At 60.2% G+C, this 57,671-nt stretch carries 51 protein-coding genes and 3 pseudogenes (2 of these 54 only partly in view); 22 read left to right on the top strand and 32 right to left on the bottom strand.

The annotated features are described in order from the left end of the window. From VWN43_RS12310 to VWN43_RS12295, 4 genes are all read left to right on the top strand, one after another. On the top strand, positions 1-1,490 hold the 3' portion of the coding sequence (locus VWN43_RS12310; RefSeq protein WP_067695844.1) for an N-6 DNA methylase. The gene continues 127 nt to the left of window position 1, outside the view; 1,490 of the gene's 1,617 nt are visible here — the last part of the coding sequence; its start codon lies beyond the left edge, outside the window; it ends in the stop codon at positions 1,488-1,490. Then, positions 1,481-2,401: a XamI family restriction endonuclease gene (locus VWN43_RS12305; protein ID WP_067695841.1), complete on the top strand. Its 921-nt coding sequence runs from the start codon at positions 1,481-1,483 to the stop codon at positions 2,399-2,401. Before VWN43_RS12310 ends, VWN43_RS12305 begins: the two co-directional genes overlap by 10 nt. Positions 2,402-2,564: 163 nt before the next feature. After that, on the top strand, positions 2,565-3,701 hold the full coding sequence (locus VWN43_RS12300; protein WP_067695838.1) for a hypothetical protein: 1,137 nt from the start codon (positions 2,565-2,567) through the stop codon (positions 3,699-3,701). Between the two features lie 9 nt (positions 3,702-3,710). After that, positions 3,711-4,415, top strand: a complete 705-nt coding sequence (locus VWN43_RS12295; RefSeq protein ID WP_157075203.1) for a hypothetical protein — start codon at positions 3,711-3,713, stop codon at positions 4,413-4,415. Between the two features lie 228 nt (positions 4,416-4,643). On the opposite strand, the gene VWN43_RS12290 is transcribed toward VWN43_RS12295, so the two are convergent. Continuing rightward, positions 4,644-5,942, bottom strand: coding sequence for a type II toxin-antitoxin system HipA family toxin (locus VWN43_RS12290; protein ID WP_067695830.1), 1,299 nt, complete (start codon positions 5,940-5,942; stop codon positions 4,644-4,646). Next, entirely contained in the window at positions 5,939-6,298 is a 360-nt protein-coding gene (locus VWN43_RS12285) for a helix-turn-helix domain-containing protein (protein ID WP_067695826.1), read from the bottom strand. The genes VWN43_RS12290 and VWN43_RS12285 overlap by 4 nt, the downstream gene beginning before the upstream one ends. A 149-nt stretch (positions 6,299-6,447) precedes the next feature. On the opposite strand from VWN43_RS12285, the gene VWN43_RS12280 reads away from it, so the two are divergent. Beyond that, positions 6,448-6,651 carry a hypothetical protein gene (locus VWN43_RS12280; protein ID WP_320181559.1) on the top strand — a complete coding sequence of 68 codons (204 nt, stop codon included), beginning with the start codon at positions 6,448-6,450 and terminating at the stop codon, positions 6,649-6,651. Here the strand turns inward: VWN43_RS12280 and VWN43_RS12275 are convergent, their stop codons facing one another. From VWN43_RS12275 to VWN43_RS12190, 18 genes and pseudogenes are all read right to left on the bottom strand, one after another. After that, positions 6,652-9,363, bottom strand: a complete 2,712-nt coding sequence (locus tag VWN43_RS12275; protein WP_067695821.1) for a conjugal transfer protein TraG N-terminal domain-containing protein — start codon at positions 9,361-9,363, stop codon at positions 6,652-6,654. A gap of 12 nt (positions 9,364-9,375) precedes the next feature. Continuing rightward, positions 9,376-10,812: a conjugal transfer protein TraH gene (locus VWN43_RS12270; RefSeq protein WP_160726843.1), complete on the bottom strand. Its 1,437-nt coding sequence runs from the start codon at positions 10,810-10,812 to the stop codon at positions 9,376-9,378. After that, complete coding sequence (locus VWN43_RS12265) at positions 10,802-11,632, bottom strand: conjugal transfer protein TraF (protein ID WP_230833605.1); 831 nt, start codon at positions 11,630-11,632, stop codon at positions 10,802-10,804. The genes VWN43_RS12270 and VWN43_RS12265 overlap by 11 nt, the downstream gene beginning before the upstream one ends. Continuing rightward, positions 11,629-13,362, bottom strand: a complete 1,734-nt coding sequence (locus tag VWN43_RS12260; RefSeq protein ID WP_067695815.1) for a conjugal transfer protein TraN — start codon at positions 13,360-13,362, stop codon at positions 11,629-11,631. The genes VWN43_RS12265 and VWN43_RS12260 overlap by 4 nt, the downstream gene beginning before the upstream one ends. Then, positions 13,359-14,111, bottom strand: a complete 753-nt coding sequence (gene trbC / locus VWN43_RS12255; protein ID WP_050599554.1) for a type-F conjugative transfer system pilin assembly protein TrbC — start codon at positions 14,109-14,111, stop codon at positions 13,359-13,361. Before trbC ends, VWN43_RS12260 begins: the two co-directional genes overlap by 4 nt. Next, the gene (traU, locus tag VWN43_RS12250) at positions 14,108-15,121 is read right to left on the bottom strand and encodes a conjugal transfer pilus assembly protein TraU (protein WP_050599555.1); all 1,014 of its coding nucleotides are present in this window, start codon (positions 15,119-15,121) and stop codon (positions 14,108-14,110) included. Before traU ends, trbC begins: the two co-directional genes overlap by 4 nt. After that, positions 15,118-15,756, bottom strand: coding sequence for a type-F conjugative transfer system protein TraW (traW, locus tag VWN43_RS12245; protein WP_082835680.1), 639 nt, complete (start codon positions 15,754-15,756; stop codon positions 15,118-15,120). Before traW ends, traU begins: the two co-directional genes overlap by 4 nt. Next, positions 15,753-16,274, bottom strand: coding sequence for a S26 family signal peptidase (locus tag VWN43_RS12240; RefSeq protein WP_050599556.1), 522 nt, complete (start codon positions 16,272-16,274; stop codon positions 15,753-15,755). The genes traW and VWN43_RS12240 overlap by 4 nt, the downstream gene beginning before the upstream one ends. Continuing rightward, the gene (locus VWN43_RS12235; protein ID WP_228135197.1) at positions 16,271-16,657 is read right to left on the bottom strand and encodes a type-F conjugative transfer system protein TrbI; all 387 of its coding nucleotides are present in this window, start codon (positions 16,655-16,657) and stop codon (positions 16,271-16,273) included. The genes VWN43_RS12240 and VWN43_RS12235 overlap by 4 nt, the downstream gene beginning before the upstream one ends. Further along, on the bottom strand, positions 16,650-17,030 hold the full coding sequence (locus VWN43_RS12230) for a hypothetical protein (protein ID WP_050599558.1): 381 nt from the start codon (positions 17,028-17,030) through the stop codon (positions 16,650-16,652). The genes VWN43_RS12235 and VWN43_RS12230 overlap by 8 nt, the downstream gene beginning before the upstream one ends. Continuing rightward, positions 17,027-19,570, bottom strand: coding sequence for a type IV secretion system protein TraC (gene traC, locus VWN43_RS12225; RefSeq protein ID WP_066284723.1), 2,544 nt, complete (start codon positions 19,568-19,570; stop codon positions 17,027-17,029). Before traC ends, VWN43_RS12230 begins: the two co-directional genes overlap by 4 nt. Next, positions 19,567-20,154, bottom strand: a complete 588-nt coding sequence (locus tag VWN43_RS12220) for a hypothetical protein (RefSeq protein ID WP_050599560.1) — start codon at positions 20,152-20,154, stop codon at positions 19,567-19,569. Before VWN43_RS12220 ends, traC begins: the two co-directional genes overlap by 4 nt. Next, positions 20,151-21,023: a DsbC family protein gene (locus VWN43_RS12215; protein WP_050599561.1), complete on the bottom strand. Its 873-nt coding sequence runs from the start codon at positions 21,021-21,023 to the stop codon at positions 20,151-20,153. The genes VWN43_RS12220 and VWN43_RS12215 overlap by 4 nt, the downstream gene beginning before the upstream one ends. After that, positions 21,020-22,337: pseudogene (locus VWN43_RS12210) on the bottom strand (TraB/VirB10 family protein). Before VWN43_RS12210 ends, VWN43_RS12215 begins: the two are co-directional and overlap by 4 nt. Then, entirely contained in the window at positions 22,337-23,152 is an 816-nt protein-coding gene (locus tag VWN43_RS12205) for a type-F conjugative transfer system secretin TraK (RefSeq protein WP_006834210.1), read from the bottom strand. Before VWN43_RS12205 ends, VWN43_RS12210 begins: the two are co-directional and overlap by 1 nt. Further along, positions 23,149-23,718, bottom strand: coding sequence for a type IV conjugative transfer system protein TraE (locus VWN43_RS12200; protein ID WP_067695812.1), 570 nt, complete (start codon positions 23,716-23,718; stop codon positions 23,149-23,151). The genes VWN43_RS12205 and VWN43_RS12200 overlap by 4 nt, the downstream gene beginning before the upstream one ends. Positions 23,719-23,730: 12 nt before the next feature. Beyond that, positions 23,731-24,018: a type IV conjugative transfer system protein TraL gene (gene traL, locus VWN43_RS12195; protein WP_006834208.1), complete on the bottom strand. Its 288-nt coding sequence runs from the start codon at positions 24,016-24,018 to the stop codon at positions 23,731-23,733. Between the two features lie 31 nt (positions 24,019-24,049). Further along, positions 24,050-24,382 (bottom strand): hypothetical protein, encoded by a 333-nt coding sequence (locus tag VWN43_RS12190; RefSeq protein ID WP_006834207.1) that lies wholly within the window; start codon positions 24,380-24,382, stop codon positions 24,050-24,052. A gap of 364 nt (positions 24,383-24,746) precedes the next feature. Here VWN43_RS12190 and VWN43_RS12185 point away from each other — a divergent pair, with 364 nt between their 5' ends. From VWN43_RS12185 to VWN43_RS12175, 3 genes are all read left to right on the top strand, one after another. Then, positions 24,747-25,238, top strand: coding sequence for a hypothetical protein (locus VWN43_RS12185; RefSeq protein WP_006834206.1), 492 nt, complete (start codon positions 24,747-24,749; stop codon positions 25,236-25,238). Continuing rightward, positions 25,231-25,446: a helix-turn-helix transcriptional regulator gene (locus VWN43_RS12180; protein WP_006834205.1), complete on the top strand. Its 216-nt coding sequence runs from the start codon at positions 25,231-25,233 to the stop codon at positions 25,444-25,446. Before VWN43_RS12185 ends, VWN43_RS12180 begins: the two co-directional genes overlap by 8 nt. Positions 25,447-25,655: 209 nt before the next feature. Continuing rightward, positions 25,656-26,045 (top strand): hypothetical protein, encoded by a 390-nt coding sequence (locus tag VWN43_RS12175; RefSeq protein ID WP_196793211.1) that lies wholly within the window; start codon positions 25,656-25,658, stop codon positions 26,043-26,045. A gap of 591 nt (positions 26,046-26,636) precedes the next feature. On the opposite strand, the gene VWN43_RS12170 is transcribed toward VWN43_RS12175, so the two are convergent. Then, positions 26,637-26,867, bottom strand: a complete 231-nt coding sequence (locus VWN43_RS12170; protein ID WP_006834202.1) for a hypothetical protein — start codon at positions 26,865-26,867, stop codon at positions 26,637-26,639. 85 nt (positions 26,868-26,952) lie between these two features. Between VWN43_RS12170 and VWN43_RS12165 the strand changes: the two genes are divergently transcribed. Then, positions 26,953-28,145 (top strand): IS3 family transposase gene (locus VWN43_RS12165; protein ID WP_369765956.1). Its coding sequence is split into 2 segments (ribosomal slippage): positions 26,953-27,202 and positions 27,202-28,145, totalling 1,194 coding nucleotides; the frame shifts between segments, so codons are not numbered across the junction. A 138-nt stretch (positions 28,146-28,283) separates the two neighbouring features. Here the strand turns inward: VWN43_RS12165 and VWN43_RS12160 are convergent. From VWN43_RS12160 to VWN43_RS12150, 3 genes are all read right to left on the bottom strand, one after another. Then, a complete protein-coding gene (locus VWN43_RS12160) occupies positions 28,284-29,870 on the bottom strand; it encodes an ABC1 kinase family protein (protein ID WP_006834199.1) in 1,587 nt (528 codons plus the stop codon). Beyond that, positions 29,867-30,433 (bottom strand): MarR family winged helix-turn-helix transcriptional regulator, encoded by a 567-nt coding sequence (locus VWN43_RS12155; RefSeq protein ID WP_006834198.1) that lies wholly within the window; start codon positions 30,431-30,433, stop codon positions 29,867-29,869. The genes VWN43_RS12160 and VWN43_RS12155 overlap by 4 nt, the downstream gene beginning before the upstream one ends. A gap of 330 nt (positions 30,434-30,763) precedes the next feature. Further along, entirely contained in the window at positions 30,764-30,949 is a 186-nt protein-coding gene (locus tag VWN43_RS12150; RefSeq protein ID WP_228135198.1) for a MarR family transcriptional regulator, read from the bottom strand. A 263-nt stretch (positions 30,950-31,212) separates the two neighbouring features. Between VWN43_RS12150 and VWN43_RS12145 the strand changes: the two genes are divergently transcribed. Continuing rightward, entirely contained in the window at positions 31,213-32,100 is an 888-nt protein-coding gene (locus VWN43_RS12145) for an alpha/beta fold hydrolase (protein WP_011415890.1), read from the top strand. Next, positions 32,097-32,510 (top strand): hotdog fold thioesterase, encoded by a 414-nt coding sequence (locus VWN43_RS12140; protein ID WP_006834195.1) that lies wholly within the window; start codon positions 32,097-32,099, stop codon positions 32,508-32,510. Before VWN43_RS12145 ends, VWN43_RS12140 begins: the two co-directional genes overlap by 4 nt. 156 nt (positions 32,511-32,666) lie before the next feature. Here the strand turns inward: VWN43_RS12140 and VWN43_RS12135 are convergent. The 6 genes and pseudogenes from VWN43_RS12135 to VWN43_RS12110 form a co-directional block, all read right to left on the bottom strand. Next, positions 32,667-32,837, bottom strand: a pseudogene (locus tag VWN43_RS12135) (IS3 family transposase); the annotation flags it as partial. A gap of 320 nt (positions 32,838-33,157) precedes the next feature. Then, the gene (locus VWN43_RS12130; RefSeq protein ID WP_034922553.1) at positions 33,158-35,890 is read right to left on the bottom strand and encodes a TonB-dependent receptor; all 2,733 of its coding nucleotides are present in this window, start codon (positions 35,888-35,890) and stop codon (positions 33,158-33,160) included. Between the two features lie 166 nt (positions 35,891-36,056). Continuing rightward, positions 36,057-37,127, bottom strand: coding sequence for an acyl-CoA dehydrogenase family protein (locus VWN43_RS12125; protein ID WP_067463589.1), 1,071 nt, complete (start codon positions 37,125-37,127; stop codon positions 36,057-36,059). An 18-nt stretch (positions 37,128-37,145) separates the two neighbouring features. Then, the gene (locus VWN43_RS12120) at positions 37,146-38,357 is read right to left on the bottom strand and encodes an acyl-CoA dehydrogenase family protein (RefSeq protein WP_006834192.1); all 1,212 of its coding nucleotides are present in this window, start codon (positions 38,355-38,357) and stop codon (positions 37,146-37,148) included. Positions 38,358-38,425: 68 nt separating this feature from the next. Then, positions 38,426-38,752, bottom strand: a complete 327-nt coding sequence (locus tag VWN43_RS12115; RefSeq protein WP_006834191.1) for a 2Fe-2S iron-sulfur cluster-binding protein — start codon at positions 38,750-38,752, stop codon at positions 38,426-38,428. Between the two features lie 28 nt (positions 38,753-38,780). Continuing rightward, positions 38,781-40,043, bottom strand: coding sequence for a cytochrome P450 (locus VWN43_RS12110; protein ID WP_006834190.1), 1,263 nt, complete (start codon positions 40,041-40,043; stop codon positions 38,781-38,783). Positions 40,044-40,244: 201 nt separating this feature from the next. Here VWN43_RS12110 and VWN43_RS12105 point away from each other — a divergent pair, with 201 nt between their 5' ends. The 11 genes from VWN43_RS12105 (at position 40,245) to VWN43_RS12055 (ending at position 54,561) form a co-directional block, all read left to right on the top strand. Beyond that, positions 40,245-40,973, top strand: coding sequence for a FadR/GntR family transcriptional regulator (locus VWN43_RS12105; RefSeq protein WP_006834189.1), 729 nt, complete (start codon positions 40,245-40,247; stop codon positions 40,971-40,973). Between the two features lie 50 nt (positions 40,974-41,023). Continuing rightward, positions 41,024-42,166 (top strand): NAD(P)H-dependent flavin oxidoreductase, encoded by a 1,143-nt coding sequence (locus VWN43_RS12100; RefSeq protein WP_006834188.1) that lies wholly within the window; start codon positions 41,024-41,026, stop codon positions 42,164-42,166. A gap of 80 nt (positions 42,167-42,246) precedes the next feature. Next, positions 42,247-42,939: a Coq4 family protein gene (locus tag VWN43_RS12095; protein ID WP_067463595.1), complete on the top strand. Its 693-nt coding sequence runs from the start codon at positions 42,247-42,249 to the stop codon at positions 42,937-42,939. 29 nt (positions 42,940-42,968) lie between these two features. After that, on the top strand, positions 42,969-44,108 hold the full coding sequence (locus tag VWN43_RS12090; RefSeq protein ID WP_228135199.1) for a thiolase C-terminal domain-containing protein: 1,140 nt from the start codon (positions 42,969-42,971) through the stop codon (positions 44,106-44,108). Then, a complete protein-coding gene (locus VWN43_RS12085) occupies positions 44,105-44,581 on the top strand; it encodes a Zn-ribbon domain-containing OB-fold protein (protein ID WP_006834185.1) in 477 nt (158 codons plus the stop codon). The genes VWN43_RS12090 and VWN43_RS12085 overlap by 4 nt, the downstream gene beginning before the upstream one ends. Positions 44,582-44,587: 6 nt before the next feature. After that, positions 44,588-45,838: an acyl-CoA dehydrogenase family protein gene (locus VWN43_RS12080; RefSeq protein ID WP_067463598.1), complete on the top strand. Its 1,251-nt coding sequence runs from the start codon at positions 44,588-44,590 to the stop codon at positions 45,836-45,838. Further along, positions 45,838-46,929, top strand: coding sequence for an acyl-CoA dehydrogenase family protein (locus VWN43_RS12075; RefSeq protein WP_067463600.1), 1,092 nt, complete (start codon positions 45,838-45,840; stop codon positions 46,927-46,929). Before VWN43_RS12080 ends, VWN43_RS12075 begins: the two co-directional genes overlap by 1 nt. A gap of 63 nt (positions 46,930-46,992) precedes the next feature. Then, a complete protein-coding gene (locus VWN43_RS12070) occupies positions 46,993-48,603 on the top strand; it encodes an acyl-CoA synthetase (protein WP_050599568.1) in 1,611 nt (536 codons plus the stop codon). Further along, entirely contained in the window at positions 48,600-50,237 is a 1,638-nt protein-coding gene (locus VWN43_RS12065) for a flavin-containing monooxygenase (protein WP_050599569.1), read from the top strand. Before VWN43_RS12070 ends, VWN43_RS12065 begins: the two co-directional genes overlap by 4 nt. Then, complete coding sequence (locus VWN43_RS12060; RefSeq protein WP_050599570.1) at positions 50,234-51,205, top strand: alpha/beta fold hydrolase; 972 nt, start codon at positions 50,234-50,236, stop codon at positions 51,203-51,205. The genes VWN43_RS12065 and VWN43_RS12060 overlap by 4 nt, the downstream gene beginning before the upstream one ends. Positions 51,206-51,624: 419 nt before the next feature. Next, positions 51,625-54,561, top strand: a complete 2,937-nt coding sequence (locus tag VWN43_RS12055; protein WP_067463606.1) for a TonB-dependent receptor — start codon at positions 51,625-51,627, stop codon at positions 54,559-54,561. A gap of 440 nt (positions 54,562-55,001) precedes the next feature. On the opposite strand, the gene VWN43_RS12050 is transcribed toward VWN43_RS12055, so the two are convergent. Together VWN43_RS12050 and VWN43_RS12045 are read right to left on the bottom strand one after the other, a co-directional pair. Further along, positions 55,002-56,489 (bottom strand): efflux transporter outer membrane subunit, encoded by a 1,488-nt coding sequence (locus VWN43_RS12050; protein WP_006834178.1) that lies wholly within the window; start codon positions 56,487-56,489, stop codon positions 55,002-55,004. Between the two features lie 37 nt (positions 56,490-56,526). After that, positions 56,527-57,671 (bottom strand): annotated as a pseudogene (locus VWN43_RS12045) (DHA2 family efflux MFS transporter permease subunit); it runs 410 nt beyond the window's last position.

Genomic DNA, 57,671 nt, shown 5'->3' with positions numbered 1-57,671 from the left:
AGCAGCGAGTTTCCGCAAAGAGAGTGGCTCTGCTGCGTGATTCAATTCTCAGCGGAAATGACCCTTTAGGAGAAGGGTTCTCGTCAATCCGATCTGCGGAGACACGCCGGTCTGATGGGGCGACGTACACTCCTGAGGGCATTGTTCAGTCGATGGTGCAGTGGGCCGCGAATAACTCAAGTCCATCGCGCGTTGTCGACCCAGGGGTTGGCTCAGGCCGCTTCCTCTCAGCCGCCGGGCGAGCGTTCCCAAATGCTCAGCTTGTCGGCATTGATGTGGACCCGGTCGCAACCCTGATGGCCCGTGCCAATCTGTGTGTGAATGGGTATGCAAAGCGGGCAAAGATCATACTCGGTGACTTCCGAAATTTCACCGAGAGGACTGCTGGACAGACACTGTACATCGGTAATCCACCATACGTCAGGCATCATCAGATCGATGCTGTGTGGAAGGATTGGCTCGCGCAAAGAGCGGCAGAATTGAAACTGCCGGCGAGCAAACTCGCTGGGCTCCACGTGTACTTTTTCCTCGCGACAGCACTTGAAGCCGAGAAGAAGGACGTAGGGGCATTCGTTACAGCTTCCGAGTGGCTTGACGTGAACTACGGCTCGCTCGTTCGGTCGCTGATGCTCGGCGAACTCGGCGGGAAGAACATTACCGTAATCGAACCGACCGCGCAGCCATTTCCCGATGCTGCCACGACCGCAGCGATCACAACCTTCGAAATTGGTGCGGAACCCAAGACTGTTAGCTTTCAGAGAGTAGATGACCTCGCAAGTCTGGGTAAACTCGGAAGTGGTCGACGCATTAGGCGAGACCGTCTCGCTACCGAGAAGCGGTGGTCACATCTGACGCGGGTAGCGGAACGTCCACCCGAGGGATACGTCGAGCTAGGAGAACTGTGCCGGGTTCATCGCGGCACTGTTACCGGGGCAAACGGCGTATGGATCGCCGGAGAGCATAGTGCTGGTTTGCCTGACTCGGTGCTTTTCCCAACCATCACGCGCGCTCGCGAGGTCTTCAATTCCGGCGGCTTGTTGAAAGATCCCGACTTGCTCAGGCAAGCCATCGATCTGCCAACCGACCTAGATGAACTTTCTGTCTCAGACCGCAAGCGCGTTGAAAGCTTCCTGAAGGTAGCAAAATCGATGGGTGCACATAGCGGGTATGTCGCACGCAATAGAAAGGCTTGGTGGTCAATTGGGCTTCGCGAAGCGGCCCCGATCATATCGACATATATGGCCCGACGCCCTCCTGGCTTTGCCCTAAACAAAGCCGGAGCAAGGCATATCAATATCGCTCATGGGTTGTATCCTCGTGACCCGATGAACGAAAAGTTGAAGCGCGCCTTGGTCTCCTATCTGCAGCACAACATCTCGCAAAAGTCGGGACGGACTTACGCGGGTGGTCTAACCAAATTTGAGCCTCGTGAAATGGAACGGGTGATTGTGCCGAGCCCGGAGTTGCTCACAAGCGGAGTATGCCTGTGATTGATCGGCCGCTTTGGAGCGACGAAGAATTAGAGGTCGAAAGAGAAAAGGCAATCGCGGCCTTTTGCACCGAACGTCTCGAAGAACCTCTGGAAGACTATCTCGACGCTTTTGACGAGTATCAGGGGCATATCGAGGAGATACTCGAGACCACCGTCGACCTTTCTCGTCTTGAGGATACGGCGCTCGATGTTTTGGGCGATCCAAATTTGCTTGAGGCGTTCAGGTATCTCGCAGGTCCTCCGATTTCTCAGGACGATCTGAAGACCCTTTCGGATGCACAATCGCTCACGAAAGGACATCTTGCGGCCACACCGGCACTGGTCCAGCGCGTAATAGCTGTAGTCCGCCAGGTGCTTGACCGTCGGCGCTTCGCTTGGGTCGTTGAAGATCGTGAACCGACCGAGGCTGAGCGCAATGCAGCCGTGCTTGCCTCGGCGGCGTTGATGGCTGCGAGTCGAGCTCAGACAAAGCGTCGGACATCTGGCAAAGATCGTCAGGAAGGCGCGGTGAAGGATTCACTCTTGAAGCTCGGTTTCGAAGAGGTGGAACCGCGAAAGATCACTACGATCGCCCTGGCACCCGAGCCAGGACAATTCTGCGGCGAAAGTGTGCTCGGCAACCGCAAAGGCGATATCATCGTGCGACTTTGGGACCATCGCGTGATGCCCATAGAGTGTAAGGTGTCAAACTCATCAACCAACTCGGTCAAGCGGTTGAACAATGATGCTGCGGTGAAAGCTACGAGCTGGAAAACGGACTTTGGCCTGCGGCAGGTTGTGCCAAGTGCGGTCCTCAGCGGCGTCTACAAGTTGCACAATTTGTTGGATGCGCAGGAACGCGGCCTGACCATCTTCTGGGCACACGATCTGGAGCCATTGACGGAATGGATCGCCAGCTCAAAGAAGTGACCAGCATCAATGACTAAAGGCGGCCATCTTGCTCTTTAGTCGTCGAAGCATTCAAGCACGTTTGGACGCAATCCGGCCCTGCACTCCGAGCGAGTGGCATGCGGACTTAGTGCGCCGATTAAATCAGCCAAATCGCGATAGGCTGGCAGCCGTTTATGAACTCATGGTTGTACACGGCCTCAATCAAGTCGGGTCGGTAGCTGTTGAAGCGGAGCAGGTGAACGGCAAAAATCCCGATATCGAGTACGCAGGCCTAGGCATATCGTTTGTAGCAGACGTGACTACCGTATCCGACGCGGGGCTCGACAAGAAAAATCCATATGAAGATCTGAGCAATCTGGTTGAAAGTCTGAAAACCAAGCTCGGAATGCCAATAGGCGGAGTGGATATCCGAATAGGATCGAGTCGAGAGCGAAAGGATCGAGGCGAGCAAACGACCTTGCAGATGCCCAATCGGTCAAGCCTGCGCCAATACTTCAAGACAGCCATCGAGCCTGAGATAAGGCAACAGCACCGCTCTGGGCAGTGTCCGATCCGCGTAGACATTGTGGACGAGGAAACTGAAATTTCAGTCAGTATTGATCCGGCCAAGAGCCCCTACAGTAGCGGCGGCTATGCCTCATATGACCGCCCAAGCATCAAAAATCGGAACCCCTATTATAAGGCGCTGAGATCGAAGGTTCCGCAGTTGAAGGGGGTGGATGCCTTAACCGGGATAATCATCTGCGATGCGGATTGCGCCACTATGGCCGATGGTGGCTTCGGCAATCGCATCGATCTCATGGATACTCTGACACGCGATTTCTTGCGGCAGAACAGCTCGGTAGACTTCGTTTTGGCGATTAGCGTTCGTGAGGAGAGACGTGGCTGGCATCCCGCCGAGGGCTACGACCGGCAAATGTTTGCAATGCTGCGCACGCAAGACGCATTAAAGATTGCTGGCGATCTCGACACGACCTTTCGTTCGATGATGCGAAACTTCCCTTATCCCCGAGACATGCCAGTCAATGCTGCACGAAGGGCGATCGAAGCAGATTATGGATGGGGGCACCATGGAGGCTGCAAAATGTCAGGCGATAATGTCAGATTGAGCTCTCGCATGATTATGGAGGTTCTCACTGGCCAAATCAGTGTGGATCGTATGTCAGAACTTCAACGTGGCAATCCATTCAAACTGCCGTTCGCGAACGGGAGGCTTCCGACAAAGATTGAGGTGATTCCTGGCGGCGAGGACGATAACGATGATTGGATCGAATTCACGTTCGGCGGCTCCGATCCAGCCATCACACCCTTTAAGTAGCACCATTCTATGATCTCAGATCGCTTCGAAACTCTAGCCCAAGCGTTTCGAGTTTTTGCCGAACAGCATCTTCGCTTTCGCCAACTTTTTCTGATCGATGCACCAGAAGCCGTCGGCAATCTAGACCACGCAATCGATGGGATTCTGAATGCATTCCATGGCCTTTATGACGCAGTGAAATTGGAAGCGCCGGAAGCTTTCAATTTCTACGATGACCCCTTGTGCGCATTTGTCTTGCGACTGAGAAACGCTCGACACCATAACCAAGCCAACGGGCTTCGAAGCGTTTATCGACGGGCTAGAGCCGAAGAGCATCCCAGAGACTATCTGCTGATCAATTTCGAAGCAGGTGAAAGCGAAGATGGTGGAAGTTTCGCTGAACACTATGTCAGCTGGTCTGACATCCGCGCAATTCTAGATTTGCAATCAGCCAAGTACGCGGATTCTGTTGCTGCGGGGCGTGAAGCCATTGCTGCGGACCGCTTCGAGGATTGGTGTCTTGCTCACAGCTACGAAGTGGACCGTATGTTTGCCAATTTGATCCCGATCCTGTCAGCGGCATGCTCTCGCTGTACTGGGGCGATCTCTCAATACATTGAACCAGAAAGCGTCGAGGCGGAGGCATTTCTGAATATATTTCAGAACGTCGAACCAGCGGACTTCGATCGTCAGGAGTACGTGGAGCTAACAAGCGCTGTTTTCTGGCCAACCTAGAGACAGCACTCCCAAAGATTCAATTTTGCATGCCAATTGCGGTGGCCGTTTTGAAAATCAACCTACAGCTTCTCCAAAGTCTAGTCGGTATGCCACGATGTGTAATCGAACTGACGGAGATGATCCCAAGTTTATCACCTTGGAAGCCGCGATGACACCGCACAGTAGTTTAGCCGCAAGGACTGGCGTGAGTCCTGGTCTCGGATCACTTTCAGTGTGCAATTTTCATTATAGTTCGGCTCGGAATCCGGCTTTCGCACGCGCAGAGAGTCGTTTCGAAAGACCCGCCAAGTCCGTAAATCTGTCCCAAAGGCTGATTGCGGATCTGATTTCGGCAATCATGTTTCTGATCTCACCTGCCTTCAGGTCAGCGAACTTGCCGAACGCTAGCAAGTCATCAAGCTCGAAGCCGTCAGTCTTTCCGGCCAGAGACATCTGGTGTTCGTTGGTCCAGTCCCCGTCAGGATTGTAGGCATAGACGACATCGAATGCGGGCGAGAGGCTCCAGCGACCCGAGCTATCCATGAGGAATGCGATGTTCTTGGTGTGGTCGTCCTGGTTGCGGATGAAGATATTGAGCAGCGCGCGGCGCACCTGCTCCTTAATCGCTTCGCGGCCGAGACCGAGCATGCGGATGGTCTCGATCGCCTGCTCGTAGCTGTATGCGCGAGCGAGGTTGAAATCGAAATGGCGCATTGCGCAAAGCGACTGCATGTGAAGCTTCTTGCCATCAGGCGTGCGGTCGAAACGCTGTGTCATGAAATGCGCCCGGCCGCCTTCTTCATGCAGACGAGAACGAGCCATGTCGATGCCGGCCTCTCGGGCTAGCAGATAGCAAGCGTATTCAAGTCGGCCGAAGCCCATCGGATCGGCTAGCTCCTTGTCGGCACTGCCCGACACGCCGTCGAACTTGACGAGCCATTGCGTATACCTGGGCCCTGCAGTCAGCTGCCCTGAATGGAATTCTCCGGTCTCCTCATTCCAGGCGAGGACGGCCTTGGCCCGGGCGCCACCAGCAGAGGTGCCGACGCGCAAGATCTCTTGAAGTGCGCGATGATCATCTTCACCCTTGAGCACACCGGCCAGTTCTTCACGCGCGGCAATGACCCTGTTGGCGAGTTCGACAAGCGGAGCGATATCGACCGGCCGACCCTGTTCACGGCGCTCACCGGTAGCGGGCTCGAATTCGAGCGCACCCATGCCTCGGCGACCGGTATAACAAAGGCGCTCGACCGGATCGAAGCTGTCGGCTGTGCGGCCTTGCTCGGCAAGCCAGCGATTGATCAGCGCGTTACCAAACTTGTCGGGCAGGCTGTCTGCCAGCATGCCCGGTAGCCCTTTAAAGGTCTCGTAATTCAGCGCGGGAAAATCGTAGACGCCGCTTCGTAATGGCATTGTGAGCGGAGCGACTTCGATGCCGCTGCGACTGAATTCCGGAGTGTATTCGAAAACCCCGACATCGCGATCTTCATCCCACAGGACGGCGCCGATCTGACGACCCCAGAGATTGACTACCGCACGCGTCATGGGGCCTCGTCACCCCAGCTCCATTCCTCGCCAGCCTCACCTTCAGAAGACTTGCGCACCCTTTGCCGCGCCTTGCCGGTGTCGGACCGGGGATCGAGCGGTCTCAGCTTGGCGTCCGGCATGACATCCAGCAGGCGGTCTTCAATGTCGAGCGCACGCATTATCCTGGCGAGGCTATCGATGGTCCCGCCATTACCGGCTTCCAGGCGGGCGAGCGTTGAACGCGAGATACCTGCCATTTCCGCAAGCTCGGCCTGCTTGAGATTGCGTGATATGCGATATGCTTCGATCTGCTTCCCGAGGTCGGATAGCAGCACCGAGAGCGGACGCAGATCTGGTGAATCATAATGTGGCATTATCGAGACATTATCTCCGTTATGGAGCTTTGTGTAGCGATTTTGCGTCTTTACGTGATGATATTTAATGTGTCAATATCGAGACGTAAATTGGCTTATGCCCGATAATGCATCAAATTTGCTACTTTATTTAGGTCGGAGTGATGGAAATGGATGACGAGAAGGAGCAAAACGACCAGACGGACTGGAAGGGCCTGCGAGAGATCGACCGTGCCATCTCCGAAAATCGGCGCATGGAATACAGCTGGAAGAAGGCTCTAGCAGATCCTTGGGAACGACGCGGACTCTGGCTACTTGGGCTGGTCGTCGTCGCATTTGCGGTGTTCGTCATCCTGCAGGATTTCGTGCTGTAGCTATCTATTGCCCCATTCTTTGACGTCGTCTGCAGCTTCCTCACTCGCGCCCGTGGCGCCTTCCGTTTGGCGATCAAGATAAGTTCGCACGGTTCCGATCCTGCCACGACCCTGTCGGCGCACCCGCTCGACCTCATCCGTGATGTCAGACCGATCAGGAGCATCGGGCATTGAGGGACCACCCGCAGAGCCCACGGCTCCTCTTGCGCGTACCTGCCCAGCACTTCCGATCCCGGGGCGGCTGACAGGAGCGAAGTCCGGCAGCGAAAGGTCGGCTTCGATGTCGTCTTGTAGGCGATCAGCATAGCTCTCGACAAACCGCGATTGCAGTTGTTGGCCGCGCGCGCTCATCTGGAACTCGATGTCGTCGAAGCGCACCGGCCCGTAATAGTCGCGATTGGCTTCGATCTCGGCCATGCCCCATTCGCGATAAGCCTGGCTCAGGTTTAGCGTGCCTGCGGCACTATTGGCCTCGTACCAACTGGCCTGGTTCTCGAGGCGGCTGGCCACCTCTTCGGCCCGACGCGCCTCTCGTGTGTAGCTTTCGGCTTCGGTCAGCGATCGGCTGAGACCCGACGAGCTGGTTGACACCTGCGATACCGAACTCGAACTCGTCTCGCGCAGGAAGCCTTCACGCGTGTTCGACCAGTTGCGGCTATCCGAAAGCTGCCGCAGCGTACCCATTATCCTGCCGCGATCTTCCGAGGCGATCCCGATATCGCTGTCGGTCCACGACTGATTTCGGCCACCGCGGACGCCCGCCTGCGCGTTTAGTACTCCACCTTCGGCCTTTGCTCCGGCTCCTGCTTCGCCGTTGAGGAACCAAGAAATAGTAATGTCGTCTGACGCGCGCCGGGACAGGCCGAACTGCTGCTGGAGCGTCCTCGAGGCATTGTCGACTTCGCTGAATGCCGTGCCGATGCTGTCGTTCGTACCAACGCCGCTGACAGTATCGGAGCTCTGACCCTGGCTGTAGGCGTTGCGGATCTCGCTGAACCGGGTGAGCGCAGAGCTCGTCGATTGCTGGGCGAGGTTGGCATAGGTCTCGCTCTGCGTCCGGCTCTGGCTCGCCATCGTTCCTAGGCGGCCCGTGAAGTCCTGCCCGAGCGTCGGCGTGAACGGATAGCTTGAATTCGGGACTGCAGCGAACTCGCCATCGGGGAAGCTGGTCGTCTGCGTGCCGCTGTCGCTGAATCCCCGCGTCTGTGCCGCGCCATAGGCAATGTTGGGGGCAAGATTGCCCTGCGCAAACTGGCGGGAAAACACTGTCGAATTGTCGATGCTCGAGTTGCCGAGTGAGACGTTGCCGGTGCTCGCTTCGCGCGAGGCTTCCTCGGCTGCATTCTGGCTCGGGTTGAGATAGCTCGTTGCCTGGCCCGAAATCGCCAGCGCACCACGCGCCACGCCGCCGGCAAGGAACGGGATCGAGGCGACAAGATAGCCTGCCAAGATGCCGATATCGCTGTTGACGTCGCTCATGCCAGCAAAGGTCGCGAGGCTGAGGCCCGTGCTGCCGCCAGCGGCGGCGACATCGCCCGCGCCTTTGAACATCAGGATCATGTGCAGGATGACGAAGAGCGGTCCCCACGCCGCAAGATAGAAGAAGCCGGTGACGTAACCTCTCAATGCAATGGGTCCGGTCCGCGGCATCAGGAACAGCGGAAACAGGACAGGGAACAGCGCGTAGAACACCACCGTCAGTACGACATTGAGGATTGGGACCCATTTCATCGCGTTGTGCGCGATCGAAGAATAGGTCCGCTCGGTCTGAATATCGGCCCGGGTCTGCGCGAAGACGTCAATACTGCCGGTGCCGCTCGCCCCTGCAAAGCCGTGCATGGCCTGGTTCATGGCATTGATCGTCAACACCTGGCGGAAAATGTCGCTCGCGCTGCGCGAGATGCCGGTAAGATACTGATAGGCAATCGGGAGGTCGGCCATGAGCTTGGCCTTGGCGAGCGCTTCGGTCTGGCGCGGATAGAGTTGGCGTCCCGCGACAAGCGTCATCTCGTCAATGAGGCTCGCCCATTGCCCCGAAAGCGCGGTGTAGGCTTCGCGGCAGGTGATGATCGAGGCCGTCACGCTGTCGTCGGCCTGCCGGGTCAGGAATTTCTGCGCGCGCGCCGCGCTGCCGGGTGCGATCGTCGCCCAGATATCATCGCTCTCGGACAGCTCCTTCATCGAGTAGCGGCCGAGCAGCAGATCGTAGAACACGCATTGCCTGACATGCTCGTCGAAGTTCGCAGCAAACTCCGGATCGGAAATGCGCAAGCTCCGCGTCGATTCAAGCAGCCGCGCGCCATAGATCATGCCGTTCTTCGAGTAGTTGAGGTCGTCCGGCAAGCCGAAGACGAGCTCGGCCGAGCGGGTCAGATAGTCCCCCGCCTGGCTGGTGAAACTTGCCATCAGGGCGAGCCCGAGCGGAACATTGGCCACCGTTGCCGGTGCAAGGCTTGGATTGACCCGGTCTGTCACATGGACGTCCATGCGCGGCACCATCAGACACATGTAGATGAGCGTCGCACCGAGGAACCAGTTGAGCCATGCGCGCCAGTCCTGGTTGAACGCGACCACGATGACCGCGAGCACCATGCCCATCACCAGCGCGACCTGAATCAGGCTCTTGTAGCCGCCCGCTCCGGTCCAGGCGGCAACGGCATTGAGGACATTGACGATATACTCGCCGCCGCCGACCGTGAAAATCTCGACCATGCTGCCTCACCCTTATGGAACGATGGAGCGGGACTGCATCCCGCGCGACCAGTCGAGCGCGGCGGCCATCGATGGCGACATCGAGGCGGCGAGCATGTTCTCGATCATCGCGGTCTTCTCGATGATCTGCATGATCGCGGAGACCCGCGCCTGTCCGGTCGCTTGCCTCTGGGCGAGGCTTGACCGGACTTCCGCGACCTGAGCGCGCCAGATCGCGAGTTTCGCTTCATCGGCCGCAATGAAGCTCGCCATCGAGCGTCCGGCCTCGGCTGTGATGCGTTCGAGGATGGCATAGAGAAGATCGATGCTGGCGATCTCGGCCAGCGTGTCGCGGTCGTCGGTTGCCATCCCGCGTCCATAGGCCGCCTGCACGGTGAGGATCTTGTAGAGCGGCACCGATGCCACCTGGAGCAGCTCCTTCTCCTCGTCGCCGATCGCTGTGTCGCTGCGGATGGCCTCGACCATGCTGCCGATGAGCTGGGCAACGCGGGGCCGGATGGCCTTCGCGCTCGTGAGGCTCATCTGCTGGAAAGTGGGGTTGAGGCACTGGTCGGGCTCGTCACACTGGAACACCCGCACCGACTGGCCTTGCGTCCCGTCGAGCAGCGCGGTCACCAGCGTCGAGGAGGCATCGCCTGCGAAAGGCACGAACTTGCCTGGTTCGTCATCGCGGGGCGGCACGTAGATCACCGTGCCGATGAGCGTCATCGCATACTCGGCGAGGTCGCGGTCGAAGGTGCCACCAGGGTTGAAGAAGGCGCTCTGCTTGAGGACATGCCAGGTGTAATTGCGCGGTACACCGGGATTGACGTCGGCATAGTCGGCGCCGGCGCTCTCATTGGTCGAGGCGCGCTGACCCCTGGTGCCGCAACCGTGTTTGGCGGCAGCATAGTCGGTGAAGATACCTTCGGAATTGCCGATCGCTTCGCAGATCGCCTTGTCGGCGAGATCGCCCTTGGGCCAGACGCCGCCGACCAGCCCCTGCGCCATCTCGCAGGAGTTGATCGAGAGATTGTTCATGAGCTGCGCCTTCTGGCTGAACTCCTGCATGATCTTTGAGCACTCGGGGCAGACGGTATCGATCGCGAGGCTGAAGGCGAACCCCACCGCATTGTTCGCGACGGCCTTCAACAGCGCGACCATCTCGCTCGCGTTGATGAAGGAGAAGGACCCGGCGAAGATATCGATGCCGCCGCAACCTGCGCGGGCACGCGGCAGCTGGAGGTTGGCGATGCTGGTCGTCTTCTGCGGGAAGCGCGTCCAGACATTGCCGAGGCTGTAATAGCCCGCCGACTGTCCTTCGAATGCGCTCGGCCCGGTGACATTGGCCGCAGCGCCCATGTCGTCCATGAAGCGGTCCATGCTGTCGCCGACGTTTGCGGCGACGGGGGACGCGACCATGCTGGCGGCAGCTATGGTGAGCGCCGCATTGCGGATGCTAGTAATCATGTCCGGCTTCCTTCGAGGTGAGGAGGTAGATGCGGTCCTGCAGCTCGTCGGCCGAGAGCACGCCGTATCCGATCGGGATCGGGCGCCTGGCCACGCTGTCCCAAAGCACGAGCGCCGGGGTGATGCCGGGTTCGAGCCCCATGCGGGGCCGCTGGCCGCTTTCGACCTTGTAGTCGGGGAAGTGCCTGGACGGCCCGCCATCGGTCGAGATCGCCCGGACCGTGATATGCCAGCGGTCCGCCACCGAGCGCACGATCGGGCTCATCACTTCGCAGGCGCCGCAGGTCTGGGCGAAGAAGTAGAACAGTCCATAGCGTTCGGAGAGCCTGGCCATCACCGCGTCGCGGTCGGCAGCGCGCGCGTCCTGCCATTGCTTCTTGGCGAGTGCGCCGACCGGTCGTTCGAGCGTGTAGTCGAGCTCGGGATCCTGCCAAATCGCGCGTTGCCAGACATCGGAGAACAGCGAAGCCCGGTCGAGCTGGGCACGCTGGAAGCGGATATAGGCGGTGACGTTTTCCGGCGTCGGATAGAGGATCGCGCGCGCCTTGAGTTCGCGCAGTTCCCCCGTGACCGCGTCCAGCTCCTGCGTGGCGGTCACCTGGGCTGGTGGCTGCGCCATCTGCGGCTCGTCTGCCGGCACCGGCTTTACGCAATAGAACCAGTAGCCGAGCCTGCGCTGCTCGCAGTAGAGGCTGTCTGCCGAAGCAGCTGGCTTTGCCTGGCGCGCTTCCTGGGCGGCTGCCCGAACGGGGAGCAGTGCAGCGAGAATCATGGCCAGTGCTGGGAGGGCCAGCATCGGCAGTGATTGGCGGCGCGTCATTGGCCACTCCTTGCGTAATAATCTTCGATTTTCTGCTGGATGAGGATGCTGGTCTCGAGCTCGTCGGGGAGCCGTGCAGCCTCGGTGAACTCGGCATAGACTTCGCTGAAATCCATCTGGCTGAGGTCGAGCCGGGCGAACTCGTCGAGCGTGAACCCCTCGCACTGCTCTTCCTTGGGCTTGTCCCAGGGCTTGCGCAGCTGGCGGCGACCCTGTTCCTGCAGGATCCGCGAGAGCTTGCTCTCGAAGCAGCAGTAGACCTTCTTCTTGGTCAGGCAGACGCCGAGGAACTTGTCCGAACAATAGGTCCCCACGTAGGCGCACAGCCCCTGCGCATCGCGTTCGTGGAGCAGAACTTCCTCGCGGTTGCAGCCGAGCGCGACCAGCAGGCTGATGCCGGGGATGAGCGGGAAACCCTTGCCCTTGCAGCAGTTGAGCACGCCGAAGACCTTGGACGAGCAGGTGTTGCGCGTGCCGCGGAACAGCGTCAGCGTCTCGGGATCGAACTGCCCGCGGGCCTCGTCCATCGCATGGAGCGCGGTGACGGCATCCTTGAACTCGTCGTTCGCGGTGCGCTGGATCGTCTCGCAGCTGCCGTCGATGCAATAGACATCGCCGTCGCAGACATACTGGGTGGAGCTGTCGGTCCCGGGAAGCGGGCACTCGTAGATGCGCTCCCAGGTCTCGCAGGGGTCTTCGTCGGTGAGGCATTCCTCGCGAACAAAGCGACAGCTGCCCTGGCTTTCGATGTCGGAGCAATCGGTCGCCGCTTCGCGCGCGATGCAGGTGTAGCTCCTCTGCCATTCCCAGCAGGGCTTTGTGACAGAGACGCCATCGACCACGCGGGTCTGCGGATCGGTATCGGTGCAGATCTCTGCGTCCAGCGTGCAATCGCTATTGTCCGCAAAACCTGTGCACTGGCTTTCGTCCGGGGTCGTGGTAACGGTGGTAGCGTTGGCAATGCGGTAGGGCGTCTGACCTGCGACCTGTTCGTCGCAGGTCAGCTCGGTAAGCGGATCGCCCGGCTCGGTGCACCACTTGCGACCACCGGACCAACCCCACTGCAAGCAAGGACCATCGCGGTGCCCGGTCACCCGGCAAAGAGCGCCCGAAAACTCTTCGCAGTCCGGCTCACCTGATAGGTTGAAGCTGCCCAATGGGCTGCAAAGGTAATGATACTGCGGTTGCTGGCTGACCCTGACGACGAGTGGTACCGCGCATTGGCCAACCGACTGATCGATCCGTGTGCCCGTATTGCAGGTCGCGGTATATGTGCCCGCCGCGCCCGAACCGGGCGGCAGCGGAACGCAGGATCCCTGGCTGCCCGAAATTGCCATGCCGCTGGTGTAGTCGAGCGGCGTCTCGTTGATGGCGAGGCTGCGCGCGATCACGTCCTCGATCTCGTTCGGCTCGAACCGTGCGCGATTGGCCATGCTGTCGCGGATCGTCCGCATCGGCGTGCTGGTCGTAGCGGCGCTGCGGGCGCGGGTCTCGATCTGGTCGGGATCGCGCGCAAGATCCTGCAGATCGCGCGTCGCTTGCGGATCGAAATTGGGAACGCGTGCTGCGTCGGGATTGGTCGTTGCTGCCTCGCGCGCTTCGCCCAGCAGCTCGGTGGCAAAGTACTTCCCGTCAGCCCTTGCCGCATCGCGGGTCTGAGCCTGAATGGAAGCCGCGCTTGTGAGGGTGACGAGTGCCACAAGGAGATGGGCGAGGGTTTTGGCGGTCATGGCCGTTCCTCCCTGGAGAGCTGGCGCAGATGGAGGCGGGCAAGTTCGGCGCCCGGACCCTTGCCCGAGGCAAAGGTCTCGAGGACTTCGCCCACGCTAATGTTGCCGGCGATGCGGTCGTGCGGCGGCACCTCGCTGGTGCAATCGAACCCGTCGCAGGGACTGAACTCGGTGCTCAGCATAATGAAGCTCGGTGCAGCTTCGATGTTGAAGGCGCGGAACAGCCTTGGATCGATGCCGAGCGAACCGGCCGCGTCTCGGGTGCTCCAGATGGCGGCGAGCCGCTTCTTGAATGCCTCGCTGTTACCTTGCGGGAAGCCGCGCAGCACGGTGACGCCTCCCGCCCTGGTCATGTCGTGGACCAGTGCTTTCAGCGCTTCGGGCGGCATCGACAGGCTGGCAAAGGCAATGAAGCGCGGGGTTCCCCCGAGCGACGCCTTCTCTGCGGCGGCTTGCCCTGCGATCATGGCGTCGAAGTCGAGGACGGCGTCGGTCTCGGTTGCCTTGATGCTGTCCGCATAGGCTGCGCGATTGGCCTGCGCTTGCGCCTGGATAGCCTGTGCGTCCTCGGTCAGCGCCTCGGCGCGTTGGCGGACATTGGTGCTGAGCGCCTGCGCATCGTCGGCGTGTTCGGCCGCACGCTCGCGGATCGCTTCAAGGTCGATGCCTTCGGGCGCGCTCTGGGCGAGAGCGAGGCCACCGAGAGTGACGGCAAGGCCGACGGGCAAAAGGAGGAGGTGCTTGTTCATAGCGCGCAGCAGTTCCGCTTGCGCCAGACGAGGTATCCCATGTCTTCGCCGATGGCGGGAATGACCTGTCCGGCCGATTGAAAGGTGGTGGAGGCGCCGATGGGCGGGCAGGCGTAACGGCCCGAAGTCGCCGGGTTGGGGTTGGTGGCCTGGAAGCGGTATTGTTGCTTGCGCATCACCGGCATCAAATATTTGCCGCACAGGCCCTTGGACCCCATCGTCCCCCACGAGACGAGTTCGCGGTGGAGCTTGTAGGCAAAGCGCGAAAGCACGAGGCGCGAGGCCTGGACGTGGCCTATGCTGGCCGAGACATTGCCGTTCATCGGGTACATCGACCCCTGGCAGCCCGCGCACCAGAACATCTCGTCGATCGGCAGCTTCGCGGTCGAGGCGACGCAGTCGGCCGCACAGGCAGCGAGCGCCAGCGGGTTGGCGAAGAGCACGGCCTCGGGGTTGATGATCGCGGTGAGCTCGGAATCCTGCCACAGCGGATCGATCTCGGAGATGTAGAGGATGTCGATCGAGCCCGATTCCAGGCACAGAAAATCGGCGACGATCTCCATCCAGTAGATCAGCGGATAGGCATACCAGTGGACGTGCCAGCTCGAATAATACTGGCTCGCGCCGCCCACTGCTGATGGACCCGAGATCGAGCGGAAGCCGATATCGAAGCCGGGATCGAGCTTCATGCCGCCGAGGTTCACGAAGCACCACGGCTTCATGCTGACATCGGCAAGCCGCACGGGCTCCCAGAAGCCCATCGCAATTCCGGGCCTCAGACCGCACAGGCACACCGGCAGGTCGGGGTTATCGGGATCGGGCCGGCTCGAGGGCCAGATGTCCAGCCCGCCGATCGAGATCGGGAACAGGCACGACCAGCAGATGTCGGTGATCGGGTTGACAAAGCTTCCGGTGCAGCGTCCCGGACCGGCATCGGCCATCGCGGGCGTTGCAGTGGCGAGACCAAGAATGGCGGCCAGCATGAGCGCCAGCTTTCTTAAGTGCGTCATTGGGCCGTCCTCCTTTTCGGTGGCAGCGCGATTTCGCTGATCTCGAGCAGGCGGCCCTGCTGGCGCACGCGTGCGGGCACCGATCTGATCCCGAACCTTTCCGTGAGCTTGCCGCCCTGGTCGAAATAGAAGCGGCGCTGGCGGGCCTTCATCAGCTCGAGCGGCGCACCCTTCACCAGGATCAGCTTGGCATTGGCGGCCTGCTTGAGCGCCCAGGCGAGCTGGTCGGGATCGTCGCCGTCGAGGAAGAGAAGTTCGGCGCGTAGCTGCACGCTGTCGAGCGGATTGACCCTCGTGCCAGCGGCATGGATCAGCTCGCCTTTTGCCCCGCGGATATCGGCAGCGAGCGTGATCGTCGGATCAAATTGCCAGCGACGGGCTTCGCTGGCCCGGACGATTCCGGCGACGGGGTCGGGCCGGTTCACGCGCGCGATCGTGCGGCGCTTCAGGTCTTCATTGAGCCGCGCGGTCTCCCCCGAACGTTCCATCTGGGTCAGGCGCGAATGAATCTGCTCGAGGAGGTCGCGCTCGATCACGGGAAACACCGTGCCGCGCTGGCCATAGTCGCGCGCCAGCACCTCGGCAGGGCAGAGCAGGACTGCAAGTAGCGCTGCAGGGAGGATGAGCTTGCTCACAGGATCGCCCTCCCGCTGCCCAGGATCTGGCCGCGGCAGACGAAGCCGATCTCGGCGTAGCGGCTGTCGAGGCCGCGCTGATGGCTGGTCCCGGTGTAGAAGCAGCCGTCGGGGATCGGGCCTTCGGGGCCCTTGTGAAGCGCAATGCCGAGACGGGTCTCATCGAGCCGCGCGGCGATCTTGCGGCCGTTGATGAAGACCTCGTGGCCACGGTGGCTCACGACATCGCCCGGCACGCCCAACACCCGCTTGCCGAAGAGCTGCGCGCCTTCTCCGAAATGCGCTTCGACGAGTCTGCTCGCCGGCGGCTCGAAGAAGATCAGGCTGCCGCGCTCGATCCGCGCATGCTTGTCGAGCCAGAAGGCCCAGTTGGGCAGGCTCGGGCTGGCATTGATGAGGAAGGCATGGTCTTTCGCGAAGGCGTCGACCGCGCCCCATCCAAGTGGCAGCAGCACCAGACCGGTCAGGACGAGCGGTCGTTTGAGCGTGCGGACAAAACGAGAGGCAAAGCGCGTCACTGGCCGCCTCCCTGCCCAAGCTGGCGAGCGATCCGCACGCGCAGTTCATCGGTAGCATCGGGGGCATCGCCCGCGAGCACTGCTTCGCCGACCAGCACCACGCGGCCATCGGCCCCCATTTCCGCAACAGCGCGCTCGGACGCCTGAAGGAAGGCGAGCACGCGCGCCTGGCTGGCTTCGGGATCCTGCTCTGCGCGCGCTTCGGCATCGACGAATGCGGCGATGGTCTCGGCAAGCCGGACGGTGACGATCTGCTGGCGCGGCTCCGACAGTTCGCGGCTGACCCAGGCTGCCCAGAGTAATGCGACCACGAGCGCGAGCACGCCGAGAATTCTCAGCAACAGCGGGCGATTGAAGGATGGTAGTCTGCGCGTCTCAGTCACGTTTAGCCTCCCGGGCCGGATGGTTGTCGAGATCGGCCGCAAGCCGCCTCAGGAAGCGGGGCATGCGAAACAGCGTCACAGCGCCAGCGAGGGCGAGGAAGCAGCCCTTGAGGTCCTGGCTGAACAGGCTGCGGCGCAGCCCGTCGGCTTCGAGATATCGGTCCGACAGATTGGCGAGCTGGGTGAAGAGGCCGCCAAGGTCCCAGCCCGCAACGAACAGGAACAGCGCGAGCGGCAATCCCAGCACGATCAGCAGTGAAGTCGCGGCAAAGCGCGCGGTCTCGATGAGGACGAAACAGCTCCCTTGCAGGAACGGCAGCAGGCTGCGGAGATTGGCCGGAGGGGTCCGGTCGACGAGATGCGAGACCATCATTGTCCGCCTCCCGCCACGATCCGGATGGCATCGGCGAGGCTGTGCCCGCGCCGCTCGCAGTCCTGGATCGCCGCATAGGTGTCGGGATCGGAGGAGTAGATCGTCGCCGAGAAGGGATCGAGCACGAGCCGACCGACCGCCTCGGTCTCGGGGCCTTTGATGAAGACCTCGCTGTACTCGGTCCCCGAACGCTTGAGGCTGCGGATCAGCGTCTCGGTGCGGTCGTCCATGTCGAGCCGCGCGTTCGCCCTGAAATCGGCGATCGTCTCGGCCTTCTGCTGAAGTACCAGCATCCAGTCGCTATTCTCGAGCGCGGCGCGCGCGCCGTCGGACTTGTAATAATCATTGAGGGACTGGGTCGCGGTGGCGAGCGCGCCGCCGTACTTGCGGGCAGTGCGGGCATAGGTTTCGACGAACTCGCCCATCGACCCGCCCTTGAGCATGGCCCAGGCCTCGTCGATCAGCAGCAGCTTCTTGGTTGCTCGCGACGAGCGGGTCATCGCCTGGCTGGTCATGAACATGATCGCCGAAAGGACGACGCTGCGCAGTTCCTCGCGGCTTGCGAGATCGCTCATCTCGAAGACGGTAAAATCATCGTCGAGCGCGAAGCTCGCCTTGCCTGCAAAGAACCCGCCGTAGCTGCCGCCGCGGCAGAAGGGCGCGATCGCGGTGGCGAGATCGCGGCCCGCCTCGCTTTCCGATCCATGGAGCGCATGCGCGACATCGTCGACCGATGCGCCGCTGCCGAGTGCCTCCCAGGTCGCGGTCACGGCCCGATCGATGAGCCCGCGCTCGGTATCGCTCGGCGCGGTGCCGGGACGCGCCATCTGGCCAATGATTGCCTTGATCATGGCGAAGCAGTCGAGGCGGTAGTCCTCGTCTTCGTGTGCGCGGGCATCGTCGACCATCGAGAAGGGGTTCAGGGAAAAGCCCGAGGCGAGCGTGAACTCAACGAAGCGTCCGCCCTGCAGTTTGACCGAATGCTCGAAGCTGCGGCCGTCGTCGATCACCACGACCTTGGCACCGGCGCCGCGCAGGGCGGCGCAGAGTTCCTGCAGCAGCACCGACTTGCCCGAACCCGACTTGCCGCAGATCGCGATATTGTGGTTGCCGGCACCGTTCTCGAATGGCGACCACCAGAAGGGCTGGCCGCGGCGGCCAACGAGCAGGAGGTGCGGGATTACGCCGCCGAGATATTCGCCCTGCATCGGCGCGATATGTGCCGCTGTCGTCGAGAGCATGGTCTTGAGACGCTTCAACCGCGCCATGTCGTCGGCGAGGCCATCGGCGAGGCACAGGGGAAAGGCAGCGACGAGGCCTTGGAGCTGGAGGAAGCGCTCGTCGGCAAGGTCCCAGCCCGCCGCCTTGTAGATCGCCTTGATGATGCGTTCATGCGCGTCGCCCTGGCCGAGCGGCGAGATGCTGGTGAGCCCGTAGAACAGCTTCACGAGCTTCTTGCCAGCCTGGAGTTCGGCCTGGACGTGGCGCCACTCGGCCGACTGTTCGGCAAGCTTGGGCAAGAAACGCGCGCTCTTGGTCTGGCTGAGACTGGTCGTGCGCATGAACTTGAAGCCCGCGCGCGCCGAAGCAGCTTCCTGGTCGGGGTAGACCAGGCACAGCATGGTTGCCGTCGGACAGGGGAAACGCAGCTTGTCGGTGAACATGTCGCCGATGAGCCGCGCGCATTCCCAAGGTGCCCAGCGCTCAGGGGTAGAGCGCACGGCATAGTGCCGCACATCGAAATGGTCGGGATAGCATTCGCCGACTTCAGGATTGCCCTCCTCGTCGCGGCCCGTCTCGCGAAAGCGCTCGGTCCTGAGGATCAGGCGATCGTCGCCGACCTCGAGCTCGATGTCGCGGCGGATCGCTTGGGACTGAAGCGTATCGTGCGGGTTCCACGCATGGATATCGGTCTCGTGCGCGGTAGTCGGCGAGGTGAGCTCGTCGATCAGCGCCAAGAGGCCGCCCGGACGCAGCTCCTGCGCGTGCAGTCCGAGCGAGTGGAGCATGCCCATCAGCCCTTCGCGGCATTCCGAAAGTTCCGCGTCGGTCACGCTTCCGGGCACCGGCACGCCGAGCGAGACGATCAGCCGGACGTTGCGAGCATGGAACGGCGCATGCGCCGAGCCCGAGCTCCAGACGAGATCGTAAAGGCGCCTGGTGCGCGCTCTGGCGATGGCCTCGTAGATCCCGCCCTGCTCGTAGCGCGGAGCGAACCAGGGGCCGACCACGCTGCCGATCCGCGGAGATGCGAAGTTCAGGACCTGGAGGCAGGCGCCCTGCGGCAGGCCTTCGGAGAAGAACTGACCGAGGATCTCGCCGGTCCGTTCGTCGGCCCCGATCAGCGGGGTGACTTCGAGCACGAAGCCTTTGGAGCGGGCGTTGCGGTAGAGCTTCGCCCCCTCGTCATAGACCCGGTAGGGCAGCCAGTCCGAGAGCATATCGAGCCCGAAATGCGCCCGCGGCTTTTCGGGCCGAGCCGTGTCGGCAAACAGGCCCCGCGAGAGTGCGTCGCGCGCGGCAGCAAGGGATAGCGTCACTGGCTCTCTCCTTCGGTCATGTCAGGTTGGGGGACCGGCTCGCGGGGAGGGGAAAACGAGCCAGGTCCCCCGGGTTCCGGCGCGTCAGCGCCGGGCATCGCCGGAACGGGCTGCGAGGGGATGAACAGCTGTTCCGGCAATGTGTCTGCCTCTTGGATTTTTGGCGGTTGGAAATCGGTTGCGGGGTTGCTCTCGCGCGTCGCGGCAATAGTCGATGCCAGCGAGCGCAGGACTTCGCGGCGGCCCTGCGGCGTGCGCCAGCCTGTCCCTGCCTGTTCGGGCAGCGTCAGGTGAACGACGCGCGCCTCATGGTCGCGGCCCGCCGCGTCACGGTAGCCTGTCAGCACGACCAGCAGGCGACGAACCGCTTCGCCGGTCGGGGTCACCGTCCGATGCGCGTCAACCGTGTCAGCCTTTTCAATGCCGGTCGCCCCGGCATCGATCGCGGAAGTCGGCGCGCAGGTCCCTTCCGGAGCCCGGCAGGCAAAGCTGCCTTTGACGTTGCCGCCGAGGCTGGCGCAGCCACTGGCCAGGAGGAGCGGCGCAGCGAGCACCATGGCGCGAAGGATTGGAAGCCGGCTCATTGCGCCACTCCCTTGCCTTCGGCGACGAAGCGGCGGATCGCCGCGGCATCGCGGTAGCCATGAAGCACCGCCCCATCGCGGGCGCGCACGATGACCGGAGTTCCGGCAAACCCGTTGGCCTTCGCGAAGGCTTCGTTGGCATCGAGTGCCTTGGCCTCCTTGCAGGTCTTATCAGTCGCCAGAGCCTGGCCGGAATAGGCCGCATGGAGTGCCTTTGCCGGATCCTTAGCGCACAGCACCGCCTCGGAAATCTTGCGGCTTGCCGCGCCGAAGATCGAGATCGGTCGCTCTTCGACATGAACCTTGGCCTTGGCGAGTTCGGCGGTCAGGCGCTGGCAATACCCGCACTGGAAATCCGAGAAGACGACCAGGCGTTCGCCCTTGAGGTTGCCCCAGTGGATCGCGCCGGCAGCCGGAAGCGACGAGAGGTCGACATGGTTGGCGGCCGCCTGGACAGGCGTTTCGTCGCGTCCCGCCGGCGCGTCACTGGCTACGCGCGCCGCACCGGCCGCGAGCAGATCGGGATTGAGTTCGAGCAGGCGGGCGGCAGTGACGTCGCGCCGTTCTTCCATGTCGTAGAGACGGCCTACGAACAGGTAGCGGGCGGTCTCGTCGATGTAGAACAGCGTGTCACCCGAGACGACTTCGCACCAGGGCCCGAGCGTGTCGCAGCTGATCGCATCGATCGGGGTCTTGGGCAGCCGCAGTTTCAGCGCCTGCGCGACATCGCTCGCCATGCCCGCGGCGCTCGCAGGCATCGCAGTGACGGCAGAGACGCCGAGCGTCAGCACGGCGGCGGCGCTCGAGAGGGCAAGGGCAAGGTGGGCGGCGCGCGCCTTCAGGCTTGGCGGCGAGTCATTGTAGTTCATTTGGAGGGGCTCCTGACGTGGACGCCGTCGAGAAAGACGATCTCGACCTCGATGCCGGTCGGCATCTCGACGACGGGTTGGTATTGTTCGGCGCGTTCGATGAGGTATCGGCTGACGGTGTCGGCGGCTTCGCCGGCACCCTGGCCAAAGCCACCGGCGAGGATGTCGGTCGGCGACAGCGCCTCGCGCTGACCGTTGGCGCCGACCTGGCCGGTAAAAATGCCGTTGGCGTTGGCGGAAAATCCGCGGCCGAAGCCGCCCACAATCCCGGCGAGCAGCGCCTGGCTGACAAGGCTGCCTTCGCGGCTGACCACGCGGCCGCGCACGCCCGACTTTCCGGCGAAGGAGATGAACCCCTTGACCTCGCTCACCGCGAAGCGCCCACCGGGTTGCGCGCAGGTCATGCGCACCAGCTTGACGTAGACCTTCTCCGCCGAGGAGATCGCCGCGCGCCGCGCCATTGACGAGGCAGCCGGTGATATCGGTGGTGAGCAGTTTGTTGCCGCGCATCACCGAGCGGGCCGGACCGGTGATCCGGAGCACCACGGGAAGCGGATCGCTCTGGCTGGCAACGCCGGTCGAGGCATCGACACCCACGATGACCGTTGCCGGTGCGTAGCTGTTGGGCGGAAGGTAATCGCGGCTCGCTTCGAGCAACAAGGCTGGCGCAGTCTCTGCCGCACGCGGCTTGCCGTCCTTGCCCGTCTCCGCGCTGAAGCTCATCAGGCTGAGCTGTCCGCCTTGCGTTTCCGGCGCTCCTTGCGGTGGCTGGACAGCTCCGCCGGTGCCGACGCCGGGTCCATAGGCAGGTGGCGGTGGCAGTGGCGGCGCGGCGGCAGGTGCCTTCGCAGCTTCGCTCAGCTGTGATCGCAGATTGGCATTCTCGGCCGAGATCGCGTCGATCGCCGCCTGGCCGTCGGAGCGCATCTGCGCGTTCTCGCTGCGCAGGGCTTCGAGCTCCTGTTCGATCTCGGGGCGCGGCAGCTGGGCCTGCTGGAGATCCTTGATCGCGCGGCCCTGTGCATCGAGCCGGTTACCGTAGCTCGCGACGAACTCGCGCTGCGAGAGGTTGCGATTGACGAGGCCGCCGGTGTCGATTGTCGCCGCACCATTGGCATCGGTGCCAGCCTCGTCGCCGTCGCCGCCGAAAATGAACATGCCGCCGCCGATGAGCGCGATGGCCCCGATCCCGGCGAGCAGCATCTTCTGGCGCTGTGCGATCTGCGAATTGAGGTTGCGCCGTCCGCTTTCTCGCGCTTCCGGCGAGCCCGGCAGAGGCCTCTTTCCGGCGTCCTTCTGTGGTGCCTCGGCCATCAGTCGAGTCCTCCCTTGGCAAAGACTAGGAAGGCACTGGTCGCTTCACCGGGAGCGAGTGCATCGCGGCCATAGGCAAAAGCGAGCGCGCCTGCGGCACCTTCGCGCTCGGAGCCAAGCGCAAGGCTTTCCTGGCCGAGGTTGCGCACGAGGAAGCGCTGTCCGGTAAGTTCATCGCCCTGGTATTCGGCGACCAGCTGGACCTCGATCCCGCCGGTACGGCGCGGAGCCGACAGTTCGGCGCGGGCAGTGAATCCGGGCAGGACGGCATCGCTCGCCATCGCCTCGATCAGGCGGATCGCGGCGTCCTCGGGACCGGTCTCGGTCTCCCATTCGGTGGCCGCGGCTTTAGCGAGCGCGGGATTGGTGATGAAGAGCTGGGTCGCTTCCTCGCCGCCGAGACGGCAGGCGAACTTGTAGACGTAGCCCGCCTTGCTGGTCGCAAAGAAGCTGACCCGGGCAGCGGCAAATTGCGGGGGCACGGAGATATAGATGTCTCCGCGCACTGGCTCGTGCGTCACCTGGAAATCATTGTAGGGAAAACCGCTCGCGATCTTCGAGACATTGGCAAAGCCGTCATCGATAAGCGCGATCCGGGTGAGTTCGCCGCGAGCGAGCTCGCAGTCGATGGTCGCGTTGTCGGCCGCTTCGACGAATTGGTCGGCATACGCCGGGACCGGCGCGAGCGCGAAGGCAAGCACGGCGAGGCCGGTCAGCTTGAGCCCGGGATCGGGGCGCCTTGTCGCGCCGATCGCGAAACAGGCAAGGCCGGTTCCGGCAAGCGCAGCAGCGAGGGGAGATGGGAGAAGGCTCATTGGCCGGGTTCCTCCTTGTCGGTGGGAAGTTGCTCAAAGCCGGCGAGCGCAAGGCTGAGGCCACGCTTCGACCAGCGGAAACGGAAGGAGCGGCGCTGGCTCGCGATCACCTGCGCGCCGACAAAGGTCTTGAGCGTGCCGGTGACGGTCGAGGTCAGGGCCTTGGGGTCGACGTGCATTTCCGCGATCACGAAGGCCTGGCTGATGTCCGAGCCGCGCTGTTCCTCGACGATTTGGACGAGCTCGGCCTTGAGGCGGCCGTGCGCGGCGGGATCGGCGAGCTTCAGGATGTTCGTCATCCAGTAATCGAGGCTTTCGGGCGCCCGGTTGAGGAGCATCAGTGCCGTGTCGCGGGTGACAAGTTCGAGATAGGGCGCGTCGATCCCGCCGCTCGAGACGGTGATCCGCTCTGAGGTGATCGGCACCAACACAACCTGCTCGTCGCGGGTGACCGCGGCGCCGAGGCTGACCAGCGTGGTCAGGCCCAGGACACCTGCCAGCACGGCAAAGCGGTTGCGTTGCCGCAGGTAGGTCTGCGCCTGTTCGTGCGCGAATTCTGCTCGCATGGTTCGCCTCCCTCAGCCCGCCAACAGGCGGCAGTGGGAGGGCGGCGTGGCCTTCAACCCGAGAAAGCTCCCGGGCAGGTACCAGTACGCAGCATGCACCAGTGCCGAACCGGCGCCGCGTGCCTTTGCCTTCCGCAAGGCAAGCCAGGCCCCGGCGGCCAGGCCGATACCGATGAAGATATGCTGCGAGAGAATGCCCCAGGCGAAGGGAATAAGGATCCCTGCAAACTCGTCGATGGTCCAGAAGCCGATGAGCTCCGGGTCGTCGAGCCGCCGTGGAACGAGGTACCTGTCGGCCATGCCGCCCTCCTGTCGTGACCGGATCCGCTGATCAGATGACCGCGGTCACGACCGAGGTGACGATCGGAACGCCGGTGCCGACACCGATGCCGACGCCGACCGGCACCGCGACCTGGCCGAGCGAGAAACGCCCGGAGGCGAGACCGATCAGGCCGCCCGCAAGGCTGAGCACAGTGATGATCTTGCCGCCCGAACCTTCGAGGAAGTCGGTGAACTTGGTCAACGCGGGATCGAAGGTGGTGTCGGCGCCGGCAAAGGCGGCACCGGCGCAGGCCAGCGCCACGCAGGCGGGAAGAATGTAGTCGCGGCCGCGAGCCCCGTTGGGCGAGCGCTGCTGGACCGGAAGGGCAGTCTTGGTGGTCATGGATGGAAACTCCGAGGATTGAACATCAGCCAGCGATGCGTTCGCTGTATGTTCTTTCCTCTCCCCGGAGCCGGGCTGTAGGAAATCGGGAATTGGATTTTGGGGCTTTCGACCAAGCAAAAAGCGACATCGGGAGGTGCGATGCACGGGATTCGCGCAGGCTGATCGCGCAACAGCGCTGACTGTGCCGGCATCTGAGCGAAGAGAGCCGCGATATGCGCGCAGGCGACCGAAATTCGCGCGAATCGTCGGAGGAAGCTGATCGTTCCTTCCTCTATGTTCTCTAAATGTTCTTTTTGTTTTCCTACAGGCTTCCTTCGCGGTTAGCCGGAGAGTCGATCACTCTGGAGATAAGGATTCGTCGATGACCAACATGGCGCTCTTTGCCGAACAACAGGTTCGCGCCGACCTCGCCCGGCTGCTTTTGGCCGCCGTCGAAGCCAGCGGCCGTGCCCGCTGCGACATCGCTCGCGACGCGCAGATCCATAAGGATGCCCTGCGCCGTGTTCTTGCGGGCGAACGCTCGGCCAGCCTCGGCGAAGCCTTGCGCATTCTTGCCGCGAGCGGCGTCGCGCCGCACGCACACCTGCTCCTGTTCCTCGTCAGCGGCGGCGATCACGCGATTGCGTGGCTGCAATCGGACCTCGCGCAATTCTTCGAGGACTTTTCCGGCGAACTGCCTTCAGCGCTCGAGCGTGTCTTGGGCAACCAGGTTCACGATGTGAAGCCGCGCTGGGCCAAGGGGACCGCGCACCGCGTCGCCCGCTTGCTCTCCGACCACATCGACGAGCTCGAACGCAAGGATGCGCTGCTTGGCGATGTCTTTGCCGGTGCCGAGGGAGGCCATCGTGGGTGAAGAGATAGACAAAGGAGCGACCGAAACCCGGCGGGTGACGCGGCTCATTCGCCTGCCCGAAGTTCAGCATCGCGTCGGGCTTGGCCGTTCGACAATCTATCGCTGGATGGCCGAGGGCAAGTTTCCGAAGCCCGTGCAGCTGGGTGGATATGCGGTCGCATGGGCAGAAGACGAAGTGGAGGCCTGGATTTCGGACCGCCTGAAGTGACCGCTTATTGGTCTGGAGCTGACTGGTTGGAGGCGGACGTGCCATCGACAGGGGCAGTCAAAGGCATCCTTTGCGCGGTCGCCGGATCGAAGCAGTCGGCCCGATACCCTCGAGTATTGGGAGCGCTCGTCGCTGCAAGAACCGAGCTGATTTCGGAAGCCACCGGCGCCTATTAAGGAACATACAATATTGAGTAGGTCGAGCCGATCATGACAAAGTGCATCGAACAAGATTTCCCGTGTCAAAATCAAGAGTACGATGCGTTCGATCAAATAGCGCTCTTAGAACTAAGCCAGCCAATTTCTGCCCATGAGTTGGTGAACGAGAGCGCATTTTGTGCGGAACTGCCGGTCGACGACGAACTTCGTATTGGGAACATAACGTACAAGCTCTATCTTAAATTCCTCCGTGGTCAGACAGGCCTCTATCACCTGTGGGTAGACTATGACGCCTGCGACGACCATGGCAATTACACGATGTTATGCGTGTATGTCGGGAAAGGGTTTGCTGAGCTTCGCGTTGATAGCCACGTCAAAAAAATGGCCGAAGAATGCCCAGCTATACGTGACATTCACCAGCATGGAGAATCGTCTCTTTAAGTACTACGAGCAATTGTTTCTCGATGTGTACGATTTCGAATTAAACAACATTGAGAATTCTGGCGCAGAACATCTGTTTGCGGTTTGGGATGAGGAACGCCATCACTTGGAAACGCACTTGAATGAGGTTTCCAATCTGAGCAAAATTCAAAGTTTCGACGACTGGTAAGAAGTCGTAATCCGACCGGCCTCAGGTCGAACGAACTCCAGTCTACAGCCCACGCCGTTACCGGTCTGGACGTCTGGTGTTTTGGCGCAGAGCGGCGGCTATATTACACCCCAAAAGCGACCGCCGAGCACGAATATGGCCGCATGATTCTTCAAGAGATCGCACACCTGCGTGGAGCAATGAGAGCTTCCGGATCAGATCGGCTTAATGCCTTCGAATTGGACATCGGCAGCGTGTCCCCGCCAGATGGGCCTTTCAACGTTTTCCGCCAACGCAAAGCCAAAAGATGCGAAATTCCCCAAGTGACTGAGAGCTTCGCATTGCTTAGCGATGGCCTCTACGTTGCTCGGGATCTGAGCCACCTTTTCTGGATATCGCGCTGCTCGTACGATTACCCACTCGGGTCCATTGTCTCCGACAAATCAGATGTTCGGATCGACGTTGGGATTTGAGTGAGTGGACATGATCTCGAAACCCTTCCTTTGGAGCCATTGCTTGACAACTTGAACTGCAAAATCAAGTAGTTCCCAGTCGGTAACCTCAATGAGTTCATCTGAGGCCAGGGAAAACGGATCGACCGATTGCGCGTTTCTAAGGTCGATCAAGCCCCAACCGCCCAACTGCGGTTTCCAGCCTGTCAGCGTCCTTCCCATCGGCCAGAGGTGACCTTCCCCCCGAAAAGTGGTCCGTTTTGAGAGTTAGGATTTCGGCTATTTACGGCTTGAAAGGGGCTGATGAATGGCACGGAAGAGATACACGCCGGAACAGATTATCGGGATACTGCGTGAGGCCGAAGTTCGGCTCTCGCACGGAGAGAAGATCGGGGAGATCAGCCGATCGCTGGGGATTTCGGAGCAGAGTTACTATCGCTGGCGACGCGAGTACGGTGGGCTGAAGGTCAGCCAGGCTCGGCGATTGAAGGATCTCAAGAAGGAGAACCAGCGGCTCAGGAAGGCGGTGTCTGATCTTACGCTCGATGCGCTGATCCTGAAGGAGGTTGTCGAGGGAAAGTACTGAGCCCTTCACGGCGTCGGCTGGCCATCGACCATGTGCAGGAGGCATTGGATATCTGCCAGCGCCGTGCCTGCCGGGTCGTTGCCCAGCACCGCTCGACCCAGCGCAAGCTGCCCGCACCACCAGCCGACGAGAAGCCGCTGACAGCTGCAATCATCCGGCTGGCCCAGCAATATGGTCGCTACGGCTATCGCCGGATCACGGCGCTGCTGCGCAATGAAAGTTGGTTGGTGAACGCCAAGCGGGTCGAGCGGATCTGGCGCCGTGAAGGGCTCAAGGTTCCGCAGAGACAGCCAAAGCGCGGGCGTCTGTGGTTCAACGATGGATCATGCGTGAGGCTGCGTCCGCAATATAGTGGCCATGTGTGGAGCTACGACTTCGTCATGGATCGCACCCATGACGGCAAGGCCTTCCGCATGCTTACCGTGATCGACGAGTACAGCCGCCAGTGCCTGGCGATCCATGTCCAGCGCAAGCTCAAGAGCGATGATGTCCTGGCCGTGCTGACCGAGCTGTTCCAACGCCATGGTCCGCCTGATCACATCCGTAGCGATAATGGCGCTGAGTTCACTTCTCATGCCGTGCGCGACTGGCTCTGGCGGATTGGTGTGAAGACTCTCTACATCGAACCCGGATCACCATGGGAGAATGGCTACAACGAATCCTTCAACGGCAAGCTCAGGGATGAGCTTCTCAACGGGGAGATCTTCTACACTCTGAAGGAGGCAATCATCCTGATCGAGCGCTGGCGTATCCACTACAACACCGTCCGGCCACACTCTTCGCTGGGCTACCAGCCGCCGGCCCCACAAACGATCTTGCCTCGTCCTGCCATGCTGCCTTACGCTGCGCTCCAGGCCGCCCAGCAGGGCGACCCCAACCGCCGGAACTCTAACTTAACCGGTGGACCACCCTGATGGGGCAGGTCAGCAGCATGGTGGCGGCAGGCACCGCTTCGGCAGGTTTCTGTTCGGTCATTTCCACTCTTCTCCCTTGATGTAGCCAATATCGGTGCCGGGCGGCCGTGGTCTAAGCGTTCATTGTGTGTGGTCTTATCAGTTCCATCTAGGAATGAGTGCTATTCCCGCGAAAGCCAGAACAATTCCTGCCAGTAACAACGATTGGTCGGCCAGCAATGCGGCAGAGATGATCAACGCTGCCACCACCGGACCCTTGACGGGGGTGCTGCGGTCCTCTTCCCGCGTCAGATGGTTCAGACTGGCTGGGTCGATGGATACCTGAATCGTACCTGATCGAGCGACCGAGGCAACGTTATCGATTAGCTCGGGCAGCGATGCCGAGAAATCAAGCAGGCCACTGCGGACCTTGGCCAAATGATCCCGCGCGGCTCCGATCGAAAATCGCTCGGCAAACAATTGCATCACGATCGGCTTCGTTTCTTCGGCGATATTGTAGTCCGGCGCCAAAGAGCGAACGAAGCCCTCTGCGGTCAGCAGGGTGCGCAGCAAAATAGCGAGGTCGGGCGGCAATACGAGGCGATAATCGCGCAACAATCCGAAAACCCGATCGAAAATTGCCGCGAATTCTATCCCGGCAAGAGCTGTGCCGCTAAATTCCGCGATCAGCTCATCCAGGTCCATCACCAATTGCGCGCGATCCACGAGTGGATTGCCTGCCCAGTCGAGCAGCAGATCGGCCACCTTGTCTATCTGTCCGTTCGCGATAGCGAAAATCAGTCGGACGATTTCCTGACGCCGCGCGCCGCTGAGAAAGCCGACCGAGCCGAAATCGATGAAGCCTACCTGGTTCCCTTCCATCCAGAAGACGTTGCCGGGATGCGGGTCGCCATGAAACTCTCCATTGAGAAGGATCATCCGTAGCACTGCATCGGCATAGCGCTTCGCGAACTGGGCATTCCCTGCCGGATCAGTTGCCGGGTGCCGCGACGCGGGCTTTCCGCCCAGGGCTTCCTGCACATTGATCGTCAAGCCTGTGAGTTCCCAGTGGATCGCGGGCGTCTTCACCCCAAGCATCTCCAGATAACCGCCAATCCTTTCACAGGCACGTGCTTCTGCCGCCAGGTCCATCTCCCGCGCTAAATTCTTGGCGAATGTCTGAAGGAATTCCACGGGTCGATAGCGAGCAATGTCGCTTGACCGACGCTCGGCGAGGCCCGCGAGCCGTGTCAACAGCCTCATGTCCGCCTCGATCCTGGACGCCATGCCGGGTCGGCGGATTTTCACGATAGTCTCGCTTCCGTCCAGCAGGGTTGCGACATAAGTCTGCGCGATAGAGGCTGAGGCGATCGGGTTTCTCTCGAAAGCGGCGAATTCACGTTCCCAGTCGCTGCCCCAAGCCGATACAATCACCGGTTCGATCTTATCGAACGGCAGCGGTTCCACCTGGTCGTGGAGAGTGCCGAACGCGGAAATCCAGGGTTGTGTAAACAGATCGCTTCTGGTCGCCAGGAGCTGGCCAAGCTTTATTCCGACAGGGCCGACATCGCGCAACAGCGCCACCACCGATGCAGGACGCAAGTCCTCGGTATCTGGCTCATTCTCCGAAACCGGCATAAAGCCAAGCAAGCTTCCGAGATTTTTCAGACCGTGCCGGGCGAAAATCTGACCGAGTTCTGCTAGCCGCGTCAGTTCACCGACACTGTTTTCCAGATCATGCTTCATCGGCTTTCTTCGCAAGTGTCAGCCTGCTTCTGATTCTCCGCAACTTTTCGAAGCATCGTACGCAGGAGGTCGATTTGAGGCGCAGACATTCCCTTCCAGAGAATTTCGTGGAGTCGATCAGCCGCTTCGCGCAGTTCCGGCCAGATGGTTCTTACTTGCTCGGTGAGGTGGAGGTTCCAAACCCTTCGATCGTGCGCCGCCCGCTCTCGCTCGATCAAACCTTTTTCAACCAAAACTGCGACAGCCTGTCCTATCGTCGCCGATTCAAGCTCGAGCAGGCGAGAAATCTCGGTCTGTGTTAGCGTAGGTTCTCGCAACAAGGACGCGATGATCCGCCATTGTGTTTGATTGAGGTCGAGCCCCACGATCAGAGCGTCGAAGGTCCGCCGAGCGGTCCTGTTCACCTCTTCTAGCAAATAAAGGATGTCATCCTTTTCGTTGGGGGCGTAATCACGTATCTCATCTTTCGGCATATGCTTATCCATAGCGCTATCTTGGAAGGCTCGCGCATGCCTGGCGTGTTCAAGCTCAGCGTCAACCATATTCGCTAGCAGTGCCGCCATGCAAACACTCGCTGATTTCACGCTACAGCAGAAACTGAATCCGATGGTCGCTCAAGCTGATAAGGAACCGAACGGCGCTGGGTGAGTGCGGGGGCTCCGGCCACCTCGCCTGCCACGACTGCCGGGATGTTATGATCGCATGCGCTCGGCGTCCCTCATCTGAGCATCAGACCCCCTGAAGGGCAAACGCGGGCGTGAACGCGGGGCATGGGCTCGATTTCGAGTGATTATGGCTCGCTGCCCAGATTGTCATGCATCCTAGCCAGCGATCCGCGTAAGCGCTCCAGTTCCCCAAAACGGATCCCCCCGAGCAAGCGAGCATACATTGCATCAGCTTCTACTCGCATCTTGGGAAGTAGCTCGATTGCGGCAGGGCGTAAATGAACCCGCCAAACGCGCCTGTCGTTCTTCGCGCCTGCGTCTTTCCACCAGCTCAAGTTCTTCCAGGCGATCAATAGTCTGGCCGATGCTAGCGCGCTCTAGCTTCAGTTCCCGAGCCAGCTCTGTCTGGGTCATGCCTGGGCTCCGAAAGATAAGCCAATATACTCCATTGCGTCCGCGTGAGCCCGAATTGTTCAACCGAAGAATCGGCGGTCCTGCGCAAACGCCGGGTCACTTCCTCCATAAGAAAGAACAGCCGATCGGTATCGGTGAGGGAACTTGCCCCCCTTTGTATCCGCGTCATAGCCCGTCATGGCAGCCATCTAGGGCAACCTACCATAGCGGATCAGGAAATAAAGCCGTTTACTGTAAATCGATTTACAATATGAGGTTGCGGTATGCAGTCGCAAACTTTCCATATCGGGGGAGATGGTGGCATCTCCATAGCAGCCGAAGCGACCGGAAATGCCGATGCTTTACCGGTCTTGCTCGCGCATGGGGGCGGCCAGACCCGTCACGCATGGAAACGTGTCACAGCCGATCTCGCCAATGCGGGATTTCGTCCGATCGCAATTGATATGCGCGGTCATGGCGACAGCGAATGGTCTGCCGAGGGCGCTTACGAAACGCGCGACTTCGCTTCAGATCTCGTTGCGATCGCTTCAAAAATGGACCGCAAGCCAGCGCTCGTCGGGGCCTCCCTTGGCGGGTTGGCCGGACTGATCGCCGAAGGACACCTTGCGCCGGGCCGCTTCGCGTCGCTCACTCTCGTCGACATCGCGCCGCGTATGGAGACGGGGGGCGTTATGCGCGTAGTCGGCTTTATGGAGGAGCACGTGGAGACCGGTTTCTCTTCACCGGACGAAGCGGCAGAGGTCATCGCGCGCTACATGCCACATCGCCGCAAGCGCGGAGCCGGCAAGGGCTTACGGCGCTATCTGCGAGAGAAGGAAGACGGCCGCTACTACTGGCATTGGGATCCGGCCTTTATCCGCAACATCACACTAGCCAAGCGAAGCGATCCGGCTCATCAGGAACGCCAGTTTGATGCGCTGAACGATGCAGCCAGCAGGCTTTCGCTGCCATTGCATATTATTCGCGGCGGATCGAGCGATCTGGTTTCCGAAGACGCGGTCGCGCAATTGCTCGAACTTGTTCCACACGCTGAATACACCGACATCGCAGAGGCAACACATATGGTGGTTGGCGATGCCAACGATGCCTTTTCGGCAGCGATACTCGATTTTCTCAAGCGTAATCACAGTCCGCAGGGAGCCGTTACATGACCGATAATCTGACAAGGATCGATCCTAAGCGCCTCGAAGAGATCCTGCAGATTGCCCCGTTTCACCGGTGGCTTGGCCTCACTTTACGGTCATGCTCGAACGAGCAGCTTGAACTGGAGATGCCTTGGCGCGACGAGATCGTGTCAAACCCGGCAATCGGTTCAGCGCATGGCGGCGTGCTCGCCTCTCTGATCGATTTAACCGGGCTCTACACCTTATTGTCGCAAGGTACAGGGGCCAAGGCGACCGCCGATCTGAGGGTCGACTACCACCGCCCGGCAACCTCGGGACCACTCGTAGCATCGGGCAAAATAATCAAGATCGGTAAAAATATCTCGGTCGCTGAAACACGTGTATACGGTCCTACTGGCAACCTTTTGGCTAGCGGCCGCGGTGCCTACGTATGCTAACAGCGTTATCCTAATGGAACTAACTGCAGGGCGAAAATTAGCAGGTCTGTTCCTCGAAGACCTGCAAAATAGTCCCACGACTTTCAGAGCGAATTGCGTCGCGATAGCCGCCTTCCAATGAGTGACGTGACCCCCTGATCTTCCCCCCAGCCGGGATTAGAGCCGAGCTGCGTTGATGCGTATGAGCGCGGTTGAAGCAATGGGCTGCGCAGCGGAGCCCGTAGGGCGTGGCGAAGCAGGCCATTGCTTATCTAGTTCGGCGGCGAACGCCGCCGATGTCGCGTAGCCAAGGGATGAGGGCGGTCTCTCTCGGTTGTAGTCTTCCACCTGATCTGCCCCATCAGGGTGGTCCACCGGTTAAGTTAGAGTTCCGGCGGTTGGGGTCGCCCTGCTGGGCGGCCTGGAGCGCAGCGTAAGGCAGCATGGCAGGACGAGGCAAGATTGTTTGTGGGGCCGGCGGCTGGTAGCCCAGCGAAGAGGGATTCATGCAGCGAACACCGCTGCCGGCCTCTCCCTATCACATCATCGACGATATTGAGCACACGGAACTTTTGTTCGGACGCCACCTAGTCGTGAGCAAATAAAAGTTCGAAAAAGAGGGCTCGACACAGCGAAGCGCCGAACCCTCTTGCAATTAGCGAGTAAGTTTAAAACTTGCCGCGCACGGTGATGCCGTAAGTCCGCGGTTCCGCAAGAAAAGCGGAGAACGTTTGTTGCGGAGCCACGAAAGGCGTGTTGAAGGCCACCTGCGTATACCCAACGTCAAACAAATTATTGACCCATCCCTCGATCGCGAAGCGATCCGCAATATTGGTCAGACCCACACGCCCGTTCACTACGACGAAGCTGTCCTGTTCCTTGCCGAAGAGCAGGTCGGAGCCGGTGTTGTAATCACCAGCCATACGAGCGTTCACGAAGACCAGGCCTTCGAGCCCACTGTCGCCGATTGGCGGCGTCCACGTAAGCGACGATGTTGCCACGATCTCTGGTGCATTCGACAGGTTGTCGCCTGGCAGCAAGCGTAGTGCGGGGTCGAGCGGTGCCCCGGTATCGTCCCCGATAAGATTGTCTTCAAAGCTCGTATCAGAATAGGTGACGCCAAGGGTAATATCCAAATCACGAGCGGGCCGTAGATAGGTTTCGATCTCGACACCTTGAGCGATCACACCTGGTGCAACTTCATCGGAAGAGCATGCACCGGTTGTCGCGCTTGCGTCTCTGTCGGCCCCGCCGAGATCGCTATCGCAACTATTGACCGTCTGCACAATGTAGAACGCCCCATTGAACGTGTTCAACTGGAAGTTACTGAACTCTTGCCGGAAGCCTGCAATGCTAACCCCGAACTCGCGTGTCGAGTATTTGAGGCCGATCTCATATGCATCGACTGTTTCTTCATCGAACTGCAGCGCGGCTGCCGAGATATTGGCCGGATCGAACGCAAGCGGATTTGACAGTGCAGACCTGTCGAGGTTGAAACCGCCCGCCTTGTAGCCGCGTGAATACGAACCGTAGACTAGCAGATCGGGAGTTGGCTTCCAGCTCAGGATAGCCGTGCCGGTAAACTCCTCTTCTTCGCGCGAGTCTTCGAGAGAAACTCCATCGAGCTCCGATGTCGAATTGCCTTGGCAGGAAAGGCTGATGATACCACCGGCCAGAGGTGCCAAAGTCGGAACACCCAGAAAGCCTCCGAGCAGATTGCGGTTTGTCGGACAAACCGTGTTGTCGTTGCGGAAAGTTGCGTCGAAGTCCTTGGTTTCGTTTGTATAACGAAGCCCCAGCGTCAAATCGAGCGTATCCGTGATCGCAAAGATATTATGCGTGAAGAACGCGAAGTTCTCACTCGTCTGATTGTAGACCTCGCTGACCGTTCCCAAATCGCTGATGCTTGCAAGGTTGTTGATACCTGCGAGGATCGCCGGGGTTGCAGCGCCGAATGCCGGGCTTCCGGTCAGCGTACCGTCCAATGCCGCCACGTTGGCACCCAGGCAATTGGAAGCCCCCGGATTGACCAAAGCCGGGTTGATCGCGATAGCGATGCGGCACGCTACGAAATTGCCGTACTGGGTGCCGAACCGCAGATTGTCACGCACCTGCAGTTCTTCATTGGCGTAATACGCGCCGATCAACCAATCGAGTTTGCCATCGAAGGCCTCACCGGTAAGGCGCAGTTCCTGAGTGAATGTTTCAAAGTCTCGAGCAAGAGCATTCTCGGTCGGAGCGCGGTAGAGAATATCGACAGTAGTGTAATCGGTGTCAGATCCCTGGCTGTTGGCATATTCACGGTAGCCCGTGATAGACGTCAACGTGACGTTCCCGAAATCCCAATTGATCTCAGCCGAAATACCGTAGTCTTCGGTTTCGCCTTCATAGCTTCTGCCCGGCGTAGGGTACAGGTCGCGGTTGAATGTATCCTGGGTGAGGGCACGCGGATCCTGCCCAAGCGCAAGCAACACGGGAACGATCGGATTTGCGGTACTCGTCAGGGCGGCCCCATCCGATGGCCTCGTAAAGGGATCAAATCCAGCGCTGATCCGTGCAAGCGGAGCAAACTCGGGCTGGACGAACGTCGCGGCACAGCACGCTTCGTCCTTTTTGGAATAATCCCCGACAAGGCGAATGGACAGGTCGTCATTGGGTTCGAACAGGAGCTGACCGCGGACCAGATAACGATCGCGATTGTTGATCGTCCCGCCGTTGGTAATATCGTTGTAGAAGCCGTCGCGCTCAAAATACACGCCGTCCACACGCGCAGCTACGGTGTCGCCAAGCGGAGCGTTTATGCCACCTTCGACGCGGATCGCATCATAGTTGCCATAAGTGAAGGCCCCGTATGCGCTGAAATCGAACTCGGGCGGTGCGGTGTAGATATTGATCAGGCCTGCCGATGAGTTCCGCCCGCCCAGAGTACCTTGGGGACCGCGAAGGATTTCGACCCTGTCGATAGGGCCGAGCTCACTCAGGGCGCTTCCCGAACGAGAGCGATAGACTCCATCGACAAAAACCGCGACCGAACTTTCCAGACCAGGGTTGTCGCCGACCGTGCCGATACCGCGAATACGCGCGGAACCGTTAGCTTCGTTGCCGGTGGAAGACACCAGCAGGGACGGTGCAACCTGGTTCAGCTCACGTATGTCGCTGGCGCCCGAATTCTGGAGGGTTTCTCCGGAAACAGCTGACACGGCGACTGGAACATCCGCCAAGACCTGCGATCGCCCTTGCGCGGTAACAATGATTACGTTTTGGTCTTCGACATCGGCCCCTTCAACCAGATCCGCATCGGGTTCGCCAACATCCTGGGCGAAGGCGGCTGTCGGTGTGAAGGCAAGTGCCGCTGCCAATGCACCAAGGGCGCAATGGTGGCGTGATGGAAATCTTTTCATGTGCCTCTCCTCTAAGAATGTGCCCCATCCTAGGCACTAGTCGATGTTAGAAACGATGCCGATAAGCGCGTTTCATTTCAAGACTTGGTAGATGAATTGACGGATTATTTCACATTGTCGACAAGCATGTGGCAAAAATGCCATGCAGGTCACTACATGCAGGTTTCTAGTAGCCAGAAAGCTTGGAAAATCGGTCCTTTAACCAGCTCGACGAACCGAAGCTCTGCTCCAGCACGCGGGCGCGCTTGAGATAGAAGCCGACGTCGTACTCATCGGTCATGCCGATCCCGCCGTGCAGCTGGATGCCCTCGTTTGCCATGGTGTGCATAACGCGGTTGGCTTCCGCCTTGGCGATGGTCGCCGCGCGCGCCACGCCGAAGCCGGCATCGACGGCTTGCAGGCCCGCCTCGACCGCGCTGCGCATCTGGGCGAGATCGGCGAAGAGGTCCGCCATGCGGTGTTGCAGCGCCTGGAAGCTCGCCAGCACCTGGTTGAACTGCACGCGCTGCTTCAGATAGTCGAGCGTGTCGTCGAACACTTGCTGCGCCATGCCGAGCATTTCGGCTGCGGTGAGCACGCGCGCGCGGTCGAGCACGTCATCGAGCAGGTTGTCGCCGCCATTGGCGAGCTTCTCCGCCGCCGCGCCGTCGAAGGTGACGTCGGCATGGCTGCGCTGGTCGGTCAGCTTGCGGGTGGTGAGCGCGACGCCGTCGCCTTTCTCGACCAGGTAAAGCCCGTCCTTCGCCGCGACGACGAACAGGTCCGCACCATGCGCTTCATGGACGAAGGCCTTGGTGCCGCTCAGCTTGCCGTCGGACACACTGGTCTCGATCTTCGCAGGATCGTGGCTCGGCCCTTCGTCGACGGCGAGGGTGGCGATGGCCTCGCCGCTCGCCAGCCTGGGCAGCCACCTGGCCTTCTGCTCGTCGCTGCCGCCAAGAACGATCGCCGAGGCGGCGACGGTGTTCATCACCAGCGGGCTGGCGGTGAGCGTCTTGCCGAGTTCCTCGACGACGAGGCCCGCGGACAGGAAGCCGAAGTCCGACCCGCCATGCTCTTCGGGGATGATGACCCCGGCCCAGCCCATCTGCGCCATCGTCGCATAGGCGTCGCGGTTGAAGGCTTCGGGCTCGCCGCTGGCGCGGACCTTGCGGAATTCGGTGACCGGGCTTTCGTTGACGGCCCAATCGCGCGCCATGTCGCGCAGCATTTCCTGTTCTTCGTTGAGAACGGCCATTGTCCTTGCTCCCCTCTCTTACTGGTGGTCGAGCATGCCGAGCACGCGCTTGGCAATGATGTTGTTCTGGATTTCGGTCGAGCCGCCATAGATCGTCGTGGCCTTTCCGAAGAGCCACGCGCGCACGGCCCCGAGCTCGCCGTCCGAAAAGCCGTCGCCTTCCCAGCCGAGGCCCTGCAACCCGCGGATTTCGATCAGCAATTCGCTGCGTTCCTGGCTCAGCTTGGTGCCGAGCTTCTTGAGCACAGAGCTGATTTCGGAGACGCCGCCAGCTGCCTTGCTCTCTTCCATCGCGCGGCGCGCGGTGAGCAGGAAGCTGTTCCAGCGGATTTCGAAATCAGCGATCTTGTCGCGCAGCACCGCATCGGCGAGTTCGCCGTCGGCGCCCGTCGGCTGGTACTTCTTGGCGATATCGCCAAGGCTCTGGCCCATGAGTCGGGCGAGGCTGCCGCCGCCCGAGATGTTGGTGCGCTCGTGCTGCAGAAGGCGCTTGCCGATGGTCCAGCCCTGGCCTTCCTCGCCGACGAGGTTTTCCTTCGGGACCTTCACGTCGGTGAAAAAGGTTTCGCAGAACGGGCTGGTCCCGCTGATCATGGTGATCGGGCGGACTTCGACGCCGGGCGTGTCCATGTCGATCAGCATGAAGCTGATGCCCTTGTGCTTGTCGCTCTTGTCGGTTCGTACAATTGCAAAGCACTTGTCGGCCCATTGGCCGCCGCTGGTCCAGGTCTTCTGGCCGTTGACAAGGTAGTGGTCGCCCTTGTCCTCGGCAAAGGTCTGGAGGTTCGCGAGGTCAGAGCCGGCATTGGGTTCCGAATAGCCCTGGCACCAGCGGATTTCGCCGCGGCAGATCGGCGGAATATGCTCCTGCTTCTGTGCCTCGTTGCCGTATTCGAGCAGCGTCGGGCCGAACATCATGACGCCCATGCCGCCGATCGGGTTGTAGGCACCCGCCTTGGCGAATTCCTGGTCGATGATCTTGGCCTGCGCCTTGGTGAGGCCGCCGCCGCCGTATTCCTTCGGCCAGGTGGGGGTGCCCCAGCCGCGCGCGCCCACGGCTTCGCGCCACTTGGTCTGCGCCGGCGTTTCATTGGTGGGGCCGTCCACGCCGGCCAGCGCGTTCGACTGGCCCTTGAGTTCGGCGGGAAAATTGTCCGCCAGAAACTGCTGCACTTCCGCGCGGAAGGCGTCTTCGTCGGTCTGGGTTGCGGGCTCGATTTGTGTGGCCATGGGTGTTTTCTCGAAGAATCAAGGAAAGACAGATAAGAATGTAGGCTACGGGGACGAGGATCCCTCCGTCAGTATTGTTGTTCGGGTAGGTGAAGAACCAATCCATCCAGCATCGGCTTCATCGGAATCTGACAGGCAAGGCGACTGTATTCAGTGGTGCCTTCGGCGAACTGCAAGAGGTCGGCCTCCATTCCATCATGCATAAGCCGACCCACCTTGTCGATCCATTCGGGATCGACATGCACATGACAGGTCGCGCAAGCACATACCCCTCCGCAATCGCCATCGATACCCGGCACGTCATTGTATAGCGCCGCTTCCCTGGCTGTCTCGCCTTCTTCTATTTCGACCTCCCGTCGCTCACCATCGCTAGCCACGAACGTAATTTTGATCATCTTGAACTCCGCATTTCGATCTCGAGAGTCAGCGGGCGCGGAGCCGCACCGGCAGCCTGGTGATTCCGCGGACGAGGTTTGAAAAAAGACGCTCTGGTTCACCCGTAACCTCGACCCGGGAAAAGCGCTTGTGAATTTCTTCCCAGATGATCCGCAGCTGCAGTTCCGCGAGCCGGTTTCCCATGCAGCGGTGAATGCCATAGCCGAATGAGAGGTGATGGCGCGGATTTTTGCGGTCGATGATGAACTGGTCCGCGCGCTCGATAGCACTCTCGTCGCGGTTGCCTGACAGGTACCACATCACCACCTTGTCGCCCTTCTTGATCTGTTTGCCGCCGATCTCCCAATCTTCCAGCGCGGTGCGGCGCATATGAGTGAGGGGGGTCTGCCAACGGATGATTTCCGGAACCATTTTGCTAATGAGCGAAGGATCCGCGTCGAGTTTCGCGTACTCGTCCGGGCTTTGGTTCAAGGCGAGCACGCCGCCGCTGATGGAATTGCGTGTTGTGTCGTTTCCACCGACGATCAGCAGCATAAGATTGCCGAGAAACTCGAGGAACGGCATGTCGCGCGTGGCGGGAGAATGAGCCATCATCGAGATGAGGTCGTTCTTCGGCTCCTCGTTTATCCGTTCGTCCCACAGAGTCTTGAAATACATCGCGCAACCGATGAGTTCTTCGCGCCGCGCCTCGTAGGATTCGACGATCCCGGTTTCAGGTGCCGCAGTTGCTACATCGGACCAGCGCGTCAGCTTGCGCCGCTCCTCCCAAGGGAAATCAAACAAGGTTGCCAGCGTCATCGTCGTCAACTCGATCGCAACCTTATCCACCCAGTCGAAATCTTCGCCAATCGGGAGTTCATCGAGAATCTCTCCCGCGCGCTTGCGGATGATCGGCTCGAGCAGTTGCAGGTTGGACGGAGCCACTGCCGGAGTCACCGCCTTGCGCTGCTGATCGTGCTTGGGCGGGTCCATCGCTATGAACATTTCAAGTTCGAGCGCGCCTTCCACCGAATGCATGTCCTGGATTGCAATTCCGCCTAGCTTCGCTTCCGAAGAGAAGACCTTATGATTGGTGTCCACCGCCATGATGTCGTCGAACTTGGTAATGGACCAGTAAGGGCCGACATAGCTCTCGCGGCAGTAGTGGACAGGTTCTTCGGCGCGCAACCTGTCAAAAAATAGACCGATGGTATCGTTCTGAAACAGGCTTGGCCGGGCCACGTCGATTTCCTCGATCGGAATTGACGCGATCCTCGCCGCGGCATCCGGCTCGGCGATCTGGCTGTCCATAAGAACTATTCCTTCTACATCTCAGGCCTGATCGGCCTTCAGTCATCCTTAAGGGAGACATCTCGTGCAGTCAATAAATCGTATACTCTTTTAGTCCCTTGCAGACACCAATCCCATCGGATAGTGTGCCGATCCAACGAAGGTTTGCTAATATCCTTATACTTTTTATTCGAGAGGTGCGGGTGTGCTGATGAGTGGCGGATGTCAGCGGTGAAGAAGGCCAAGCGTGCCCTTTCTCTTGCGCAAAGCATCGTGCGGGACATCGAGGCGGGTCGCCATAACCCGGGTGACAGGCTTCCGCGCGAGGATGAAATGCTCGCGCGTTACGAGGTTGCGCGCGCAACTTTGCGGGAGGCTTTGCGGTTCCTGGAATTGCAAGGGGTCATCCATCTCCAGCTCGGCCGTGGTGGAGGTCCCGTCGTAGCCCGTCCGCAGACCGGCGATTTTGCAAGCAGTTTGTCATTGATTCTGCATTTCATGGAAGCCGATTTGCGTGGTTTGCTTGAATTGCGCGAAGCAATTGCTCCCGATGTCGCAGGGTATGCAGCCCAGCGTGCAACTACCGCTGATCTCAGCGCGTTGGCAGGGTGTCTGGCGGAATTGAGGCATCATGAAGCCTCTGATCAATTCGAGGAACTTAATCGCAGATTTCACGACTTGTTGGGTTGGGCGAGCGGCAATCCGCTGTTCGGTTTGCTGACCTCTGCGATGCATCTGTTGACCCGCGAGTTTTCCCATTCGCTGGGATATTCGGCACAGGAACGGGCGGTGCAGATGAAGTTTCTGGTGCGGGTGCTCGAGGCAGTGCGGACTGGCGACAGCGCCGCGGCCCGTCAAGCAATGAGCCGGTTGGTGGCCGGCTCTGCCGTCTATCTTTCGGAGCGCAGCCCCGAGCTGGTCTCGCAGCGGGTGCGGTGGGGGCAGCTGTAGAATTTTCAATAGTTTGAGTGTGCGTTTAGGCAAGTGGCTGGAGAGGAAGAATGGCGTTGAAGAGCCGAATATGCGAAATGCTGGGGATCCGGTACCCGATCCTGCTTGCCGGGATGGGCGGAGCGAGCGTTCCGGCGCTGGCGGCTGCGGTTTCGAATGCCGGCGGGCTCGGGGTCCTGGGTGCCGCGGCGTGTTCGCCCGATCAGTTGCGTGACTGGATTCGCCAGACCCGGGAATTGACCGACAAACCTTTCGGTGTCGATACGCTGCTCCCCGCGTCGGTCAGGCGCGGCTCTGCCCCTCAAAGCGGTGCTGCACCCCAAAATCCCATGGATCTGATGGGTGAATATCAGCAGTTCGCGCGCGACTTCATGGATCGTGAAGAGCTTCCGGAGGTCGATGCTGCCGCCGCCATGCGGGCGGCGGGCGCGCCTGAAATGGGCAAGGGCGGCCCGCAGTTGTTCTCGAAGGAATTCTTTGAGGCGCAGATGGAAGTGGTGATCGAGGAAAAGGTGCCGGTTTATGCTGCCGGCCTTGGCAATCCTGAACCGTGGATGGATCGGCTCCATGCCAATGGCACCAAGGTCATGGCGGTGATCGGCAAGGTCAAGCACGCCGAACAGGTCGTCGGGTCGGGCATCGACATGATCGTCGCGCAAGGGCACGATGGCGGAGGTCACAACTCGCCGATCGGGACTATTTCCTTGATTCCCCAGGTGGTCGACGCCGTTGGCGATCGTGTTCCTGTCCTTGGGGCCGGCGGTATCTCGGATGGCCGGGGTGTTGCCGCTGCGATGATGCTGGGGGCAGAGGGCGCGTGGGTCGGCACGGCATTTCTCGCGACCGAGGAAGCGGGCATCGAGCGCTTCCAGAAAGAGGCGATCACCGAAAGCGGCGATGCCGATACGGTCGTTAGTCGATCGCTTACCGGCAAACCGGCGCGCATGATCCGTAACAAATGGGCCGACGCCTGGGTGCAGGCCGGAAAGGAGCCTCTGCCGATGCCCTATCAGTCGATGATCTCCGGCCCGGTCATGGCCTCCGGGATCAAGGCAGAGCGCAAGGATGTCATCCCCGGCTTCGCGGGGCAAGGCATCGGCCTGATCGATTCGATCCGGCCTGCCGCCGAAGTGATGCGCGACCTGGTCGATGGAGCCGAGAAGGCGTTGGCGTCCGCTGGCATCTACAAGTGAAGCGCAGGAGGCAAGAAGATGGCTTACGCCAAAGGTCATGAATTGCGCCGCCCCGTAGAGCCTCTCAGAGCGCTGGGGCAATGAGGCAGTTGATTGCCGACAGGGAGGATACGGAGCAGGTGTTCCGTATCGTCAAGGCATTGTCGGGCAATTCCTATTATCGGAATTTCAATCGCTTCATGAAGTCGAGCGATGGGCGGCGTATCGCTTCCGACCGGGCCGACCTACTTGAAACCTTGTGCGATCGCAAACGCCTTGCGACCTGTGCGTCTGGCACGCTTGGCCGAGCCTACCTCGATTTTGTTTACGGGGAGGGTCTGACAGCAGAAGGTCTGGCGGAAGCCAGCGAGGCCGGAGGTCTGGAGGACCTCGGCGACCCCGATGTTTCCCTCTATCGTCGGCGCCTTCGCGATTCGCATGACCTGTTTCATGTCGTCGCCGGATACGGCAGGGACGCACTGGGCGAATTGTGCGTGCTGTCCTTCGGAAACGCGCAATTCTATAATCACGGGATCGCTTTCATCTTGGGCGTCGGCATTCCCAAGATGAAACTGGAAGCTGCCCAGTTGCCAGTGGCGCGCGCTGCATTTGAAGCGTGGCGCCGGGGCCGGGCTGCAGCCGATCTGACCACCTTCTACTGGGAAGAAAATCTTGATCGTCCGTTGGAGGATGTCCGCCGCGGGTTGCGACTGCGTCCGCCGGAGACCTATCAGAGGGTGCGCGCTCTTTCCGAACAGCTCGAACGCGATTACCAGGCGGTCAGGCAGGCATGAGCTTAAGCGACAAATCGGCCATCACCGGAGTGGGCGAAACCGCTTTCGTGAAAGGCACCGAGAAAACCGCGGTCGACATGATGCTGGAAGCATCGCGCAAAGCCATAGCAGATGCAGGGCTGAAGCCGTCGGATATCGACGGCATGGTTCCTCCGCCGATCTACACCACCTCGGAAGAGATGGCGGCTAACCTCGGTATCGAAGTTCTGCGCTATGCCTCTACGGTCCACATGGGCGGGGCGAGCCCTACCACGGCACTCCAGAACGCCGCGATGGCAATTGCCAGCGGCTTATGCGACCATGTGCTGGTGACGCTCGGGTGGAACGGTTATTCCGCCTTGCGGCCCAAGCCTGGCGCACCGCCGACGCGGCCGATGAACATGAACACCCTGACGAATACGATCCAAGGCTATTACATTCCGTATGGCGTGTTCCTGCCGGTGCAGATGTATGCCTGGCTCGCCACCCGGCACTCCCGAATTTACGATATCGGCCCGGAAGCGATGGCGGCCGTTGCACTGGCGTGCCGTCGCCATGCGCAGATGAATCCGCAGGCCTTCACTTATGGCCGGGAACTGGATGCCGAAACCTACCATTCCGCGCGCTGGATATCCGAACCCTTTCGCCTCTACGATTGCTGTCTGGAGACTGACGGGGCATGCGCAGTCGTGGTTTCGCGAATGGACCGCGCCAGGGACATGCCGCATGTTCCCGTGAGCATCGCCGGTGCGGCTGAAGGGCATCCTTACCCCGCCGACGATATCCCTTCGCGTCCCGACCCCTTCAAGATCGGCCTGAGCTACGCCGCGCCGCGCGCGTTCGAAATGGCGGGGGTCGATCGCGAAGACATGGATTTTCTGCAGATCTACGACTGCTTCACCTACGTGGTTCTCCTGCAGCTGGAGGCCCTGGGCTATTGCGAACCAGGTGGACAGGCAGAGTTCGTCGCGAATGGCCAGATCGAGCTGGGCGGGCGCTATCCCGTCAACACCCATGGCGGCCTGCTGAGCGAGGCCCATGTTTGGGGACTGAACCATGTCGTCGAGGCGGTGCGTCAGTTGCGCCACGATTGTGGGGAGCGGCAGGTCGAAGGCGCCCAGACCGGCCTGGTGACCGGCTGGGGCGATCTGGGTGACGGCAGTATAGCGATTTTGAGGAGGTTTGCGTGAGCGACGAGAAAGATCTGCCGCCCAAGATGCGCCCCTCGGCGCAGGCCGCACCAGCCAAGCCAAAGCCGCGCCCGCAGGATCCGGTGGAGCAGGAATTCTGGAACCGGTGTCAGGACGGCAACCTTTACTTCCAGCAGTGCGAAGGATGCGGCAGTTTTCGGCATTTGCCGCGCTATATGTGCGCCCGATGCGGTTCTCCTGAGTGGTCGTGGGAGCGTAGCACCGGCAATGGCACGCTGTTTTCCTGGACGGTGACCCATCAGGCACTGCATCCCGCCTTCGCCGGCGAGATTCCCTTCATCGCTGCGGTGGTGGAACTGGAGGAGGGAGTGCGCATGGCAACCCGGCTGGTCGATTGCGCGCTCGACGAGCTTGAGCTCGATCTGCCGGTCACGCTGGATTTCGAGCCGATCTCCGAAGATTTTCGCCTGCCAGTATTCCGACCCGTCGCGATCGCGCGCGCAGAAGGATAGACCAAGATGGATCTCGACTACGGACCCCAGTATGACGTGTTTCGCGAGGAAGTGCGCCAGTTCCTGCAAACCCACGGTCACCGCGCACCCGATGGCCAAGGCCGTGCCGCGCGCCCTTCCCCCGAAGCCGTCGAATGGCAACAGCTGTTGATCCTGCATGGTTACACCGCGCGCACGATTCCCAAAGAATACGGCGGATACGGAGCCGAGCCGGACATCCTGAAATCGCGGATCATTGCCGAGGAATTTTCGCGCGCTGGCATCCCCGCAGGCCTTGCGAACCAGGGCATTTCCATGCTCGTTCCCACGCTGCTGGAACTCGGAACCGAAGCCCAGAAACGGCAATGGATCGAGCCGACCCTTAATGGCGAGATAGTCTGGTGTCAGGGATATTCGGAACCTGGAGCGGGATCGGACCTCGCCGCGCTCAAGACCAGCGCCCGCGTCGAAAATGGCGACTTTGTCATCAACGGACAGAAGATCTGGACCAGCACGGCCAAGCAGGCGGACATGATCTTTTGCCTTGTGCGGACCGAACCGGACGCGCCCAAGCACGGCGGCATCTCCTACTTGATCTTCTCGATGGACACACCAGGGATCGAGGTCCGACCACTCAAGACCATGACCGGTCATGCCGAGTTCAATGAAACGTTCTTTACCGACGTGCGGGTTCCCCTGGATCAGATCGTCGGGCAGCGCGGGCAGGGGTGGTACGTGGCCAATGCCACACTGGGCCATGAACGTGGCATGCTGGGCGACCCCGATGCACTGGAAAACCGGCTCCAGGCGCTGGTCAGGCTGATGCAAAAAGAACGCATCGGCCAGGGTTGCGCAATGGACAACGCCGTTCTGCGTGACCGGCTGGTTGCATTGCAAGCCGAAGTCGCGGCGATGAAATTCAACGGCATGCGCATCCTGTCGAACAGCCTTAGGGGGGATGCCGGCGGCATGGCGAAACTTGTCGTGAAGCTGCAGAGCTGTGAGCTCGCCCATCAGATTTCCGCGCTCGCGATCGACGCAATGGGCGAGATGGGCATACTCTATCACGGAAGCGAGCGCGAGCGCGAAGACGGTGCCTGGCAGTGGAACTACATGTTCCAGCTTGGTCTGATCATCGGTGGAGGCACCGCCCAGATCCAGAAGAACATCATCGCCGAACGCGGGCTGGAAATGCCGCGCGAACCCAAGTTCGCAACGCCTCCCGCGGCCGAACAGGCGACGGCCGTTGCAAGCGGGCAGAATAAGGGAGCCGCCTGATGGATTTCGGACTTTCGCAAGACCAGGAGATGCTCTGCGACGCGATCAGCCGCACTCTTGCTGATACTTGTCCGCTCGATCATGTGCGCGAATGCGCGGAGGGCTCGGTTCCCTTCAGCGACAACGTGCGTTCGGCGCTGGGCGAAATCGGCATTTGGGGAATGATGGTTCCCGAGCAACATGACGGGCTCGGGATGACAATGCTCGATGCCGCCGTTGTGGCCGAGCAGCTCGGCTATGCCGTCGCGCCGGTGGCTTTTATCGGTGCCCATGTACTGGCACCCCTTGCGCTGGCACAGGGCGGTAGCGAGGAGTTGAAGGCGCACTGGCTGCCGAGGATAGCGAAGGGCGAGGCGCAAATCGCCGTCGCGATCGCGGAAACGGTGGAGATCCGGGACCGGGCAGGCGTGGACTTCGACGGCGCAAAGCTCGACGGAACGGCTTTGTTCGCGCTCGACTTCCTGGAAGCCGACGCGTTTCTGGTAGCCGATACCGCCGGTCGTATGCACTTCGTAGCTGGCGATGCTGCGGGTCTGGAGAAGGTTGCTCTCAAAACGATCGACCGCACCCGGAGCGTAGGGGAGCTGCGGTTTTCTGGCGTAGCGGGCGAGGCTCTCGCGGACGATGGTGGGGCCACAGTCAGGCGCCTGCGGGACGCCGGCCGGGTGCTCCTGGCCGCCGATAGCCTCGGTGCGGGCCAGGCTATGATCGAAAAAGCGGTCGACTATGCCGGGCAGCGCGAACAGTTCGGACGAGTGATCGGCAGCTTCCAGGCGGTCAAGCATATGTGCGCGGAAATGGCTGCCCGCCATGAACCATGCCGTTCGCTGGTCTGGTATGCCGCCCATGCGTTCGATGCGACGCCCGACGAGGCTTCGCTGGTGGCATGCCATGCCAAATCACATACGGGCGAAGTCCACCGTTTTGTCGCCCGAACCTCAACCGAGGTGCATGGGGGGATGGGTTTTACCGATCTCCTAGGTCTGCATTTCTGGTTCAAGCGAATCGGTTTCGACCGCCAGGTTCTGGGCGGTCCCGAAGCGGTCCGGGCCGAAGCAGCGGCCTTGCAGGGGTGGACGCAGGTCGCATGAGACGATGAATTAGGCGCACGCTACCGACAAAATCGTGGCCACCAAGGAGAGAGGAATTAATACGTGATCGACTGGAACCTTGGCGACATCCTTGATGCAATCGAGCCTGCGGTCCCAGAAGATGCTCCGGCGCTGATTCACGGCGACCGGATCATTAGCTGGCCCGAAATGTCGAAGCGTTCGAACAATTTGGCGCGCAATCTGCGCGCGCAAGGTGCAGGCGACGGGGCGAAGATAGCCTTCTACATGCGCAACCGTCCCGAATACGGGGAATTGATGGCCGCGTGCTTCAAGGGCCGCCTCACGCACGTGAACATCAATTATCGTTACCGTCCCGAGGAGGTTTTCTACATCTTCGACGATTCCGATAGCGAGGTAATTGTTTACAGTTCCGAGTTCCGCGACTGCATTCTTGAACTGAAGGAACGGTTGACCAAGGTTCATACATTTGTAGAAATCGGCGATGCTTCGCAGATCGCTTCCTTCGCGCTTCCTTACGAAAAACTTGTAGAAGGTAACGGCGCGCCTCTCGATATCGAGCGTTCCCCCGATGACCTGCTGTTCATATATACAGGCGGTACCACCGGCATGCCCAAGGGCGTGATGTGGCGACACGATGATATGCGCAAGGCTCAGCTCGACGCGCAAAAGCTGCTGGGTCCGGTTCCCCAGACCATGGAGGAAATGGTGGCCCTGGTGAAGCAGGGCGAGCTTGCGCGCATCACTTTGCCGGCGTGCCCGCTGATGCATGGAACCGGGTTCATTACTGCTATCGGCACGCTCATGTCGGGCGGGGCCATCGTCACGCTGTCCGATCCATCCTTCGACGCCGAAGAATTGTGGGATGCAGTGGACCAGCACAAGGTGCAGAGCATCGCCATTGTCGGTGACGCTTTTGCCAAACCCATGCTGCAGGCGCTGGACGCCCACCCGAAGCGCTGGGACACGAGCAGCCTGATTTCGATCATCTCGTCCGGCGTCATGTGGAGTAAACAGGTAAAGGCGGGCCTGTGCAAACATATCCCCCAGGTCATCCTCATGGACAGTTTTGGCGCTTCGGAAGGGCTGGGCTACGGCTTGTCGGTGACGACCGCACAGGGCGGCACCAACACCGCGAAATTCGGGATCGGGGAATTTTGCGACGTATTCGACGAGAACGACCGGAAGGTCGAGGCGGGGAGCGGCGTGCCCGGCTTTATTGCCCGCAAGGGCGCAATCCCCACAGGATACTACAAGGACCCGGAAAAGTCGGCCAAGACTTTCAGGACGATCGATGGCGTGCGTTACTCCATCCCGGGCGACTGGTGCCGGGTGGAATCCGATGGAAGCCTGACCTTGCTGGGCCGCGGCAGCGTCTGCATCAACACCGCAGGTGAAAAGGTTTACCCCGAGGAGGTGGAGGAAGTGCTCAAAACCCATCCCGCCATTGCCGACGCGCTTGTCGTCGGGGTGCCTGACGAAAAATGGGGCGAAGCGGTGACCGCTGTGGTGCATTTGACCCAGGATGCGGACTTCGACGCGCAAGCGATCAAGGATCACGTGCGCCAGCAACTGGCAGGTTACAAAACGCCCAAGGCGATTTGCCCAACGCAAACCGCCTTGCGCGCGTCAAACGGCAAGGCGGATTATACTACGGCCAAAGACATCGCGAAAGCGGGTGCCGGGGCCTCGTGAGCCATTCGCCCCTTCCTGACTATGATGTCGTAATCGTCGGGGCCGGGTTCAGCGGAATATACCTGCTATACAAGCTGCGTCAGGCGGGGTTCGATGTTCTGCTGGTAGACGCAGCGGAGCAGCCGGGCGGAATCTGGTACTGGAACCGCTATCCGGGAGCACGGGTCGATTCCCAGGTTCCACTTTACGAATTTTCCATTGCGGAAGTATGGAAAAGCTGGACGTGGAGCGAACGATTTCCAGGCTGGGAAGAACTGCGCGCCTATTTCCTCCACGTCTGCGATACGCTCGACCTCTGGCCGGCAATGCGAATGAAAACACGGGTCGAAAGCGCGCCGTTCGATGAAGACACCGCCTGCTGGCGATTGAAGCTCGACGATGGCGGAAAAGTAAGCGCGCGTTTCCTCTTGCCGGCCCTGGGGTTCGCCTCGAAACCCTACATTCCCGATATCCCGGGCCTTAGCGATTTCGAAGGCGAATGGTGCCATACCGCCCGCTGGCCGCAGGAAGGCATCGACCTTTCCGGCCGCCGGATCGCCCTGATCGGCACGGGTGCCAGCGGCGTACAGGTGGCGCAGGAGGCGGCAAGCTGCGCGGAGCAGCTGACGCTTTTTCAGCGAACCCCGATTCTCGCCCTTCCCATGCGGCAGGAAAAACTGGACGCAGATCGTCAGCTTCGCGAAAAATCCGAATATCCCGCTGTCTTCCAGAAAAGGCTTACGACAAGTGGCGGTTTCGAATGCCAATCGCTGGACATTTCGGCCCTGGCTGTGACCGAGGAAGAGCGGACTACGCATTTCGAGGATTTGTGGCAGCGAGGAGGGTTGCGCTTCTGGTATCATAATTTCGCTGACATACTGACGAACGAGGACGCCAATCGCCACGCCTACGAGTTCTGGCGTGACAAGGTGCGCGAGCGGATCTGCGACCCGACCATTGCCGAGAAGCTCGCTCCCGATGAGCCGCCACATCCCTTCGGGACCAAGCGACCATCGCTCGAACAGAATTATTACGAGATCTTCGCACAAGACAATGTGACGCTGGTCGATCTGAACGACACCGCGATCACTCGCGTCACCGAGGCCGGGATAGAAACAGCCACTGGCATGATCCCGTGCGATCTCATTGTCTTCGCGACCGGCTTCGATGCCGGTCGTGGCGGGCTCATCGACATGAACATCACCGGCCGCGGAAGGCTGGCGCTGGCAGAAGCATGGAAGAGTGAGATCAAAGCCTATCTGGGCATGGCTGTCGCCCAATTTCCGAACATGCTGTTCGCCTACGGACCGCTCAGCCCTTCAGGCTTTTCCAACGGTCCGACAAGCGCCGAAATCCAGGGTGACTGGATCTGCGATTTCCTGATCTGGCTGCGCGATAACAGGATCGGCCTTTTCGAAGCCGATGCGCTGGCCCAGCGAAGCTGGACCGATATGGTCGCCCAAGTAGGGTCGATGACGCTCTTCCCCAAGGCTGAATCGTGGTACATGGGCGCCAATATTCCCGGCAAACCCCGACAACTGATCAATTTCCCCAGCGTATCTGGTTACGCCGATCTATGCCACGATGTCGCACGGCACGATTATCGTGGTTTTATCAGGAATACACTATCCGGTATGGAGACTGCGCCGAAATGAATGAAATGAAACCAATCCACGACGGGTCAACAGATATTGATCCCGTATGGGCCGGCGACGGGGCGGATATACCCGAATGGTTCGCCTGGGCGCTGAGCGTGCCCCGTGAGGAAGGCTTCGTAGAGGTTGGTGGCGCGCGGGTGCATTATCTTCGCTGGGGCAGGCGTGACCGGCCCAAATTGCTCATGACTCACGGTTTTCTCGCCCATGCCCGCTGCTTTGCCTTCATCGCACCGTACCTTGCCGAAGACTACGACGTGGTGGCGTTCGATCTGGCCGGTATGGGCGATAGCGAGATGCGCGGCGTGGCCGATATAGCTGCGCGGGGAAAGGAATTTGTCGAGATCAGCGAAGCGCTCGATTTGTTTGCAGATGGAAGCAGACCGACGATCATCGCCCATAGTTTCGGCTCGGGTGCAGCGCTGACCGCCGTTTCCCAATCGCCGGATGCCTTCGCCGGCGTTATTGTCTGCGATCTCATGGTGATGCGGCCCGAAAAGCTGGAGAAATACTGGACCATGGGCAGATCGAGCCCCGGGTCGGGTAATCCTGACAAACCGGTGCGACGCTACCCCACCTACGAAGCGGCGCGCGAGAGGTATATCCTGTCGCCGCCGCAGGCAGTTGGTGAGCCGTTCCTGATGGATTACATGGCCTATCACTCTCTCCGCCGCGATGGCGAGGAGTGGACATGGAAGTTTTCTCCCGAAGTGTTCCGGCGCAGCAACAAGCCCGACGAATGGCTGACAGTAGGCCAGAGGCTGGTCGATGCGCCCGGGCGCAAAGCGATTGTGTACGGCGAGAAAAGTCAGCTCTTTGATCGCGATTCCGCCCGCTATATCCGGGAACTGGGAGGGGGAAAGATACCAATTGTTGCAGTGCCCGATGCACGCCATCATCTCATGCTGGATCAGCCGCTCGCGTTCGTCGCTGCGCTACGGGCGGTACTGGCCTTTTGGAGCCTCTGAGATCCCCCATACTAAGAGGCTGGTTCCTGGTCAGAGGCCAGCGAGATGGGGGCAAAGGGCGTCCATATTCATCTTGTACTATATCCGAACTATTGTCGCCGTCGGCACGGCGAACGCTTCGTTGGTCTCGATGCCAGCTGGGGCAAAAGCTTTATCGGGAGCAACTCGCTTAGCACGCCAACCATTGCTGATCTTTAGCAAACGTTCACTCCGCGTGCGATCTGGATCGTGGCCCATGGGGTCAAAAGATAAGGCGCTTTACTAATATCACGCGGATGTATATGCCCATGGACGGGGATTGGGCTAATTCTCTCCCTCTCCTCTCCACAGACTAAGGGGCGACCCTCGAGGTCGCCCCATTTTGCAGTAAGCGGCGGAGCCAATTATCGTCGCACTGAAGAGATGGGAAGGGATGCTATATGACACTGAGAGCGATGGTGCTCGCCACTTCGGCCATCTTGGCTTGGCCGCAGATGGCTTTAGCGCAGGATTCCACAACTGATGAGGCGGAACCCCAAGGATCCGTAATCATCGTGACGGCCCAACGCCAATCTCAAAGTCTGCAAGAGGTGCCGATCGCGGTCAGTGCCTTCGATGCTACGGCTCTCGAAAGCCAGCAGATCGAGAACGCTGCTGACCTTCAATTGACGCTCCCGAACGTCTCATTTTCGAAGGGCAACTTCACCGGGTCGTCCTTCACCATCCGTGGTATCGGCGATCTTTGTGTTGGTGTGACGTGTGACGCAGCGACGGCTATCCATATCAATGGTTCCCCTCTTTTTGGTACCCGGCTGTTCGAAACAGAATATTTTGACCTTGAGCGAATTGAGGTCCTACGGGGGCCGCAGGGCACCCTCTTCGGCCGCAACGCTACCTCGGGTGTTGTCAACCTTGTGACAGCCAAGCCTGACCTCGGTTCTTTCGGCGCGGCCGGAGAGTTCGAGTATGGGAATTACAACAGCATCAAGGCCGAAGGGATGGTCAATGTCCCGATCGGCGATTCTATCGGCGTTCGGGTAGCCGGATTCTTTCTGAATCGCGACGGTTACACCACAAACCTTTTCGACAATTCGGATGTCGACGACCGAGACATGTACGCTGTTCGTGGTTCTCTTCGTTTTGAACCCGGTGCCGATACCACTCTCGACTTCATGGCATATTATTTCAGGGAAGATGACACCCGTTTACGTAATCAAAAGCAGGCCTGCCAGCGTGACCCGCTCGGCGTGCTGGGTTGTCTGAACAATCGCCGCGACTTTGACATCACCAATGCCAATTCCACAGTCGGCGCAACGCTCAGTTCGCAAGAGTTCTTCGCTATTCAGGGAATTCCCTCAGTACTGGGATTGGGAAGCCTGTACGGCCCCGATGCATTTGCAGGATTCGATAAGCCCGACGATGTGCGCACGGTAAACACGGCGTATACTCCATTCTATTTTGCCGATGAAGTGCAGCTACAGGCCCGTCTCGAGCAGCGCATCGGAGCTATGACACTGACTGCAACCGGTCTTTATCAGGACACCGAAGTCGATTCCCGGCAGGACTACTTTCTGGGCATTCAGGATCGTACCGGCTTTGCTACGGCCTTGAACGTGTTGTCCGGCTTCGCGGCCAACGGTTTGCCTACCGGCCTCCCCGCACCTGCACCGGCGTTCGTGCCAGGTTCGTCGGCGTATTTTACCCCGATTGTGGAGGCTCTCATCCCCAATGGCCCAGGGGGCTTATTGTGCACCTCCGATAACGATGATGGGAACAGGGGCGCGTTCGAAGGTAATGTATTGTGCGGCGAAACGCCGCTATCCTTCGACAGGTCTTCAGAGCAACGCGAATCCTGGAGCGGCGAAATCCTCCTTTCCAGTGATTTCGACGGAGCATTCAATTTCCTGCTCGGAGGGATCTATGCAAAGTCCAAGACTACCGACAACAGTTACTATGTAAACTCATTCGCGCTTGACTACGCCAGTGCCATTCTGGGATCGTTTGGTACTTTGGCAGGCGGTGCACCGCCATCCTACTTCGCAACATCCATGTACCGCAACAATTCTCTCGAGGCTAATCTTGAGAGCTTCGGTGTGTTCGGGGAGATCTACGTCGACCTGACCGAGCGTCTGACCTTCACCGGAGGTTTGCGGTATAACGACGACAAGAAAGACGTGACTGCGCGCACGACCTTGATTAGCTTCCTCAATCCTTACGCGAATGACGGGGAGCCGTTCGACAGCCCGATCACTCCCTTAACCGGTCCCTCTGGTCTTTTTGATGCCGATCCTGGTACGCCAGGTGAGCAGCTAACGCAATTTAGAGAAGTAGGTTTCGATGAAATAACCGGGCGTGCGGTGCTCGACTACGAAGTTACGCCTGACAATTCGATTTACGCATCTTATGCCAGGGGCTATAAATCCGGGGGTATCAACCCGCCCCTTTCGCCCGTTTTCGATGTGGCTGAAAGCTTCGGATCAGAAACCATCGACGCATTTGAAATCGGATCGAAAAATACCTTTGCGAATGGCGCACTGCAATTAAACGCTACTGCATTCTACTATAAGTATAGCGGGTTGCAGCTTAGCCGCATCGTCGCCCGTACCTCAGTTAATGATACTATCGATGCCGATATCTGGGGTGTGGAACTAGAGTCCGTTATCCGGCCCGATCCCGATTGGCTTGTCAACTTGACGTTCAGTTATCTCAACGCGGAAGTTGCCGGCGACCAGTTCTTCTCCAATCCGCGCGACCCGGGTGGCGGCGATCCTGATGCCGTCATCATCAAGGATATTAGCAACGGTGCTAATTGTGCCGTAACCGGGCCAGCCCCCGGCGCGGCCGACGCATTCGTGGCCGGAGTGAACGCAGCTCTGGGTCTTCGTGGTCCCGAAGAATTTCCTAATGACGGCAATCTTGCGTCAAGCGGCGCATTCAGCATTTGCGATGTCTTGGCCGGAGCCGTTCCGGCGGGCAGCGGCCTTGCGGTATTAAGCCCTGGCGTAGAGGTCAACATAAAAGGGAACAAGTTGCCGCAGGCCCCCGAAATGAAGGTTTCGATGGGTGTGCAGTACACCGCCACTTTCGACAATGGCATGACTCTGGTTCCTCGCGTGGACGTAGCGCTGACTGGTGAGCAATACGGCAATATCTTTAACGGCAGGGTCAACCGGATCGAGCCATTCGTGCAAGCCAACGCGATCGTGCAGTTGAACAGTGCGGATGAGCGTTGGTTCGTGCGCGGATTTGTTCAGAACATTTTCGACAGCAGCTCGGTGACAGGATTGTACTTGACCGACGCATCCTCGGGGAATTTTACCAATATCTACACTTTGGATCCTCGTAGATATGGTGTTGCTTTGGGGTTCAGTTTCTAACAGGTCCAGATCGTGTTGGCGGGGAGATCGGTGGTCCTCCCAACGACCCGAACGGACAGTGCCAGCTAGTTCGTATTTCGACCCATGACTTTATAGCTTTTCCAGAGCGGCGTAATGCTCGATGACCGCCTCGTAAGCCTACCGACGAGGCGGTCATCGAACCGGCCAAATGCGAGCTGCACTCGAAATGCCTGTACGATCGCTCGTTGATGTCGCTACGAGATGCTCGCGGAAAGCTTAAGGCCTTACATAGAAACGACAATGAAGAGTCACCGAATAGTGCAATCGGGATATCCGATGGTGATACTGGCAAACGCACTCTGCGAAAGGCGGAAACATGCTGACCCCTATGATCCAAGATTGGGTCGTAGTGCACGAGGTGCTGACGCGTTAGGAAAAGTTGGAAGGGGCTGCGGGGCAGACTTCTGAGAAAACTTATCCTAACTCTGTTCAGGTTTCATAACTGATTTTCGATCGACCGGAGCTGGCTCAACCGACGTGCGATTGTCGCGAGACAATTCGACCCATCCCAACCCAAGCGACTTCTGGATCGCGATCCAGCCATTTGTCATGGCGGCGATCGCCCGATCGAGATTTGCTCTGGCCTGTTCGCGCTTGCGGATCGAAGTGTTGAGTTCGCCTTGCGAGATTACCCCCGCGGCGCGGCGTTGCTCGTTAAGCTCCGCAGCCGTGTCGGCCTGCCGACTGATCTGCGCCAGCGCGGCTACGTTGGCTCTTTGTTGCCCGAACCGAGCAAGCGATTGTTCGGCGTCGCGTAGTGCGCCCAGGACCACTTCAAGATAGCGCGCTTCGGCCTCGTCGCGCGCACTCTCGGCCTGATCGATCGATGCTGCCGTGCGGCCGAAATCAAGCAGGTTCCACTGCAGCCGCGGCAAAGCGATTGCCGATAAGTTGCCCGGGTCCAGGATGTCGTCGGGCTCCGATCCGCCCAAACCGAGAATCCCCATGAAGGAAATCTTGGGGAAGCGAGCAGCCTCTGCCACGCCAATGCGCGCATTCGCCGCGGCCAGCATGCGTTCGGCGGCTCGAACATCCGGCCGCCGCGCTATTAGCGCTGCGGGATCGCCCACCGCGACCCGTTCGGGGGGAAGCGGAATTTCGGCCTGAGCCGCCAGGAGCCCGTCGAGTGCGCCGGGCGCTTCGCCCGTCAGCACCGCGAGCGTGTCTTTGAATACATCGATGTCCGCTTGAGCTTCCGCGATCTGCGACTTGAGCAGTTCGAGCTCGGCGTTCGCGTTACCGACCGGGAACAGCGCGAGAGCGCCCTGTGTATAGCGCTGATAGGTCAATTCGAGAATTTGCTGCTGCAAGTCGCGCTCTCGCTGGACAAGCTCGAGCCGCCCTTGCGCTTCTCGCAGGCTCACATACGCCCGCGCGATTTCGGCGGCGAGCTGGACTTTCGCATCCTCGGCGTTCGCCACCGAGGCCGCAGCCTGAGCGTTAATGGCCTCGACACGCCGTGCCTGCCCCCCAGCGAAATCGATCTCCCAGTTTGCATTGAGCCCGACGTTGTAGACGCTGAGGCTGTCCTGCTCTTCGGTGTCTGCAGGAGCGCCGGGCGATCCCGGGGGCGGGCCGCTGCCGATATCTAGCCCTGGGATATTCGCCTGGACCGCAGTCGCCTGCGCAGCCACGGCGGGTAGCCGGTTGGCGCGCTCCTGGCGGACAGAAGCCCTTGCCTGTTCGATGCGAGCGCGCGCCGCGGCCACGCCCGGATTGCCGACCAGCGCGCGCGCCTCCAGTTCATTGAGAACCGGATCGCCGAGCAGCGTCCACCAGTCGCCGGCAATCGGCGCAAACGGATCGATTTCGGGGCCGGCGCGTACGAACGCATTGCCTGCGGCGGTCGCAAGTTGCGGGGGACCGGCATAGTCGGGACCGGACATGCAACCCGCGAGGAGCGCCATGGGAGCGAGGAGGGTTAGGGTCTTGCGCATAGAGTTCTCAGTGCATCGAAAGGGATAAGTTCTTCGGGAGAGGCTTGAGGAACAGTACCAGCGGCACCGTGACCAGGGTAATCGCGCCCATGGCGAAAAAGACATCGTTGTAGGTCATCACGAACGCATCGCGCTGAATGATGCCGGAAAGCATCTCCAGCGCGGCCTGTGGGCTGCCCAGCGACGCCGTCATGCCGTCCAGGTATTCCTGTAGCCGGGGGCTGTTGGCGTTGAGGGTTTCTTCCATGCGTCGACTATGATGCCACAGGCGCTGATCCTGGAACGAGGCAAGCCCCGCGAGCGCGAACGAGCCCCCGAGGTTTCGCGCCGCGTTGAAGATCCCGGAAGCATCGCCGGCATCCTCCTTGGCAACCGAAGCTACCGTCGCCTGGTTGAGGAACATCATCGTGAGGATCATGCCGATGCCACGCAGGAACTGGCTTTCGGTGAACACTCCACCTCCCGATTCCGCTGTCAGATTTATGCTGACGAAACAGCTTAGCGCCATGATGAACATGCCCGCGCCGACCGCAATGCGGATGTGAATCCTGCGGATCATGAACGGGAGAACGGGCATCAACAGGAAAGCCGGAACGCCCATCCAGAAGATCACAAGTCCGGTCTGCAAGGCATTATAATCGGAAATTATCGCGAGAAATTGCGGGATCACGTAGGTCGAGCCATACATGACCATGCCAAGCGCCAGTGCCATCACCACGACGCTGGCAAACTGCCTGCTGAGCATCAGGCGCAATTTGAGCACGGGTTTGCGCGCGTAAAGCTGTCCGTAGGTCAGAAGTGCAAAACCCACGACCGTCATCAGTGTGAGCTGGACGATCAGCGTGGAATCGAACCACTCCTCACGGTGGCCTTCTTCCAGAACGATGGTCAGCCCACCCAACCCAAGGATCATACCAGCTATTCCCGCCCAATCAGCCTCGCGCAGGTAAACCCAGTCGGGCTTTTCATGGGGTAGCCCGATGAATAGTAAAGCAAGGAGCAACGCGCAGACGGGCACGTTGACGAAGAAGGCGTAGTGCCAGCTCAGGTTCTCGGTAAGCCAGCCCCCACACCAACGGGCCCATTACCGGCCCAAGAACCACGGTCATTCCGAAGAGCGCCATGCCAATCGGCTGTTGCGATGGAGGCAGT

Origin of the sequence: Qipengyuania sp. HL-TH1 (assembly GCF_036365825.1) — a bacterium.
In the GTDB taxonomy this organism is placed as follows: domain Bacteria; phylum Pseudomonadota; class Alphaproteobacteria; order Sphingomonadales; family Sphingomonadaceae; genus Qipengyuania; species Qipengyuania profunda.
Note: the sequence above shows the minus strand (reverse complement) of the source record. Positions and strands in the feature narration are given on the sequence as shown.

Bases quoted from the DNA above. Each gene is read 5' to 3' on its own strand.
- VWN43_RS12305 (WP_067695841.1), top strand. From the start codon at position 1,481: ATGCCTGTGATTGATCGGCCGCTTTGGAGCGACGAAGAATTAGAGGTC.
- VWN43_RS12300 (WP_067695838.1), top strand. From the start codon at position 2,565: ATGGTTGTACACGGCCTCAATCAAGTCGGGTCGGTAGCTGTTGAAGCG.
- VWN43_RS12295 (WP_157075203.1), top strand. From the start codon at position 3,711: ATGATCTCAGATCGCTTCGAAACTCTAGCCCAAGCGTTTCGAGTTTTT.
- VWN43_RS12290 (WP_067695830.1), bottom strand. From the start codon at position 5,942: ATGACGCGTGCGGTAGTCAATCTCTGGGGTCGTCAGATCGGCGCCGTC.
- VWN43_RS12285 (WP_067695826.1), bottom strand. From the start codon at position 6,298: ATGCCACATTATGATTCACCAGATCTGCGTCCGCTCTCGGTGCTGCTA.
- VWN43_RS12280 (WP_320181559.1), top strand. From the start codon at position 6,448: ATGGATGACGAGAAGGAGCAAAACGACCAGACGGACTGGAAGGGCCTG.
- VWN43_RS12275 (WP_067695821.1), bottom strand. From the start codon at position 9,363: ATGGTCGAGATTTTCACGGTCGGCGGCGGCGAGTATATCGTCAATGTC.
- VWN43_RS12270 (WP_160726843.1), bottom strand. From the start codon at position 10,812: ATGATTACTAGCATCCGCAATGCGGCGCTCACCATAGCTGCCGCCAGC.
- VWN43_RS12265 (WP_230833605.1), bottom strand. From the start codon at position 11,632: ATGACGCGCCGCCAATCACTGCCGATGCTGGCCCTCCCAGCACTGGCC.
- VWN43_RS12260 (WP_067695815.1), bottom strand. From the start codon at position 13,362: ATGACCGCCAAAACCCTCGCCCATCTCCTTGTGGCACTCGTCACCCTC.
- trbC (WP_050599554.1), bottom strand. From the start codon at position 14,111: ATGAACAAGCACCTCCTCCTTTTGCCCGTCGGCCTTGCCGTCACTCTC.
- traU (WP_050599555.1), bottom strand. From the start codon at position 15,121: ATGACGCACTTAAGAAAGCTGGCGCTCATGCTGGCCGCCATTCTTGGT.
- VWN43_RS12230 (WP_050599558.1), bottom strand. From the start codon at position 17,030: ATGATGGTCTCGCATCTCGTCGACCGGACCCCTCCGGCCAATCTCCGC.
- VWN43_RS12220 (WP_050599560.1), bottom strand. From the start codon at position 20,154: ATGAGCCGGCTTCCAATCCTTCGCGCCATGGTGCTCGCTGCGCCGCTC.
- VWN43_RS12215 (WP_050599561.1), bottom strand. From the start codon at position 21,023: ATGAACTACAATGACTCGCCGCCAAGCCTGAAGGCGCGCGCCGCCCAC.
- VWN43_RS12205 (WP_006834210.1), bottom strand. From the start codon at position 23,152: ATGAGCCTTCTCCCATCTCCCCTCGCTGCTGCGCTTGCCGGAACCGGC.
- VWN43_RS12200 (WP_067695812.1), bottom strand. From the start codon at position 23,718: ATGCGAGCAGAATTCGCGCACGAACAGGCGCAGACCTACCTGCGGCAA.
- traL (WP_006834208.1), bottom strand. From the start codon at position 24,018: ATGGCCGACAGGTACCTCGTTCCACGGCGGCTCGACGACCCGGAGCTC.
- VWN43_RS12190 (WP_006834207.1), bottom strand. From the start codon at position 24,382: ATGACCACCAAGACTGCCCTTCCGGTCCAGCAGCGCTCGCCCAACGGG.
- VWN43_RS12185 (WP_006834206.1), top strand. From the start codon at position 24,747: ATGACCAACATGGCGCTCTTTGCCGAACAACAGGTTCGCGCCGACCTC.
- VWN43_RS12175 (WP_196793211.1), top strand. From the start codon at position 25,656: ATGACAAAGTGCATCGAACAAGATTTCCCGTGTCAAAATCAAGAGTAC.
- VWN43_RS12170 (WP_006834202.1), bottom strand. From the start codon at position 26,867: ATGGGAAGGACGCTGACAGGCTGGAAACCGCAGTTGGGCGGTTGGGGC.
- VWN43_RS12160 (WP_006834199.1), bottom strand. From the start codon at position 29,870: ATGAAGCATGATCTGGAAAACAGTGTCGGTGAACTGACGCGGCTAGCA.
- VWN43_RS12155 (WP_006834198.1), bottom strand. From the start codon at position 30,433: ATGGCGGCACTGCTAGCGAATATGGTTGACGCTGAGCTTGAACACGCC.
- VWN43_RS12150 (WP_228135198.1), bottom strand. From the start codon at position 30,949: ATGACCCAGACAGAGCTGGCTCGGGAACTGAAGCTAGAGCGCGCTAGC.
- VWN43_RS12145 (WP_011415890.1), top strand. From the start codon at position 31,213: ATGCAGTCGCAAACTTTCCATATCGGGGGAGATGGTGGCATCTCCATA.
- VWN43_RS12140 (WP_006834195.1), top strand. From the start codon at position 32,097: ATGACCGATAATCTGACAAGGATCGATCCTAAGCGCCTCGAAGAGATC.
- VWN43_RS12130 (WP_034922553.1), bottom strand. From the start codon at position 35,890: ATGAAAAGATTTCCATCACGCCACCATTGCGCCCTTGGTGCATTGGCA.
- VWN43_RS12125 (WP_067463589.1), bottom strand. From the start codon at position 37,127: ATGGCCGTTCTCAACGAAGAACAGGAAATGCTGCGCGACATGGCGCGC.
- VWN43_RS12120 (WP_006834192.1), bottom strand. From the start codon at position 38,357: ATGGCCACACAAATCGAGCCCGCAACCCAGACCGACGAAGACGCCTTC.
- VWN43_RS12115 (WP_006834191.1), bottom strand. From the start codon at position 38,752: ATGATCAAAATTACGTTCGTGGCTAGCGATGGTGAGCGACGGGAGGTC.
- VWN43_RS12110 (WP_006834190.1), bottom strand. From the start codon at position 40,043: ATGGACAGCCAGATCGCCGAGCCGGATGCCGCGGCGAGGATCGCGTCA.
- VWN43_RS12105 (WP_006834189.1), top strand. From the start codon at position 40,245: ATGTCAGCGGTGAAGAAGGCCAAGCGTGCCCTTTCTCTTGCGCAAAGC.
- VWN43_RS12100 (WP_006834188.1), top strand. From the start codon at position 41,024: ATGGCGTTGAAGAGCCGAATATGCGAAATGCTGGGGATCCGGTACCCG.
- VWN43_RS12095 (WP_067463595.1), top strand. From the start codon at position 42,247: ATGAGGCAGTTGATTGCCGACAGGGAGGATACGGAGCAGGTGTTCCGT.
- VWN43_RS12080 (WP_067463598.1), top strand. From the start codon at position 44,588: ATGGATCTCGACTACGGACCCCAGTATGACGTGTTTCGCGAGGAAGTG.
- VWN43_RS12075 (WP_067463600.1), top strand. From the start codon at position 45,838: ATGGATTTCGGACTTTCGCAAGACCAGGAGATGCTCTGCGACGCGATC.
- VWN43_RS12060 (WP_050599570.1), top strand. From the start codon at position 50,234: ATGAATGAAATGAAACCAATCCACGACGGGTCAACAGATATTGATCCC.
- VWN43_RS12055 (WP_067463606.1), top strand. From the start codon at position 51,625: ATGACACTGAGAGCGATGGTGCTCGCCACTTCGGCCATCTTGGCTTGG.
- VWN43_RS12050 (WP_006834178.1), bottom strand. From the start codon at position 56,489: ATGGCGCTCCTCGCGGGTTGCATGTCCGGTCCCGACTATGCCGGTCCC.